Origin of the sequence: Pigmentiphaga litoralis (assembly GCF_014651835.1) — a bacterium.
GTDB classification, from domain to species: Bacteria; Pseudomonadota; Gammaproteobacteria; order Burkholderiales; family Burkholderiaceae_B; genus Pigmentiphaga; species Pigmentiphaga litoralis.
Genome location: NZ_BMXQ01000001.1, coordinates 1,539,064 through 1,596,734, shown reverse-complemented (window position 1 = coordinate 1,596,734; position 57,671 = coordinate 1,539,064). Strand labels below are relative to the sequence as shown.

The following is a 57,671-nucleotide window of genomic DNA, read 5'->3' as shown; positions in this document are numbered from 1 at the left end:
TCTTGGCAGGCACATTCGGGTTGGTCACAAGGAACAGCGGCGCAATGCCCAACATCCGCACGGGGGCAAAACCCGTGGCGGCGTCGTAGGGCAGCTTCTTGTAGAGCGTCGGGTTGATCGTCAGGGGGCTCAGATCCAGCAGCAGGACCGTATAGCCGTCAGGCGCGGCTTTGGCGACCGACTCCGTGGCGATGATGCCGCCCGCGCTGGGCTTGTTCTCCACCACGACAGCCTGGCCCAGGGACGTCGTCATGTGCTGCGCGACGATGCGGGCGATGACATCCGGCAGGCCGCCCGTGGGCGCGGCCACCACCATCTTGATCGGCCGCGTGGGGTAGTTTGTATTGGTCGATGCAGCATAGGCCGGCGTGAGTGCAAGAGTCAGCAGCGTTGCGCCAAGGGCGCGTATCCAGGGCAGGGCAGACGGCATGGGGTACCTCCAGAGAACAGGACAGCATCGATCGCCAGGCAGGATCAGGCGGGCTGCCGCGTGCGCAGGTGCGCGATCACGTCTGCCAGCGCCATCACGTCGGCATACTTGGCCTGCAGATCGAACAGGCTTTGTTCATGAGACGCCTGCGAACGATCCCCGACCCCTTCCCGGACGACGATCGGGCGCAGGCCGTTCTGGACAGCATCGACAACGGTCGCACGCACGCAGCCGCTGGTCGTGCAGCCCGTCACGATGACGGTGTCCACCCCTTGCGAGACGAGCCGCGACAGCAGATCGGTGCCGAAAAAGCATGACGCGTACTTCTTGATCAGGATCGGCTCGCCGGCCTGATAGTCGACGCGCGGATCGAGAGCGACATCGTGACTGCCTGCACGCAGCGTGGCCGAGCCTTTCATCTTGAGGCCCCACACGCCGGCGTCGGCAAGACCGGCGTCGTCATAGGCCGTCGTCGTAAAAAACAGGGGCAGACCTGCATCGCGCATCAGTGGAATGAGCTGGTTCGATGCGTCCACCTGCGCGTCCAGGTTTGCACCCAGCGGCCGACCTGGATCGGTGAAGCCGTTGATGAGATCAACGACAATTAAGGCGGGCCGCCTGCCGAATCCCAGCGTCTGGCCAAAGCCGCGTTGCTCGAAGAATGCCTGGTCGCTGCCGGCCGCTGTCGTCGTTGTCATCGCTTCTCCCGTCATCAGCCGCGCGTGCGGCATCAGGGGTCATTACAGGCGCGCGACCACCAGGCGTCCAATACGCTTTTGCACTGGCAGCCATACGGTAAAGCGCAGAACAGGCGTCAGGGCGACAGCACGAAACGGCCAAGCCGCTCCCGGATCATGCCAAGACATTGCGCCACGAGCGCGTCGCGGAATCCGCGCGCACTGTCCGGGCCGGTATCCGCGCGCCGCTGCACCAGGCACAGCGTCATCGACATCGACGGAACGAGGCGGCGGGCGACGAGCTCGCCGGTGTCCAGTTCACGCGCGACGGACCCGTAGGGGATGACGCTGGCCGCCCAGCCGCGAAGCAAAAGGTCGCGTATCCCTGCAATCGATTGCGTCTCATACGCCACCCGGCAGTGCAGACCGTGCGACGCCGCAGCGTCTGCCAGCAGACGTCGTCCCACATCGCGCTCACCGCCCATGGCAAGCTCGAACGTCAGGGCGTGCTCCAGCGAGACCGTATCCCCCGGCGGCGCGCCGTCCGCCCGCATGACCAGCGGTATCTCTTCGACCAGCAAGGGGTCGACGGTCAGGCCTGGCCGCATGGGCGCGCAATAGGCCAGCGCCAGGTCGATTTCCTGGCGCTCCAGCGCGTCGACCAGCAGAAAGCTGGGCTCCTCGCGCAGCTTCAGCGCCTGTCCGGGGGACGCCGTGGCCGCCCACGCCATCAGGTCGGCGCCGATCAGGTGGACCAGGCTTGCCGTCAGCCCCAGCGTCAAGGGACGGCTACCGGTGCCGTGCAGCTGCCTGACGTCCGACTCCGTGCGCTCCAGCAATGCAAGCATGTCCTGGGTGCGTTGATAGAGCAGTTGCCCTGCCGGGGTGGCGTCCACGCCGCGCGAATGACGATGCAGCAGCGGCACCCCAAGGTGCGCCTCCAGCTGTCGCAGCTGAGTGCCCAGGGCAGGCTGCGCCACATGCAATTGCTCGGCGGCACGCGTAATGTTGCGTGTCTCAACCACTTTGGCGAAGTAGGTCAGCTGGCGAAGGGTAAGCATCGTGATGTGATCCGTGCGAAGACCGAATGGTAGTGCACGCCGGGCGGGTCGAGGTAAGCTCAGCCATGGCCAAAGATATCGACCTCAATCTTCTGCGCACGCTCGAAGCGCTGCTGACAGAACGTAATGTGACGCGCGCCGCCGCGATGCTTGGCACGACGCAGCCCGCAGTGTCGGCGCAACTGGTGCGGCTGCGCAAGATGTTCGACGACGACTTGCTGGTCGCCAGCAATCGCGGCATGACGCCGACCCCGCGGGCGCTGGAGCTGGCGCCCGAACTCAGCCAGCTGCTGGGCGGCTTCCGGGCGATGGTGTACCCCGAAGAGTTTGATCCGGCGACGGCGAACGCCACGATACGCGTCAGCGCCAGCGATGTCGCGCAGGGGCAGCTGGCGCGCTGGTTCGGGGACCTGAGCCGCCGCGCCCCCGGACTCAAGGTCGACTTCGTGACCGGAACGCGCAGTGCGCTGATCGATATCGAAAGCGACATGGCGCGGGGCGATGTGGACATCGGGATCTCGCTGCTGACCCACTTCGAAGGCCGGCTGCATGCGCGCAAGCTGTTCGACGAGCATGTGGTGTGCGTCATGCGCAAGGATCATCCGTTCACGCGGGACACGTTGTCGGAAGAGGACATGGCGGGTTTTCGCACGGTCATGGTGGCGCCGCTAAGCAACGAGTTCCCGGGCATGCTGGAAGCCCTGAGGAAACGGCCGGACTTCATGCCGAACGTGGTGGTATCGGTCAGCACCTTTCTGGTGGCGGAGCAGGTGCTTGTCGAAAGCGACTTTGTTGCGCTGCTGCCGGCGCAGGTGGCGCGCCGCATGCCGTCGCTCAAGCAGTATCCGGTGCCTTACGCCTTGCCGGCCATCGAGATCGGGATGGGCTGGCATACCCGGACGCATCGAAGCGCCATGCATCGCTGGGTACGGGACGAAATGACGACAGAGTTGACGCACGCCCAGGGCAGGGGCTAAGGCAGGTCGATGTCCTGCATCAGATAGGACAGCGTCTTGCCGTGCGCATCCAGCGCAAGCGAGATCGTCACCCCGCCGCCCAATGCGTTCTGGATGACAAAATTGAGCGCCCTCATTTTTGGCAGCGCATAGCGGGTGACCGGGCCGGCGGCCACGTGGGCGTAGGCGGCGGCCACGCGGTCGGTGGTCAGCTCGCCTTCCAGCCGCAACCACGCGGCGTCGTCGTAGGCAATCACCGATACGTTGGACGTATTGCCCTTGTCCCCGGCGCGCGAATGGCCGAGCTCCAGCACCTTGGTCATGACGAGGCTCCTTCCATGACGATCTCGGGCCGCACGTGCCCGCGTGGCAGCAGCAGTGATTTGACCCCAATCACCTGGCGCACGGCGTTGGTGCCGCCGCCACCACCCGCCGGGCCGTTGACGTTCAGCGTCCGGACTTCGAAGCCCACGGCTTCCGCGGCTTTGCGGTCGGGGCTGCGGGCGGCCACACGCAGCCTGACCTCATAGGGTTCCGGACGGTCCGGTGCGTCGCCATGCAGGCTCGACACACCGATGTAGTCGACACGGATCTCCGGGTACTGGAAGCCGCGCAGGGCAAGCCGTTCCCGCACGATCTGCTCTGACAGCCGTGCGCGGGCAAGGGCGTGGGGTCCGGCGTAGCCGACCTCGCCTTCCCCTATCCAGCCATCGTGGTAACCGACAACGACCTTGTAGGTGTCGGTGCGGGGCTGGGCGCGCGCGCCTGTCATGCGCACGCGGTCCGGTCCCAGCTGCTCGAACGCGGCCTCGGTAATGTCCAGCACGCAATCGGGCGTGATGTAGCGGGACGGGTCGTGCAATTCATAAAGCGCCTGTTCGGTGCACGTGGCGACGTGGAGCCGGCCACCGGATCCGTCGACCTTGCCGAAGGTGACCTGGCCGTCGTGGCTCACGTCAGCATACGGAAAGCCCAGGCGCGCCAGGCCTTCGACCGGCTTGCGGGGGAAGTCGGCAAAGCAGCCGCCCGTGAGCTGGGCCGCGCATTCCAGAAGGTGTCCGGTGAAGGTACCGGCGGCCAGGCGGGGCAGGTCATCGTAGGACCACCCCAATCCATGCAGCATGCACGCCAGGAACAAGGACGGATCGGCGACGCGCCCCGTGACCACCACCTGAGCATCCGTATTCAGCGCGGCGTTCACGATATCGGCGCCCAGGTACGCGTTGGCAGCGGCCAGGCGCGGCAGCAGCGATTCGACGGGCTCACCGCTTTCGAGCAAAGGCAATTGCGGGTTGGCGCGGATGATTTCCGTGACGTCGTCGCCGACGACGGCGGCGACGCGCGGCGCAGCCAGGCCCATGTCCCTGGCTTCGTCGCGGATCGCGCGGGCAGCGGCGATGGGATTGGCTGCGCCCATGTTGGTCACGATGCGGATGCCGCGGCGCAGGCATTCCGGCAGGACCAGGCGCATGCGTTCCGCCAGGAAGGGCGTGTAGCCGGCCGCCGGATTCTTCAGCCGGGCCAGGGTTTCGCGAGCAATCGTCCGCTCGGCCAGACATTCGAAGACGAGGTAGTCGATGTCGCCTTTCTCGGCCAGTTCAAGGGCGGGCTCGAACCGGTCATCGGAAAAGCCCGAGCCCGCGCCGATGCGGATGCGTGGTCTGCCTGTCATGCGGTCACTCCGGTTGGATGCCAGCGGCCTGGATGATCCGCGCCCACTTGTCGGTCTCGGACGCCTGGAAGCGGCGCAGCATGGCGGCATCGCCGTACGACACCTCGGTGCCGGTCTTTTCCATCAACTGCTTCAATTCCGGCGAGCCCATGGCCTGCTTGAGCAGGTCGCCCAGCCGGGCAGCGATCTCGGGCCGGGTGTTGCGCGGCAGGTAGGCGGCCGTCCAGTACGACATTTCATAGCCCTTGAGGCCGGCCTCGTCCATCGTGGGCACGTCAGGCAGTATGTCGAGACGCCTCGTGCTGGTCACCGCCAGCCCGCGCAGCTTGCCGCTCTTGACGAGGCTGAGCGCCGACGAGGTATCGACGAACATCACCTGGATCTGTCCGCCGACGAGGTCGGTCAACGCATTCGGATTGCTCTTGTACGGGACGTGGGTGATGTCCACGCCGGCCACCTGCCGGTACAGCTCGGCGGACACGCGGGATGACGAACTGCCGCTGCCGAAATTGAGTTTGCCCGGCTCGCGGCGGGCCTGCGCGGAGAAGTCGGCCACGCTCGCCGCCGGAAAGTCCGGCCGCGTCACCATGACCAGATAGCCCTTGCGCAGCAAGGCCACCGGCGTGAAGTCCTTGACCGGGTCGTAGGGAACGTTCTTGAAAAGGTGCTCGGCCGCGGCATGTGTGCTGTTGGTGGTGAGCAGCATGGTGTAGCCATCGGGGGGCGCATTCGCGACCGCCTGGGCGCCAATGAAGCTGTTGCCCCCTGGCCGGTTATCGACCACCACGGTCACCTGATTGGCCTCGCTCATGGTTTGGGCCAGCGCGCGGGCCACCTGGTCGGTGCCGCTTCCGGCTGCGAAGGGCACGACCATCTTGATGGGTTGACCGGCCGCGGGGTAAGTCTGGGCCATGGCAGGGGCCGAGGTGAGTGCCGAAAGCAGCGTGGCAGAAAGGACCGCCCCTGTCAGGCGCGTGCGGCAGGCAAGCGTAGGCAACGTCATGCAACAGTCTCCTTGAGCGCGTCGGTCGCCAGCCAGGCAAGGCCAGGTCCGCACGGATTGTGCACGCAGTGTAGGAAGCGCAGACTGATAGGAGAAGTGAATTTATCGCATCGGTTTGATGCGTCCTGGTCATCGATGCCGACCCTGCCTTGACGAGTTCATTCATGCCCGTTTCCCGAACCGCCCTGACCGTCAACGAACTCGAAGCCTTCCTGCTGCTGGCCGAGACCTGCAGCTTCCGGCAGGCTGCCGACCGGTTCCATGTCTCCCAACCCGCGCTCAGCCGCATCATTCAGTCGGCCGAACGCAAGCTCGATGCGCGCCTGTTCGATCGCAGCACGCGCCATGTCGCGCTGACGCCATCGGGCGAAGAGCTGCTGCCCATTGCGCGGCGGATCGTTGCGGAATTCCACGACTCGCTCAGCGACCTGTCGGAATTCGTGGCGGGCCGAAAGGGGCGCATCACCATCGCCTGCCTGCCATCGGCGGCAGCCGCACTGCTGCCACGCGCCATGCTGGCCTTCGAGCGCACCCACCCCCGTGTCGCCTTGACCCTGATTCCGATGTCGGACGAATATGTGCAGGAGCGGGTGGCGGACGGCCGTGCCGACTTCGGCATGTCGGTCGCGCCAACCGCGCCTGGTCCGGTGGCGTTCGAGCCCGTCGCGCAAGATGACTTCGTGCTGATCTGCAGTGCCGGCGATCCGCTGGCCACGCGCCGCCGGGTCGACTGGCGCGTGCTGGCCAGCCGCCCGCTCGTGGCCAGCGGCGCATCAAGCAGCATCCGTCCGCTGGTGGATCGCGTGCTGGCCGAGACGGGGCTCGCCATTTCGCCCAAGTACGAAGCCACCAACATTTCGGTGGTGGGCGCCATGGTGGCGGCCGGGCTGGGCGTGGCGCCGGTACCCCGGCTGGCGCTGTGTCTCATGGACGTGAGCGGCCTGGCCGTGCTCAAGCTGGGCCGGCCGGCGGTGCATCGCGAACTGGGCATCCTGACGCGCAGCGGGCGGTCACCCTCGGCCGCGGCGTCGGCATTTCTGGTGACCTTGCGGGCTGACCTGGGCGCGCGCGCCGCGCTGCCAGGGAACGATATTTCGCTGCGCGGAACGCGTTCGGTAGGCGATTGACGTGGCGGGGGCCCCTTCCTAGCATGCGTAGGCCAAGGTCCGCCAGGGCCATTCCATTCATTCCCCACGACGACCGAACAATAACGATAGACGGAGACCACCGTGCCCCACCTGTTTGTCCCTTACCGCTTTGCGAGCGCCGCGCTGGCGCTTGCCGCCACCGCGATTCCGGTTTGCTTCACCACGGTCGCGGTTGCCGCCGACTTTCCGACGCGTGCCGTTACGCTGGTCGTCGGCTACACCCCCGGCGGCGCTATCGATCAGTCAGCCCGCCTGGTCGGCAGCGAACTGGCCAAGCGGTGGGGCCAACCGGTTGTCATCGACAACAAACCGGGCGCCAACGGCACCATTGCGGCCGGGATGGTGGCGACGGCCAAGCCCGACGGCTACACGCTGCTCGTGACCGCGACGAGCCACAACCTGAACAAGTTCGTGAACAAGAATCTGCGGTATGACGTGACGACCTCATTCACCCCCGTGGCCCTGACAGTGGAAGTGCCCAACATCCTGGTGGTCAGCGCGGCCTCGCCCTATCGCAATGTCGGCCAGTTGCTGACGGATATCCGCGCGGGCAAGAAGCCCTTCAGCTACGCCTCGCAAGGCATTGGCGGCGTGCCGCACCTGGCCGGCGAACTGTTCAAGCTGCGCACCAACACCGACATCCTGCACGTTCCGTACAAAGGCGCGGCGCAGGGGATGACGGATCTGGTGGGCGGTGTCGTGGACATGTCGTTCCCGTCTCCCGCATCCGCCACGGCCTTCATCACGCAAGGCAAGCTGCGAGCGCTGGCGGTCGCGTCGAATCAGCGCATCGCGCAATTGCCCGACGTGCCGACATTCGCCGAGGCGGGCGTCGCGGACTACGCGATCAGCACCTGGCACGGCATTCTTGCGCCCGCCGGGACCCCGCCCGAGATCGTTGCAAGAATCAACAAGGACGTGACCGAGATCGTGCAGTCGCCGGAATTTGCCAGCGCGCTGCAGGCGCAGGGCAGCATTCCCGCGCCGCCCCTCAGCCCTTCTGCGTTCGGCGCCAAGCTGGCCAAGGAATTGAGCGCGTTCGAAACGCTCTCGAAAAAAGTGGATCTGAGCGGAACCTGATGCAAGCGCACACCCGGGTGGCCGCCAGGTCGCTCGGTGAATACCCCTAGCACCCTCACGCGTCGTTTGAAAGGAATCCGAAAGGCGCGGTTCCCTGCAGTCATCCCCATGGACACGACGCGGCATGGGCTACCTGATCGAATCCTGTTGACGACCGCAAACTTCGGCCGACCGCCAGCAGGGCACGTAGTTGATGCCGTCAACTGGTTAATTGATGAGCACAACGAATTTTGATACATGCACGCGGCGCATCAATGCATGTCAAAGATGCAATGGAGGAAAAACAGCGCCTGAGCCTATGATCGGTCTCGCTGCGCGCCGGACCGGATTGCGCGCAGTCATGACAACGACGGCGCCGCATGCCGCGCGCGCCGCATGGAGACTGCTATGACCGTACGACATCCTTCCCGCGTCCTGCTGGCGCTGGGCGTGGGCGCGTTGACGACCGCCCTGGCCGCCTGTGGGGGAGACGGCGATGACGCGCCCGCCACGCCTGGGCCCACCGCCACGCCGCTGGCGGCCTGCATGGCCTTGAACGGAACGTCGGTTGCGGCGGCCGACCTGTCGCTGCCGACACGCGGCGCGTTGATCACCTCGGCGGCGCTGGTGCTGGCAACTGACACGGGCAACACCAACGGTGAATACTGCAAGGTGCTGGGTGCGATCAAGCCCATGGACGCCACGGCGCCCGATATCCGCTTCCAGGTCAACCTGCCCAGCACCTGGAACGGCAAGGCCCTGCAGTTTGGCGGGGGCGGCTACAACGGCAGCATTCCCAATACCCTGACCAAGGCGCCACTGGGTTCGGACACGGCGCCCGTGCCGCTGGCCCAGGGCTACATGACCTTGGCCAGCGATTCGGGGCACCAGGCCGCCGATTCCGACGACGCATCGTTCGCGCTGAATGACGAGGCCTTGCTGAACTACGGCTACATGCACATCAAGAAGACGCGCGACGTGGCCGTGGCGCTGGCCCGGACGCGTTACGGCAGTGTGCCCAAACGCATGTACTACGCGGGCGGATCGACCGGCGGGCGCGAAGCACTGACCGCTGCGCTGCGTTTTCCTGAAGCGTATGACGGTGTCATCAGCAACTATCCGACGGCGAACTTCCTGGGTCTGCGTCTGTGGGGCGCGGCGCTTGCCCGCGCGGTGTACGACAACAATTCGGCCGGGTGGATCCCGCCCGCCATGGTGACCGAGATCGCGAACCGCGCGCTGCAGCGGTGCGATGCGCTGGACGGCGTGGCCGATGGCCTGGTCAGCAACATGCCGGGCTGCCGGGCGATCTCGGCGCAACTGGTCACCGATCTGAGCTGCAAGGCGGGCGAGACGGGCAATCCGGCCACCTGCCTGACGCCGGTCCAGATTTCAAAGACGCTGTCGGTCTATCACGACGGCTACACCTTGCCGTATGCGTTCGCCAACAACATCACGCGCTACCTTGGCTATAACAGTCTGGAAGGCATCACGATGCAGTTGGGATCGCAGGCCGCCTACATCGAGCCGCCGGTCAGCGGACCCAACGCCCACCATGTCAGCCGTGCCGACCAGTTCGTGAAGTATTTCGTGGCCCGCAATCCGACCTTCAACCTGCTGTCGCTGGATATTCAGAACCCGGGCATCTACCAGAACCGCATCGTCGAGCTGTCGGACACCATTGGCGCCACCAGCTCGGACTACACGAAGTTCAAGGATCGAGGCGGCAAGGTGCTGTGGGTGCAGGGCCAGGATGACCCCAGCGTCAGCCCCTATGCGAACGCCGAACTGTACAGCGCGGTCGTCACGCGTTACGGCCAGGCGGCAGCGGATGCCTTCATGCGTTTCTACCTGATCCCAGGCCTGGCGCACGGCAACGGCAAGTTCCTGCTGGCGTGGGACAACCTGGCGATTCTTGATGACTGGGTCGAAGGCAGGCAATCGCCGCCCGCGACGCCCGTCGGCTTCGACAGCAACACCGCCACCAAAGGCCGGTCGCGTCCGGTGTGCGTGTATCCGACCTGGCCCAAGTACAACGGTGCGGGCGATGTGAACGCAGCGGCCAGCTACACCTGCGCCCGTTCCTGATCGCCGGGCGGCATTGACCCTTCCATGGCCTGTCCGACCGTTTACGCGGCCGGCCAGGCCATCGTCGTCATGATGGCCAGCTCGGCCTGGCGGGAGTCCAGCCGGGTATGTTGCACAACGATGGGCACGTCGGACCGGATCACGCTGGCGTAGTCGGTGCCCAGCGGCACGGTCTCTGGTGTCGTCAGGTCGTTGAACCGCATGTGCAGGGTGCGCCGCGGCGCGATGGTCATCCGGTAAGGCCCGACCGGATCGCGATCCGAAAAGAAGAGCGTGACCTCGACATTGGCGGGTGCATCCCCGGTGTTCAGCATGCAGGCCGTTTCATGGCTGATGAAAGCCTCGTCACTGCCGGTGCTGCCCGGCGGGATATACCCTTCAGCAATGACCCAGGTGGTTTTTCCAAGATGTTCCATGCGCGCTCCTTGTGGCTGACGAACGTCGGCCTTCAAGAATAGGTGGCCGCGCGGGCATGAAGCCAGCAACAAGGCGCAAGCCACGGTAACGAGCGATCCGGGTAGCGTCCTTTGCAGGCCTGTTCATCCACCCATCACGCGCCGGGCGCGTCGGGCAGCAGCAGTTCAAAGGTCATGCCGTCCTGGGCCGTGCCCGCCGTGCCGCGTTGCGAACTGAAGTACAGCCGCCGGCCGTCGGGGGAAAACGCCGGTCCGGTCACTTCGCTGCGGTCATGGCCCATCAGTCGCAGCACGGGCTGGCTGCTGCCATCCCGCCGCAATACGGCCAGTTGCATGTTGCCGCCGTCTTCGGCGATCACGATGTCGCCAAAAGGCGTGGCGGTGATGTTGTCGGGCTGGGAGAAGGTGGGCAGGAAGGAACCATCAGGCTTGCCATGGTGGCGCACCGACAGCGCCTGCCGGTCGATGTCGAAGGCCCAGATGCGGCTGTCGTACGACGTCACGAAATAGACCGTGTGCCCGTCGATCCACATGCCTTCGGCTTTCTCGAATGCGGTGCCGGGCACGGGTTCGCCCGCCGCGCGCAGTTGCGCGCGCACGTGCTGCTGCCCTTGGCCCGGCTGGCGAACGGTCTCCCAGGTCACGGCCATCGGCAGGGCGCCGACGCCCAGCCGGTGCGTCATCCCGGTCGCGTTGGTGTCCCGGTGCAGCCCGGCGATCCGCATAACCTGCAATCGTCCGTGCTGATACCCGACGGGGCTCGACGCGCCGGCGGGCCAGTCCGCATTGCCGCACACGTAGCGATAGACGCGTCCATCGGGTGCGTCTTCGGTCATGTACACGACGCGCTGGACCGCGTCGATGCAGACCGCTTCGTGCGCGAACCGGCCCAGGCCCGGATGGACCTTGGCTCCTGACGTCCCCGCGTCTGCCGCTCGATGGGGATCACATTCCCAGACCTGTCCGGCCACGTCGACCGAGGTCTCGAATTCTTCGCACGACAGCCACGTCTGCCAGGGCGTCGGGCCGCCTGCGCAGTTCAGGCTGGTGCCGCGCAGGATCGGATAGGCATCCACCAGTTGACCCGCCGCATCGAAGGCGAGCGCGCTGGCGCCGCCTTGCCCGTCGGGAAGCTCGGCATTGCTCGCATATACCCAGCCGCCGTTCTCGCTGGCGAAACATGCGCCGCCGTCCGGGGCCCCGTGCCACAGGAAGTTGCGAGCCGCAACCGGTGCGGCGCCGCTGCGCGCCACCAGGCGCAACTGAAAGCCGTCGGGCAGCATTGCGCCGTTGCGGTCCGGCGGACGCAGGTCCGACAGCCGCGCCAGCGGATTGAAGGCCGCGCCGCGCCGATGCGCAAGCGGCAGGCCAACACCGTCAGATGCAGCGGCGGCGGCCCAGGCTGCCGATGTGCCCCAGGGGGACATCGACGCCGTCAGGGATGCGGCGCCCGCTGCCAGCATGGCGCGGCGCGGAAGAGAAGGGGAGGAGGATAGGCACGGAGGCTTGGACATGGCACCACGGTAGCAGTCCCTTACCTGCTCGGCCATACGCCATGCGACATGTTGGGCGTAAACCCTGTGAAGGGAGTGGACTCGTCCGTGAGTTTGTGTGAAGTAGACTGAACTCAACCGCAGGCGCCGAGCCGGATGGCGTGTCTGCGCGTAATGCTGTTGGTTTTGCTGAGGTAGCTATGTTTTCCAGTCGCGTAGTGGTCGTCGGTGCGTCCGCCGGAGGCATTGCCAGCCTGATCGAACTGGTCAGGCAGTTGCCTGCGGACCTGCCCGCCGCCGTGCTTGTGGTGCAGCATCTGGCGCCGCACCACCCAAGCGACCTCCCGTCCATCCTCAGCCGCGCCGGCGCGCTCGAAGCGGTGCATCCGGTGGACGGCGAGACGCTGCGGGACGGGCGCATCTACGTGGCCCCTCCGGATCGCCATTTGCTGATCGAAGACCACCACATCGCCGTCAAGCGGGGTCCCAAAGAGAACCGCTTTCGTCCGTCGGTCGACGCCCTGTTCCGCTCCGCTGCCTACACCTTCGGGGAACGCGCGATCGGCGTGGTGCTGTCGGGTGCGCTCGATGATGGCACGTCGGGCCTTTGGAGCATCAAGCGCCTTGGCGGCGTCACGATCGTACAGGACCCGGCAGACGCGCAGTTCGATTCCATGCCGGTCAGTGCGCTCGAGCAAGTCGAGATCGATCACATCGTTGCCGCCGGCGCCATGGGCAAATTGATTTCAGCGTTGATCGCGGCCCCCGCCGCGCAGGCGTCGGACAAGAGCGACGACGATGTCCGCAAACGGCTCGCTCTTGAGACATCCATCTCGTCCAATGGTGACGCGTTCGCGAAAGGCGTCACCGATCTTGGCGACTACACACCGTTCACCTGCCCCGAATGCGAAGGGGTACTGATCCGTGTGAAGGAAGGCCGGAACGTGCGGTTCCGGTGTCACACTGGGCACGGATTGTCCAGAGAGGCGCTGCTATACGGCGTAGTCGAGAAAGTCGAGATGCGGTACTGGGACGTGATGCGCAGCCTGGAGGAGGCGGCCATGCTGCTCGAAGAGATGGGGCATACGCTCGATACCAACGGAGAGAGCCGCGCGGCGTCTCGCTTTCGGGAAAACGCCAAAAAGGCAGCCCGCGAGAGCCGGCAGGTACGCGACCTTGTCCTGGGCGATGACGCGCTGGGCGGCGACACGCTGCTGGAGGACGCGGCGCGACGCCGTTCCTGATTCGCCGGTCGGTATCGCCGCAGCACATCCGTACCAAAGCCGGCGTTTCGTTCTATCGACCGGGCATCGATCCGTTCATAGTTCGCACCAGCCGCGCCGGTAGTCGGCGCGCCCACGGAGCGCACTCATGTACCTCGTATCGATCGCAGTCGGCGTGCTGGTCGGCATCCTCTATGCCTTGCTGCACGTCCGTTCGCCCGCTCCCCCTGCCATCGCCTTGCTGGGTCTGCTTGGCATGCTGGTGGGCGAGCAGATCGTTCCCATCGCGAAACGCCTGATCGACGGCCAGCCCTTGTCGCAGGCCTGGTTCGTGTCGGAGTGCGCGCCGCACATCACGGGCGTGACGCCCAAGCCACCAGTGGCCGCGGCGACGCCTGCCGCCACGGCATCCACCCCTCCCACGGACCGGACATCATGAGCGCATCCCTGATCCTGATCAACGGCCGTTTTCATACGGTCGACCGCGCGCAACCGCGCGCCGATGCCGTCGCCATGGCCGATGGAAAGTTTCTTGAAGTCGGTGATGCGCAGGCCGTCATGCGCCATCGCGGCGACGACACGCAGGTCGTCGACCTGGGCGGGCGCACCGTCATCCCGGGCTTGAACGACTCCCACCTGCACCTGATACGCGGTGGCCTGAACTACAACCTTGAACTGCGGTGGGAAGGCGTGCCGTCGCTGGCCGATGCCCTCCGTATGCTGAAGGATCAGGCGCAGCGCACGCCGCATCCGCAGTGGGTGCGGGTGGTGGGTGGCTGGACCGAATTCCAGTTTGCCGAGCGCCGCCTGCCGACGCTGGATGAGCTCAATGCCGCGGCGCCCGAGACCCCCGTGTTCGTGCTGCATCTGTATGACCGCGCGCTCTTGAACCGCGCGGCGCTGCAGGCCGTCGGTTACACCCGCGACACGCCCAACCCGCCGGGTGGCGAGATCCGGCGCGACGCGTCGGGCAATCCGACCGGCATGCTGATCGCGCGTCCGAACGCCATGATCCTGTACGCCACGCTGGCCAAAGGTCCGACCCTGCCGCGCGATCATCAGGTGAACTCGACCCGCCAGTTCATGCGCGAGTTGAACCGGCTGGGCGTGACAAGCGTGATCGACGCCGGAGGCGGCTTTCAGAACTTTCCTGAAGACTATGCCATCGTCGATCAGCTGGCCCGTGAAGGGCAGTTGACGGTGCGCATTGCCTACAACCTGTTCACGCAGAACAAGGGCGCCGAACTGGAAGACTTCCAGTCCTGGACCAAGCAGATCGCCCCGGGCGACGGCGATGATTTCTACCGCCATAACGGGGCAGGGGAGATGCTGGTCTTTTCGGCGGCCGACTTCGAAGACTTTCTGGAGCCGCGCCCCGAGCTTGCCGCGGGCATGGAAGACGAGCTGGAAAAAGTGGTGCGGCATCTGGTGGGCCAGCGTTGGCCCTTCCGCCTGCATGCGACCTACGACGAGTCGATCAGCCGCATGCTCGATGTGTTCGAAAAGGTGAATCGCGAGATCCCCTTCGATGGCCTGCACTGGATGTTCGATCACGCCGAGACGATCACGCCGCGCAACATCGAGCGGGTCAAGGCGCTGGGTGGCGGCATCGCGATCCAGCACCGCATGGCCTTCCAGGGCGAATACTTCGTCGACCGCTACGGCGCCGACGCGGCGCGGCATACGCCGCCCGTGGCCCGCATGCTGGAAATGGGCGTGCCGGTGGGCGCGGGCACCGACGCCACGCGCGTCGCCAGCTACAACCCCTGGACCGCGCTGTACTGGCTGGTGTCTGGATGCACGGTGGGCGGCTTGCGGCTGACGGGTCCGGAAGGGCAACTGCCGCGTGACGTCGCGCTTGAACTATGGACCGCAGGCAGCGCGTGGTTCTCGAACGAACAGGCCAAAAAGGGACGCATCCAGGCCGGGCAGCTGGCGGATCTGGTGGTCCTGTCGGGCGATTATTTTTCGGTCAGCGAAGAAGACATCAAATCGCTGGAGTCGGTATTGACGGTGGTCGCTGGCAAGGTGGTGTATGGCGCCGATGACTTCGCGCCCTTGGCGCCGCCGCCCTTGCCCGTGCTCCCGGACTGGTCGCCGGTCAAGACCGTGCCGGGGCACCATCGCGCGCTGGCCATCTCGCGGATGCGCGCCTTGCCGCACCTGTGCGCCGGTGCGTGCGGCGTGCATGGACACGGGCATGCCGCGGCGCGCGCTTCGGATGTGCCGGTGGCCGATGTGACGGGTTTCTGGGGCGCCCTCGGGTGCAGCTGCTTTGCCTTCTGACATGCAACCCACCCCCGCATCCACCCCCGCACCCACCCCCTGGTCGCCGCTGCGCGTCGGCGTCTTTCGCGCGCTGTGGATCGCGACCGTCGCGTCCAACGTCGGGTCGTGGATGCACGATGTCGGCGCCAGCTGGATGATGACGTCGCTCAGCCCCGATCCGCTGATGGTCGCGCTGGTCCAGGCCGCCGGCAGCTTGCCGATGTTCCTGTTCGCGCTGCCGTCCGGCGTCATGGCCGATATCGTTGATCGCCGCAAGTATCTGCTGTTTGCGCAGTTGTGGATGCTGGTGGCGGCCGCGGTCCTGGGCGTGCTGGCGATTGCCGGGCTCGTCACGCCGGGCGTGCTGCTGGCGGCAACCTTCGCGCTCAGCATCGGCGCGGCCATGAGCGCGCCGCCGTTCCAGGCCATCGTCCCCGACCTGGTGCCCAAGGCGGAACTGCCCGGGGCCATTGCGCTGAACTCGCTCGGCATCAACATCAGCCGGGCGATCGGTCCGGCCCTGGGCGGCGTGATCCTGAGCCTGTTCGGGCCCCCGGCCGTGTTCCTGCTCAACGCCGTGTCGGTGCTTGGCATCCTGGCGGTGCTGTGGCGCTGGAAGTCGGAACCCGTGGTCAAGCGGCTGCCGCCCGAACACTTCCTGCCCGCCGTGCGCGCCGGCATGCGGTACGTGCATGCCGCGCCGCTGCTGCGGGCGGTCATGGCGCGAGCCATTGCTTTCTTCCTGTTCGGCAGCGCGGCGTGGGCCTTGCTTCCTATCATTGCGCGGCGCGAACTGGGGCTGGGCCCGGGCGGATACGGAGGGCTGCTGGCTGCCATCGGCGTGGGCGCCATTGCTGGCGCGCTGCTCCTGCCAAGGCTGCGCACCCGACTGTCGGCCGATGCGCTGACGGTCGCGGCCAGCCTGGTCTTCGCGGCGTCCACCCTTGCGCTGGGCCTGGTTCGCAACCCGCTGGTCATTGCCGGGGTGCTGCTGTTCTCGGGCTTTGCCTGGATCGCAGTCCTGTCGACCCTGAATGTGGGCGCGCAGCGCAGTTCGGCCGGCTGGGTCAAGGCCCGCGCGCTCGCCACCTACCTGACGGTCTTCTACGGGGCCATGACGGCCGGCAGCGCGCTGTGGGGCAAGCTGGCCGCCATGCTGGGCACCCCCACGTCGTTGATCATTGCAAGCATCGGCATGGCGCTCGCATCGGCCACCGTGCTGCGGTGGCGGCTCGACATGACGCCCGACCTGGACCTGAGCCCGTCGCCGCACCTGGGCGAGCCCTTGCTGGCTGACGAACCCGCCGACGACGCGGGCCCCGTGCTTGTCACCGTCGAATACCAGGTGCAGCCCGCCGATGTGCCGGCCTTCATCCGCGAAGTGCACGGACTGCGCAAGGTGCGCCGGCGCGGCGGGGCGCTGAGCTGGGGCATCTACGAAGACAGTGCCGTGCAGGGCCGCTTCATCGAGACCTTCGTCGTCGAATCCTGGCTGGAGCATCGCCGCCAGCACGACCGCTTCACCCGCAACGATCAACGCATCAAGCAACAGGTCGATGCGTTGCATGTCGGCCCGGCGCGCCCGCGCGTGGCGCACTACGTCGCACCTTCCGGCAAGCCTTCCGAACGCGGCGCCGTCCACCCGACCGACCCGCCGGGCCCCGTCCCGGCGGCGCACTGACCAAGGATCAAAGACCAGGTCAACGCCGACCTGCTTGCTTTCCTCAACCGCTGATTTCCCGTCCGGCCGCCGATGTCGCGCGGCCGGCTTTTACCCTGGAGCCACCATGAGCAATCCCAAACTCGACGTCCTGAGCCCGCACAACTCGCAGATGATCTTCATCGACCATCAGCCGCAAATGGCATTCGGCGTGCAGTCGATCGACCGGCAGGTATTGAAAAACAATACCGTCGCGCTGGCCAAGGCCGCCAAGGTCTTCCAGATCCCGACCATCATCACGACGGTCGAAACGGAAAGTTTTTCGGGCCATACCTATCCCGAACTGCTCGACGTCTTCCCGACCCAGGACATCCTTGAACGCACCTCGATGAACTCGTGGGACGACCAGAAAGTGCGCGATGCACTGGCAAAGAACGGCCGCAAGAAAGTGGTGGTGGCCGGTCTGTGGACGGAAGTCTGCAACAACAGCTTTGCCTTGTGCGCCATGCTGGAAGGCGACTACGAAATCTACATGGTGGCCGATGCGTCGGGCGGCACCAGCAAGGAAGCGCACGACTACGCCATGCAGCGCATGATCCAGGCGGGCGTGGTGCCGGTGACCTGGCAACAGGTCATGCTGGAATGGCAGCGCGACTGGGCCAACCGCGAAACCTACGACGCGGTGATGGATATCGTGAAGGAACATTCCGGCGCCTATGGCATGGGTGTCGACTATGCCTACACGATGGTGCACAAGGCGGCCGCGCGCTTGGCCGGCTCGCACACCACGCTGGCTCCGGTCCACGCGCCCGTGCGCCAAGGCTGACGGCGCAGGCACGGTCCGCGTCATGAGCCGGACCGTGCTGTTCATTCATGACGCGGGCGCGACGCCCGCAGTCTGGGCGCCGTTCGTTCGCCGCTATACCGCCTGCGGATATCGTTGCCATGCGCCGGCCTGGCCGGCGCCGGGCCCCCACGACACCGGCCGCGTGGCGAGTCTTGCCCGCATCGTCGCGGCGCATGCCGCACTTGCGCGGGCGTTGCCCGACCCCCCGCTGCTGATCGGACATGGGATCGGTGGGCTCATTGTGCAGATCCTGCTCGATCGCGGCCTGGGCGCCGCGGGGATTGCCGTCGTGCCTGTGGTGTCGGGCGGTGGATGGCGCGCTGCGCTGGCCTGTCTGCGTGCGGTCGTGTTTGGCGGGTGGGCCTTTGCCGGCCTGTACCGCCAGGCCGCCTTCAGCCGCGACGCGTTCATTGCATTCGACAACGATCATCGCGCGCCGCTCTTGCTCATCGCGGCCGCAAATGACCGTACTATCGGAGCCGGCGCCGTCGCGGCCACCTACCGGCAGCATCGTCTGTCGATCGCCGCCACGGATTTTCGACGCTTCCCCGGGCGCAGCCACTGGCTGATCGCCGAGCCCGGCTGGGAAGCCGTCGCCGATGACGGAATGGAATGGTTTCAGCAGCAATCCGGTCGATCCTGAGCCCTGGCGCGGGCGTGCGACGCCTTCGGCGGCGCACCCGCGCGTCCATTTCATTCATGTCCTCCTTGCTGACCGCGCTCTGCCTGATGGTTGTCGCCTGCGACCTGTCTGCCCGGGGCTTTGACGACCTCGAGCATCGCCGCTGGGCCGCGGCGGATGGCGGCCCGAGCCAGGTCGGCGCGCTTGCGCAGACGTCGGACGGCTATCTGTGGCTGGGCACCAATGCATCTTTGTACCGGTTCGACGGTTTCCGCTTCACCCCCTGCCAGCCTGTGTCTGGCGCGCCACTGGGCATCGTCTCGTCCTTGCTCGCGACCGATGCGGGCTTGTGGATCGGCGAGCGTGCCGGCGGCATTGCCTTCCTGGCCGAGGGAATCTTGCGGCGATACGGAGCGCGGGAAGGCGTCACGGACGGCGTCGTGTACGGCATGGCGCAGGGCAAGGACGGTGCGATCTGGGCGGCCGTCAACGACGGCCTGATGCGCCATGACCAGGGGCAATGGCGAATGGCGGGCAAGGAGTGGAACCTGCCCGGACGGTACAGCCGCGCGGTGTTCGTGGATCGTGACGGCGCCGTGTGGGCAGCCGACGAGTCGGCGCTGTTCTATTTGCCGCCCGGTGCGCGTCGCTTCGTGCCGACGGGTATTGCCGTCGGTTGGGCGAGCCAGATCGTGCAGACGCGTGACGGGGCGGTGTGGATTGCGGAAAGGTATGGCGGCGTGCTGCACGAAGTGCGGGTGCAGGCGGCAAGGGTACCGGCCGCGCCGGCAGCGCAGCCCGCCTCGCCGACGCTGCTTGCGCCGACGTTCACCGTGCGTGGGGTCGCGGTCGGGCAGGGCGTCAACGGCATGCTGACCGACCGGGACGGCGCCTTGTGGGTCAGCACCGCCGGCCAGGGCCTCATTCGTGTCGACGGTGACGCCACGCACCAGTGGAGTGGGCTGCCGGAGGCAAACGGCTCCGGCGCCAACCTCTCGGGGGCCCCCACCTTCCTCGCCACCTTTGGCGCGCGTGACGGCCTCAGCGCGGACTCCATCTGGCCTCTGCTTGAAGATCGGGAAGGCAACGTCTGGGTCGGGACGAGCCGCGGACTGGATCGCTTCCGCCGCCGTACCCTGACGCCGGCCGGCTTTCCCCCGGACGCCCTGAACGTCGCGCTGGCGGCCGGCGGCGATGGCGCGTTGTGGGCGGGGGCCAGCAGCCGGGCGGCCATGCGCCTGCACGACGGCCGGATCGAGACGCTGGCAACGCCGGCCCCGCTGACCAGCGCCATGACAGACAGCACGGGCGTCGTCTGGATGGGTGGCCCGCAAGGCATCTGGCGTTCGCACGGCTCGCGCCTTGAGCGGGTGGCGGGACTGCCATCGCAGGCCGCGCCCGATTCGTCGGTGCGTGCGATGGCGCGCGATCCCGACGGGCGCTTGTGGGTCTCGGTCAACCGCGCCGGGCTGTTCGTGCTGGACAAGGGGGCCTGGACGCCGCATCCAGCGCCCTCGACCCGGCCCAGTCAACGCATGCCGGTCACGGCATCGACGGACCTGAAGGGCACGCTCTGGTTCGGCTATCGCGACAATCTGATCGTGACGCGCGACGCGCGGGGGGACCGGTCCTGGGGCGCGCCCGATGGGCTGAATGTGGGCCACGTCACAGCCATGGCCCATGGCGACGGCAAGACGTGGATCGGCGGACAGTACGGCGTGGCCCTGTTCGACGGCACGCGGTTTCTTGACGTGCTGCGTCCGGCCAACGACGCCTTCGACAACGTGTATGCGCTGATCCTGATACCGGGCAAGCCCGGCGATCCTGGCGTGGGCGATCTGTGGATACAGGCCAAGGCAGGCATTTTCCATGTCCCCGCGTCCGACGTGGAAGCCGCGCTGGCCGATACGCGCACCCCAATCCGCTACCGGTCGGTAGACCGGATCGGCGGCCTGGCGAACGATCCCTATCAGGTGCTGCCCCTGCCAACCGGCGTGCGCGCTGCCGACGGGCGCCTGTGGTTCGCAACCAGCAGCGGTGTCGTCGGCATCGACCCGGCCTTGCGCCGGCCGGCAGACACCGGACCCACCGCCGTCATCGAAACCCTGAGCGCCGATGGCATATCGCTGTCGACACGGCACGCTCTGAAGCTGCCCGCGGACACGCGCCGGATCAACGTCGACTACACCGCGCTCAGCCTGTCGTCGCCCGAAAGCCTGCAGTTTCAGTATCGGCTCGATGGCTACGACCGCGAGTGGCAGGATGTCGGCCCGCAGCGGTCCGCCATATACACGGGCCTGGGTGCGGGCGACTATCGCTTTCGTGTGCGGGCCTTTGACAAGGATGGATTGCCCAGCGCGGCCGAGGCCACCTTGCCGTTCTCGGTGGCGCCGGTCTTCTACCGGCAGTGGGCTTTCCTGCTGTTTGCGGGAGCGGTGCTGGGCACGGTGCTCTGGCTGATGTACCGGATGAACCTGCGGCGATCGGCCGATCAATTGCGTGCGCGGATCGAAGAGCGGTATGCCGAACGCGAACGCATCGCGCGCGAACTGCACGACACGCTGTTGCAGGGGGTGCAGGGCCTGATGCTGCGCTTTCAGGCCGCCGCCGACAAGCTGCCGCCGGATGCGCCGGCGCGGGTGGATCTGGAGCGTGCGCTGGACCGTGCCGACCAGGTGTTGATCGAAGGACGTGACCGGGTGCGCGACCTGCGCCGTCAGCCTGCCGATGACCAGGACGACCTGGCCGCGGTGCTTGCTCGCCTGGCCGATGACCGCGTGCAGCCCGGCCAGCCCAAGCTGCATGTGGGCGTCGAAGGCCTGCCGGTGCCGCTGCATCCCCTGGTGCGCGATGAAGCCGAACGGGTCGCGCGGGAAGCGGTGGCCAACGCCTGCACCCACGCGCACGCCACCCGGATCGAAGTGGTGATGATCTACACATCGCGTGTTTTTGAACTGCGCATCGACGATGATGGCCGGGGCATTGACCCGGCCTGGCTCACGCCGCGCGGCCGTCCCGAGCACTGGGGCCTGCGGGGCATGCACGAACGTGCCGAACGGATCGGCGCAACCCTGACCTTGCGCAGCGCTCCGGCATCGGGCACCCAGATCCGCTTTTGCGTGCCGGCCTCGCGGGCGTATCGCCGTGATATCCACCCGCGCCCGCCCTTACCTTCATCAGGAGTGTCCGTCTCGTGACCACGACCGCTTCCCCCATCCGCGTGCTGGTTGTCGATGACCACCCCTTGCTGCGCGAAGGCATTGCCGCCGTACTTGCAGGCCAGCCGGACATGACGCTCGTGGGGGAAGCCTGCGACGGGAACGAGGCCGTCCGCCGCCATGCCGAGCTGCAGCCCGACGTGACCCTGATGGACCTGCAGATGCCGGGCACCGACGGCATCCACGCCGTGCGCGCGATCCGCGCCATGTCGCCCGACGCCCGTATCGCGATCCTGACCACCTATCGCGGTGACGTGCGCGCGCTGCACGCGATCGAGGCCGGGGCACAGGGGTACTTGCTCAAAAGCGCGCTGCGCAAGGAACTGATCGAAGCCATCCGCACGCTGGCTGCGGGCCGCCGCTACTTTCCCGCCGAGATCGCCGCCGAACTGGCCAACCACATCGGCAAGGACACCCTGACGCCGCGCGAAGTACAGGTGCTCCAACTGCTGGCCGGCGGCTACGCGAACAAGCAGGCCGCCGCCGAACTGGGCGTGTCGGAGGACACCATCAAGGGCCACGTCAGCAGCCTCATGGACAAACTGGGCGCGGCGAATCGCACGCACGCCGTGGCGCTTGGCATCGAGCGCGGCATTATTGCGGTCTGACGCAGCGCGTTCCGCGTGCGCCGTCACCCCTCATTCGTGGGGGGTGGTTTCCCCTCATGGCGGTGTGGGCGCGCGGGCCAATGCCGGGCATCATCGCTGTGGTAGGGCCGAGCACGTCGGCCGTCGTGCAAGGAGCGCGCAGCATGAGCCGAGAGCAAGCCAGCCTCCTCGAAAGAGGTGCCGACGAACCCTTCGTCGACCGCACCATCGCCTGTATTGCGATCGATGACGTCGCGGCCTTGCTGTCCGACGCACAGTCGGTCCTGGGCACCAATGCCGCCGCAGCCTGCGAGTACCTGGTCCGCGCGGTGGCCTTGTTGCGCGACGCTGCCACCATCGACCCCGTCGCGGACACGCCGTGCCGCAGCCGCGGGCTGGCGCCGTGGCAAATGAAGCGGTTGACGGCCCACATCGACCTGCACCTGGGCACCCGCCTGCGCACTGCCGATCTTGCCGCGGTAGCAGGATTGAGCGTCAGTCATTTTTGTCACGCGTTCAAGTCGACGGTGGGTGTGCCGCCCGCCGCCTATGTCGGCCGCCGCCGCATCGAGGCCGCCCGCGCGATGATCGAGGCAACGGACGAGCCCCTGACGCGCATCGCGCATCTGCATGGTTTCTGCGACCAGTCACATTTTACGCGGACCTTCCGTCGTGAACTTGGCATGGCGCCGCAGGCCTGGCGGCGGCTGAAGGGGGCAAGGCAATCGCAGGCTTGATGTATAACCTTAGGCCATGTCCGTACATACCTTGGGAGAAATGCATGGCAGGCACAGTGACTTCCGTCCTTGCGATCGGCGCGTCCGGCAAGAACGCGGGCTTCGTGGTTCCCGAATTGGCGCGTCGCGGGGTAGCGGTGCGCGGCATGGTGCGCGATGCGGCGACGACGCAGCGGGTGCATGAGCAGGGAGCGGGCGAGGTCGTGGTCGGCGACTTGCGCGATCACGCGAGCCTGGTCGCTGCCATGCGCGGAATGGATGCCGTCTACTACATGGCGCCTGCTTTCTTCCCCGATGAGTCCGAGGTGGGGAAGGGCGTGGTCGCCGCAGCCGTCGAGGCCGGCGTGCAGCGTTTCGTGTTTTCGGGAGTCATCCACCCGATGTTGAGTCGCCTTGTGAATCACGCGGCCAAGCCTCCGGTGGAAGAAGCCATCATTGCGTCCGGCATGGAATTCACTTTGCTGCAGCCGACGGTGTTCTACCAGAACCTGTCGCATGCGTGGCACAAGGTCGTGGAGACTGGCGTGCTGGCCGAGCCCTGGGCGCTGGGCACCCGGCACACGCGCGTGGACTACCGCGACGTGGCGGAAGTGGCGGCGATCGCCTGCACCGGTGATGCGCTGGTCAACGGGACGTTCGAACTGGTTGCGACTGCGCCGATGACGCGTAGCGATGTAGCTGCCCTGATGGCCGACGTGCTGGGCCGCGACGTGCGCGCGGACGTGCTGCCCGTCGAGACGGCGATCGCGCCCTTCCCGCCGGCGCGGCAGGCTGCGATGGTCAGGATGTTTGCCTGGTATGACGAACATGGGCTCATGGGAAATAGGCTGGCGCTGCGGACCATCCTGGACCGGGAGCCGCGCACCTTGCGCGCGTACTTCGAGGAACTGGCGGCGTCCCCGGCACACTGACCCGGGTGGAAGGGCAGGCGCACCGGCCGGGCGCGCTACTTGCTGAGCATGGATGAGTACCGACTTTATCTTTGGAGCACACCATGCGATTTACCCATGCGGTCCTGGGCGCCACTGCGTCCTGCCTGGTCCTGATGTCATCGAGCGTGATGTCGCAATCGACCGCACCTGCCAAGACGCCGGCACCTGCCGCGTCGGCAAGCAAGGCCTCGGCCGATCTGTCTGCCGGTGACAAGCGTTTTCTGGACAACACCGCGCAATCGGGCTATTCGGAAGTCGAGGGCAGCAAGATCGCGCTCGAAAAGACCAAGAGCCCGAAGATCCGCGCGTACGCGCAGCGCATGATCAAGGATCATGGCGCCATGCAGAAGGACCTGGAAGCACTGGCCAAGCGCAAGGGCTACGAACTGCCGACCGAGCCGTCGCTGGCGCAGCGCGCGCAACTGAAGGCGCTGGGGGCACTGAACGGCACCGAGTTCGAAAAGATGTATTCGAGCCATATCGCGATCGCGGGGCACGACAACACGGTGCTGGCATTCCAGAACGCCACGACGCAGACCGAGGATCCTGATGTCCAGGCGTTTGCCAAAAAGCACATCGGCATGCTGCGTGATCATCTGGATGGCGCGCGCCAGATCGGACCCACCGACCACGGCATGTAAGCCCGTATAAAGCGCTACAGGCCCGAGGGCCAGGTTTCCGCGGCGCCATAGCGGTGCTCGCCCGGCAAGGGCGTCACCGCATGCGTCTCGGCAATCCACACCAGCGCATCGAACTGATCGGCCAGGCATGCACTGGCATAGTGGCTCAGCAATTCCGTGTCGGGCCGATAGATGACCCCGATGAATCGCTCGAGTCGCGACCTGGCAAGATAGTCACGCAACGGGCCGCGCCGCGCGGCCTGCAGGTCCAGCATGAACCGGGGCAGACCGGTTTTGAACAGGCAGTGTTCATGGCTGTCGTCGCGTGATGGCAGTACCTGCTTGATTTCCATGGGTCCATCCCAGTCCGAGGCAGCGGCGACCGTCCCCGTGTGGGTGCCAAAGCCGATCAATACCGCCTCCTCGCCATACCGTTCGCGGCACAGCTGTCCGAGATTGAACTCGTCGCGGCGCCGCCCCATGTCCGTGGCCGCGGCGTTGCCGATGTGCGAGTTATGGGCCCACACCACCGCTTTGGCATCGGGCCCATTGGTCGACAACAGCGTGTCCAGCGTCTCGAACATGTGGGTGTCGCGGAGGTTCCAGCTGTGCGCGGACCCCTGATACAGCGTGCGGTAATACCTTTCGGCCGACGCCACCAGCCGCGCGTTCTGCGCCGCATCGAAAAAGCGGGGGTCCTTGCGGACATAGTCCAGCCGCTTGTCCAGCAGCGCCTGCAACTGCTCCAGCACCGGCGCTTCGCAGGTGGCGCGCGCGCGATCCCATGCCGAACTCGCATATTGCACCGGGTCGTCGCGCCAGCGTTCCAGGCAGCTGTATCGCTCGCGTGCGTGGGCGGCTGCGTCGGGATCCACATCGTCCAGATACGCGAGCACGGCTGACATCGAACTGGCCATGCTGTACATGTCGAGTCCAAAGAATCCCGCGCGTTCGCCCAGCGGCCGGTCGGCATTGAAGTCGTGGAGCCAGTCAACGAAATCGCGGACATCGGTATTGCGCCACATCCATTCCGGAAAACGGCTGAACGGTTCATGGTCGTCGCGCAGCGCGGGCCGTGCGCGCACATGGGCATCGATGACGGCGGCGTCAGGCCAGTCTGCTTCAACGGCCACCAGACGAAAGCCATGCCGGTCGATCAAGCGGCGCGTGATCGCCGCCCGCGCCTGGTAGAACTCTGACGTGCCGTGGCTGGCTTCCCCGAGCAGCACGACGCGTGCGTTTCCATAGCGATCGAACCATTCCTGGAAGGCCGCCGAGTCGAAGTCGGTAAAGGGAACCGCAGCCTCCCGCAGCAAGGCCTCGGGCCGGGATGACGTCGATGTCGATGATGAGGCGAAGTAAGACACGGGGCTCTCCTGCGATGAAATCAGCACCCGCCTGCACGCATCCCGCATGCCCGACCGCACACGACAGTGTGATGACGATAAATATATTGACGCGTCGCAACCCGTATATTTATAGTGAACCCACTTCCTTGTCACCGGCCCGGGCGTTCTGCGCGGGCCGGCGACGCCACACCGCAGCGTCCTTTCATGTCGCCTGTGGGTCGCGCTTCATTCCTCTGATCCGCCGGATGCTACCGGCCGCATTTGTCCATTTGTGCCTCGCTGCGCAAGCGTTTCTGCGCGCGTCCGTTTTCGATCCACACGGCAGTGCCATAAAAAAACGCCACGACGCAAGAAAGCATCACGGGGGAGACGTCCGGGTATCCATGACTCAACGCACACGGGGAACACCATGAAAGTGACGCACTTCCTGAGCTTGTCCGCAACGATCTGCCTGCTCGCCGGCGCGTCCGCGGCCCAGGCGCAGTCCTGGCCGCAACGTCCCATCCGTTTCATCGTGCCCTTCGCCGCGGGCGGCAGCACCGACAGCATTGCGCGCATCACGGCCGAACGGCTGTCGGTGGCATTGGGTCAGCCAGTGGTGCTGGAGAACAAGCCGGGTGCGAGCGGCCTGATTGCCGTGCAGACCGTGCAGCGCGCTCCATCGGACGGCTACACGCTGCTGGTGGCCGCCATGCCGGTGATCGTGATCCTGCCAAAGATTTCGCCGGTCCCGTTCGATCCGCTCAAGGACTTCGTACCCATCACCAACTTTGCGACCAATCCCTTCCTGCTCGCTGTCAGCAAGAACGTACCCGTCAACAGCGTGAAGGAACTGGTCGACTATGCCAGACCGCAACCCGGCAAACTCAACTTTGCGTCGGGCGGGTCCGGCAGCGTCTCGCATCTGTCAGGCGCGTTGTTCGTCAAGCGCGCCGAGCTCGACATGATGCACATCAGCTACAAGGGCGACGTGCCGGCCGTGGCGGCCATGATCGCAGGCGACGTCACGATGTACTTTGGCAACGTGCCCGTGCTGGCGCCCCAGGCCAAGGCGGGCAACATCAAGCTGCTTGGCGTGACCAGCGACACGCGCCTTCCGGAACTGCCCGAGGTGCCGACCATCGCGGAGACCTTCCCGGGCTTTCGCACGCTGACCTGGAACGGGCTCATGGCGCCTGCCGGGACGCCCGCAGCCATCGTTGATCGCATTGCCATGGAAGTGAAAAAGATTGCGGCCGACCCGACCTACCAGGAACGCATGAAGCAATTGGGCGTGCAGATCGTTGCCGATACGCCCGCCGAATTCCGCAAGGCGATCAGCGCCGACATCGAGCTGTTCGCCGACGCGATCCGGTCGGCCAACCTCAAGGTCCAGTGAGCCAGACGACAGGCATGCGGACATCCGGCCAGGCCAGCGTGGACGACGCGGCGACCTACGATTATGTGATCGTGGGCGGGGGGTCGGCGGGCTGCGTGCTCGCCAACCGATTGACGCAGGATGCGGGCGTGACGGTGCTCCTGCTCGAAGCCGGGGGGTGGGACAACGACCCGCTGATCCACATTCCCCTGGGCCTGGGCCGGATGCTGCAGAAGCGTTCACACGACTGGGGCTACGCCAGCGAGCCCCAGGACGAGACGGCAGGCCGCCGCATCGAGTGCGCGCGCGGCAAGGTGATCGGCGGATCATCGTCGATTAACGCGCTGGCCTATGTGCGCGGGCATCGCAGCGACTTCGATCGATGGGCGGCGCGCTATGGGCTGACCGAGTGGGACGCCGCGCACACGTTGCCGTACTTCCTGCAACTGGAAGACTGGCAGGGACCCGCCAGCCCGTGGCGGGGCAAGGGCGGTCCCATCACCACGCGATACTCCACCTATCAGGATCCTTTGATCTCTGCCTATCTGGCCGCGGCAGGCGAAGCAGGGCACGCCTTGCGGAACGACCTGAATGGCAAGGAACTGTCCGGCTTCGGGCGCTCGCAGGTCACGATCCGCAACGGCCGGCGCTGCAGCAATGCGGTGGCCTACCTGCGGCCGGCCATGAAGCGCCGTGGGCTGACGGTGCGCACCCACGCGTTGGTCACGCGGATCGACATGACCGGCGACCGTGCCACGGGCGTGGCCTACGTTCGTCATGGCACGCCTCATGTCGCGTTGGCACGCCGCGAAGTGCTCCTTGCGGGCGGGGTCATCAACACACCGCAATTGTTGATGTTGTCAGGTATTGGTGATCCGGCCTTGATGGCGCCGCATGGCATCGCCACGCATACGCCGCTGCGCGGTGTCGGGCGCAATCTGCAAGACCACATCGCCGTGCTGCTGAGCTTTGCGCGCAAGGCGGCGGGCCCGTTCCCGGACCGCATGCGCGCCGACCGCGTCGTCGGGGACCTGGCGCGCGCGTGGCTCTTCGGCGCCGGCGCGGCGACCAATGTACCGGGCGGCGCAGCAGGGTACGAGACCACGCGCCCGGGTCTGGAAGGTCCCGACGTGCAGTACCTGATGGCGGCCGCGCCTTTTCACGCGCAGCCGTGGATGCGCCCCTGGCGCGCGCCGTTCGACGATGGTTTTGCGGTGCGGGTGGTCGCGCTGCATCCGGAAAGCCGCGGCCAGGTGACGCTGGCCAGCGCGGCGCCCGATGCACGGGCGGTCGTCCACCAGAACTTCCTTGCGCACGACGCCGAGTGGGCCAGCCTGCGCGCGGGGATCCGGTCGGTACGCCGCATCATGGGCCAGCCGTCCATGCAACCCTTCGTGGGTGAAGAACGCATGCCCGGCCCGGCCTGCCTGGACGACGACGCCTTGGATGCGCACATCCGCCAGACGGCCATTACGGTCCATCATCCTTGCGGGACCTGCCGCATGGGCGCCGCGGACGATCCCGATGCGGTGGTCGATGCCCAACTGCGTGTGCGAGGCCTGCAGGGGCTGCGCATCGTCGACGCCTCGGTCATGCCGGACCTGATCGGTGGCAACATCAATGCGACGGTCACGATGATCGCCGAAAAGGCGGCGGACCTGATCCGGGGCCGCGGGCCGCTGGCGCCCTGGCTTCCCGAAGGCACGACGCCTTCGTCCCCACTGTGGAGAAACGCATGACATCCCTGACGGCAAAACTGCTGATCAATGGCGAACTGGTCGGAGCCTCGGACGGCGCCGAAATGGACTCGGTCAATCCTGCCGATGAGTCCCTGCTGGGCCGCGCAGCGCATGCCACCACGACCGATGTCGCCGATGCCGTCAAGGCGGGCGAAGCGGCATGGCCCGCGTGGCATGCACTGGGTGTGGACCGCCGCGCCGAGGTGATGCGCACGTTGGCTGCACGCATCCGTGACCGCAAGGAAGAGATCGCGCGCACCGAGACGCGCGACACCGGCAATCTGTATCGCGCCATGCTGGGCGATGTCGAACGCGCCGCGTCGCGCATCGAGTTCTACGCCGGCCTGGGCCACGCGATGACGGGCCACACCTATCCGGCCACGCCCAATCACATGCACCTGTCGGAGCGTGAACCCTTCGGTACGGTGGGCCGCATCGTGGCCTTCAACCATCCCTTCTACTTCCTGGCGTCGCGGGTGGGCGCGCCCCTGATCGCGGGTAATGCGATGGTGTTGAAGAGCCCCGATCAGGCGCCGCTGTCGGGCGGCATCTTTGGCGAGATCTGCCGCGATGTGCTGCCTCCGGGGGTGGTCAACATCGTGCACGGCAGCGGCGCACAGACAGGGGATGCGCTGGTGCGCGACCCGCGCGTGAAGCGGCTGGGTTTCATCGGATCGGTCGGCACCGCCAAGGCCATACAGCGGTCGGCGGCGGAAGTGGCCATCAAACACATCACGCTGGAACTGGGCGGCAAGAACATGATGGTCGTGCTGCCCGATGCCGACCTGGACAAGGCCGCGGCGCTGGCGGTGGCCGGCATGAACTTCGAATGGCAGGGCCAGTCCTGCGGCTCGACCAGCTGCCTGATGCTGCATGAGTCCATCCACGATGCCGTGCTCGAGCGCATCGTGGCGCGCATGAAGACCATCCACGTGGGCGATCCGTTTGAAGCCGGCTCGGGCATGGGCCCGCTCATCAGCGCCGCGCATCACGGCAAGGTGATGTCTGCCATCCAGAAAGGCACCCAGCAGGGCGCGCGGCTGCGTGTCGGCGGCGAGCGGCCGTCAGGCAGCGCCTTTGCAAAAGGGTACTGGGTCGCGCCGACGCTGTTCAGCGACGTGGACCCGGGCAGCGCACTGGCTACCGAAGAAATCTTCGGCCCGGTGCTCAGCGTCGTGCGCTGGTCCACGCCCGATGACGTGTTGAAGATGGATGCCGCCTCGTCGCTGGGGCTGACGGCCTCGGTGGTTGCCACCGACGTCAGCAAGGCCATGGCCTTCGCGCGACGTTTGAGGGTCGGCTACGTCTGGATCAATTGCGTCGGGCCGCACTACACCGGCGTGCCGTACGGCGGCTTCAAGAACAGCGGCGTGGGGCGTGAAGAAGGGCTGGAGGAAATCCTGAGCTACACCGACCTGAAGTCGATCACGATCGCAGTGCCCGATCTGTCGGCGTGATGCGCCGGTGACCCGATTTCGGATGAGGCTGTTAGGAGGACGGCCCAAAGCCGGATGCAGGATGGGCGGGCGTAGGCACGCGGTTTACGCTTCAGGGGTCGGGTAAGTCGCAGTCTGCGGTTGCCCTCATTGCCCGCTCTCGGGAGCCGCCTCATGCCTGCCCATTCCGTTCTGACCCAGCCTGCGCTGGTCTCGTCCCCGCTGACGCTACCCGTGCTGCGCGATCCGTATTCCGTCGCCTACCTGCGCGGTGGCGCGGTCGACGCCGTGCGCACCGCGATCTTCGTGCTGCTTGAACGCGGTGCGCTGATCCAGTCCGGGCCCATGCTGGTGCGCGCCCGCCGCATCGACGCGTTCGGACTGCGGCCGCTGGAGCGCCGGGTGCTCGACCGGTACAGCGTGCCGCACACCCTGGGCACCGTGCTGCACGACGTCTCTTTCCTGGAGCACGCGACGGCCGACTGCGACGCCACGCTGAAGGCGGCGGGCCTCCTCGATCGGCGTCCGCCGCCCGACCTGGCCACCCAACGCGCGTTGCGCTGGGCGCTGGTCTGTCTGCTGGGGCTGTTCGCCGTCGGTATCGCCTGGATGTCAGTGGGGTGGGTCGTCAACCTCTGGATGGGCGCCGCAGCGCCGTTGGACAGCGGGACCACCGTAGGTCTGGCCGGATGGACGGCGCAGGCTGCGGCCAGCCTGCCCCTGGCCGCGACGGCCTATCTGATGTTGAAGCCTGCCCGGCGGCGCGTGACCCGTGCCGGACGGGAGGCGCTGGCCGAGGTGACGGATCAGCACCGGTTCCGTCTGGCGCTGGGTCCGCAGGAACATGCCGGCATGGACGACGCCTTGTGGCTGGCAGCAGTGGTCGGCGTGGCCGCCTTGCCGGCAGATCAGTATCCAGCCGCGCACGTCGTCATGTCGCGCGGCCCAGCACCGGGCACGGCTGGTCAGCGCAACACGCGATCCAGCAGTCCGCGCACGCCGCCGCGTCGTTTGTCGGGCGTCTCGAACACGACGTTGAACAGCCTGCGGTAACTGCTGGCCGGGCAGGTGAGGGCACGTACGCCGTGCCAGGCGTCCGCCGTGTTCTTGAACAGAAAGCTGCGGTTGTCGCGAATGTCCATCGCGTACTCGCCCGTGAAATCACCGAAGTCGGGATTCATGGCCGGCACCTGCTTGCCGTCCAGGGCCAGGATGCTGCCGCCCCATTCCTCCCGCCAGTCTTCCTTCGTGTTGAAGTAGAAGATGTGCGTGCCGACCTTGTCGCGCGCGTCCAGGTGAGGTGAGACCTCGGACCCCGTCGTCCCGACGTGCCAAGCAAAGCGCGTGACCAGCCTATCGGTGCCCAGCGCTTTCACAATAAAACGCCGGTAGGTCTCGTCGGTTTTCAATTCTTCGATAAAGGCCTGCCAGACCTCGGGCAGGCGATCGTGCGTCGTGTTGCCGGCATCGCCGGTCAACCCATAGTCCCCTTTGCCTTGCCGATGGTAGATCGACGTTTCGTACGCCAGGTAATAGCGGTCGTGCGGCCGTTGCCCGTGGCTGCGCACCAGGCCATCGTGCCGCTCGAAGGCGGTCAACGGTGGAAAGGTGGCGTTCAGTTCTGCAAAGGCATCGTCCGTCAGCATCTGGCGAAAGTCCGCCCAGGGAAAAGCGGCGCTGGTGGCAAGGCGCTGGGCCTCGGCATCGGTCAGGGCGGAGTCGCGAAGAAAGCGGGGCATGGTGGCAACCGGAGAAAAATCGAGCTTGCTGATCATAATCCTGCCGGGCACAGGGCGGCATGCCTTGAATGTCGAATTTGTGTCGAATAGGCCGGTGACAAAAATTCGACACGCGCCCCGGAGAATGCGTCAGGTCGTGTTCTTTCGAGTCGGTCATGCCGCTGTCCCTTCCCATTGCCGCGCCGCTGGCCGGGCTACGCACCGCGGCGCACCTTGCCTTGCGGCGCATGGACGAGGCCCTTGCAGTCCCCCGGTCGCCCCGCCGCATCGTCCTCTTGCTGACCGCCTGGTTGATGTTGTCCACCAATTGGACATTGTGGCTGGACATCGCAAGGCTGAGCACGGGTGGCATGGCGACGCTGCATGCGCTTGCGGCAATGGGCGTGCTGACCGCTAGCGCGACGGCGGCCATGCTGATGTTGACGGCCTGGCCGCGTGGCATGAAGCCGGTCTGGTTCACGGTCGTGCTGATCGCGGCGTTCGCGCAGCACTACATGCTGACCTACCACGTGGTGATGGATCCCACGATGATGGTCAACGTGATGCAGACAGACGTGCATGAAGCGCGCGACATGTTGAGCGCGCGGCTGCTGGTGGATGTGCTCTTGGTCGCCGGCCCGGCCGGGTGGGCGCTCTGGCGCGTGCGCATCGCACGGCAAGGCGCCTGGACTCACGTGTGGCGCAATGCGGTGCTGCTGGTGGCGGCGCTGGCGGTGGGCCTTGGGGCAGGCATGCTGGGATTCCGCGCGTTGGGGCCACTGATGCGCAACAACGTCGAACTGCGCTACACCGTGAATCCGCTGTCCAGCATCTACTCGACACTCAAGCAGGCGTCGGATTCCGTGCGAAGCAAGGGGCCGCTTGCCATCATCAGCGGCGACGCCGACCTGGGTGCCACCTATGTGGGCAATACCCGGCCGCCGCTGTTCGTGCTGGTCGTCGGCGAAACGGCACGCGGCGACCATTTCAGCCTGAACGGGTACGGCCGTCTGACCAATCCGCGGCTGGCCCAGGCCGGGGTGCTCAGCTGGACGCATCTGCAATCGTGCGGAACCAGTACGGCCGCGTCGGTACCCTGCATGTTCTCGCCGCTTGGCAAATCAGGCTTCGAAGCGCGCAAGAACGACAGTGAAAACCTGCTGGACGTGCTGTCGGCGGCGGGCCTGGCCGTGTTGTGGATCGACAATCAATCGGGCTGCAAGGGCGTGTGCGCGCGCGTGCCATCGGCATCCACCGCCTGCGATGCCGACGAATGCCTGGACGACGTCCTGCTGCAGGGGCTCGACGCGCGCATCGCCGCGCTGCCAGCCGAACGGCGCGCCAGGGGAATCGTTGTCGTTCTCCACCAGATCGGAAGCCACGGTCCGGCCTACAGCCGGCGGTCGGGACCAACATCGAAACACTTTCTTCCGGAATGCCGGAACGTCACGCTGTCGGCGTGCACCCATGACGAACTCGTCAACGCTTTCGATAACAGCACCGTGGCCACCGACGCCATGCTGGCCGACACCATTGTCTGGTTGCGCGGACAATCGGCGCACTTCGACACGGGCATGCTCTACATGAGCGACCATGGCGAGTCGCTGGGCGAAAACGGCCTCTTCCTGCACGGCATGCCCTATGTGTTCGCCCCCGACGAACAGAAGCATGCGGCCATGATCGCGTGGCTCAACGGCGGACTTGCCGCGCGCACCGGCGTGCGGGCCGAGTGTGTCGCCCAGGGCCTGGCGCGGCCCGTCACCCACGACGTCCTGTATCACACGGTGCTCGGACTCATGGATGTGCACAGCGCCACCTACCGGCCGTCGCTGGACGTGCTGGAAGGGTGCCGCAGCGCCGGGTGATGCGTTGGCGCGGTCGGGCGGGTTTTACACCTGGTTGCGCCGTCAGGGGCAACGGGCGTGCGAGGATAGCGCCTGCCGGCCTCCGCGCCTCCGTATCGCCCTGAAGGATCCGCCCATGATTGAAGTGCATCACCTGAAAGAGTCCCGCTCGCGCCGGATTACCTGGCTGCTGGAAGAATTGGGCCAGCCCTATACCGTCATCACCTATGATCGCGACCCGGCCACCCGGCTGGCGCCGCCCGAACTGAAGGCGATTACGCCGCTGGGCAAGGCGCCCGTCATCCGTGACAACGGCCGCGTGCTGTTTGAGTCGGGCGCCATCATTGACTATCTGGTCCGCCACTATGGCGCGGGGCGCCTTGCGCCACCCGTCGACAGCGAGGACTACGACCGCTACGTGCAATTTCTTCAGTATGCGGAAGGATCGGCGATGCTGCCGGTCATGCTCAAGCTTTACGTGGGCCGGCTGAAGGAAGCCGGTGCGCCGCTGCAGCCGCGCATCGAAAGCGAGATCGACAATCACATCGGCTTCATCAATGATGAGCTCGGCAAGCGCGACTACATTGCCGGCGACGAATTCTCGGCCGCCGACGTGCAATTGTCGTTTGTCGTGCAGCTTGCATTGCAGTTCTACGGCAAAGACAAATGGCCCAATGTGACCGCCTATGTCGAACGCCTGGAGAGCCGTCCCGCCTACAAAAAGGCCCTTGCCGAACACGGCGCATGATCAGGTAATCAAGAGTGACTACGACGAAGGTTCGGGCAGGCATCGCCATGCCCGTCATGTGTCTGGGTGTGGCGGTTGCGCCTGCCTTGCAGGCGGCCGATGCGCCTGCCATTCTGGCCCCGGTGGTCGTGACGACGTCGCGTACCGAGGCCTTGCTCAAAGACGTTCCCGCCTCGGCCAGCGTGGTCGATGGCGAGACCATGCGCGACATGCGCCCGCAGATCAATCTGTCGGAAAGCCTGGGCGCGGTGCCCGGACTGCAGATCCAGAACCGCCAGAACTACGCGCAGGACCTGCAGATCTCGATCCGCGGCTTTGGCGCGCGGTCGACGTTCGGCATTCGCGGCTTGCGGGTGTACGTGGACGGCATCCCGGCCACGCTGCCCGACGGGCAGGGGCAGACGTCGAACATCGACATCTCGTCGGCGGACCGCGTCGAGATCCTGCGCGGACCGTTCTCGGCCCTGTACGGCAATTCGTCGGGCGGCGTGATGCAGGTGTTCACGCAAGACGGCAAAGGCCCGCCCACGCTGGGCGCATCGTTCTCGGCAGGCAGCTATGGCACCTGGCGGTATGGGCTGAAGGCGACGGGCGAATTGGGTACGGCCGGGCGTGCGGGCCAGTTCGACTACGTGCTCGACGTGAACCGCATGACCACCGAGGGCTATCGCGATCACAGCGCCGCCCGCAAGAACCTGGCGAACGCGCGGCTCGGTTGGCGGCTGGATGATGACAGCACACTGACGATGACGCTGAACAGCGTCGATCTGACCGCGCAGGACCCGCTCGGCCTTAGGCGCGATCAGTTCGATACGTCGCCCCGGTCGGCTGCGCTGGCGCAGGAGTACAACACCCGCAAAACGGTGTCGCAGACCCAGGGCGGCCTGCTGTACGAGCGCCGCATTGACGCCGATAACCAATTTCGCGCCATGCTGTATTACGGGTCGCGTTCGACCACGCAATACCAGTCCATTCCGCCTGCGCCGCAGCTCAACCCGACGCATGCGGGTGGCGTGATCGATCTGGATCGCGACTATGGGGGGGCCGATGTGCGCTGGACGCATCGCCGGACGATGGGTGGTCGGCCGGTCGTGCTGATTGCGGGGCTGGCCTATGATTCGCTGGCCGAGCGCCGCAAGGGCTACAACAACTTCACCGGGACCGGCGCGCAGCAGGTGGTCGGCGTCATGGGCGCGCTGCGGCGCGACGAAGACAATACGGTCAGCAACCTGGATCCGTATGTGCAGGCCTCGTGGCAGTTCCTGGACAAGTGGACGCTGGAAGGCGGGCTGCGGTACAGCACCATCCGCTTCAAGTCGGACGACAATTACATCGCGGGCGCCAACGGCGATGACAGCGGCAGCACGCGTTTTCGCAAGGCGCTGCCGGTCGCGTCCTTGCGGTATGCGGCTACGGAACGGTTGAATCTGTATGCGACCGCCGGGCGCGGGTTCGAAACGCCCACGCTGAACGAATTGTCGTACCGGCCCGACCAGACCCCGGGGCTGAACTTCGCCTTGCAGCCCGCCACCAACACGACGGTCGAAGTGGGCGCCAAGTCGACGGTGGCAGGTGGGCTCTTGACCGCTGCGCTGTTCCGTACCACGACCGACGACGAAATCGTCACGGCATCGAACACCAACGGGCGCTCCACGTTCCAGAACGCCGGCCGCACACGGCGGCAGGGTGTCGAACTGGGGTGGGACGGCTACTTCCACGATCAATGGCGCGCGCAAGTCGCCTACACCTGGCTCGATGCGCAGTACCGCGACACGGTCTGCGCGGCGGCGCCTTGCGCCAGTCCGGCGATCACGTCCGGGGCGCGCATGCCCGGGGTGGCGCGCCAGTCCGCATTCGCATCGGTTGGCTGGGTGCCGCCCAAGGGCTTCCGGGCCACCGTGGAAGGGCGCTACCTGAGCAAGGTGTTCGTTGACGATCGCAACAGTGATGCGTCGCCGTCGTACATGGTGGCGGCGCTGGCGGCAGGTTACGTCGCGAACGCCGGCCCCTGGCGGCTCAACCTGTCTGCCCGGGTGGACAATCTGTTCGACCGCCGCTACGCTGGATCGGTGATTGTCAACGAGACAAACACGCGGTATTTCGAGCCCGCGCCGGGCCGCAACTGGATGGTCGGCGGCGGGGCGACTTACACGTTTTGACATGCGGGCGGCTCTTGTGGCCGCCCGTCACTTTTTCTTAGCCTTCTGAACAAGAGGAATGCATCGCCATTCCCGTCCCATGGAGACACCATGCAAGAACCGTCGACCCAGTCCGGGCCGGTGCGCGCCTACGCGGACCCGGCCTACCACCCCCTGTGCGCGACGCTGGCCGATGTGCGCCAGCAGATCGACGCACTCGATGACCAGATCGTTGCACTGATCGCGCAGCGCGCCATGTATGTGAAGGATGCCGCGCGCTTCAAGCGCGATGCCTTCCAGGTGTCCGCCCCGGCGCGCCAGGAAGAGGTGTTTGCCAAGGCGCGTGCATTGGCGCAGCGCCACGATCGCGGCTTTGCGCACCTGGATGACGTGGTCGACGCGACCTACCGCGCGATGGTTGCCGCCTTCATCGCGAACGAGCAGCGTTACTTCGAAAAGATGGTTCAGGTGGGAGACGCAGCATGAGCCGTTTTCCGATCGTTGCTGTCGTCCACCATGCTGTCGTCGACCGTGCTGTCGGCACGCCGTCCGCCATGCGCCGTACCGTGCTGGCGCTGGGGGCGTGCGTGATGGCTGCGGCCTTGGGCGCCACGGCGCTGCCAGCCCTGGCGGCCGATGCCTTTCCATCGCAGCCTTTGAAACTGATCGTGCCATTCGGCCCGGGCTCGAGTCCTGACCAGGTAGCGCGCATCGTGGGCGAGAAGGCCGGCGCGCTGCTTGGCCAGACCATCGTCGTCGAGAACAAGCCCGGCGCCAGCGGCAACATCGGCACCCATGCCATTGCCACGGCCAAACCCGACGGCCATACCTTCGGGGTGTCCATCACCGGACCGCTGGTCAACAACACGTTGCTGTTCGACAAGCTGCCCTATGACCCGGTCAAGGACCTGTCGCCGCTGACCCTGGCGGTGCATCAGCCCAATGTGCTGGTCGTGCGCAGCGACTCCGGCATCGCCACCATTGCGCAGTTGCTCGACATGTTGAAGAAGCAGCCGGGCAAGTCGAACTTTCCATCGACCGGGGCGGGCACCGTGTCGCATCTGTCGGTAGAACTGATGTTGCAGCAGATCGGCAGCAGCGCCACGCACGTGCCGTATCCGTCGTCGCCCGCGGCGCTGACGTCTCTGGTGGCCGGGGACACCCAATTCGGTGCGCTGCCCCCCGTGGCTGTCATGCCGATGGTCAAAGAAGGGCGCCTGAAAGCCCTTGCCGTCACGTCGTCGCGCCGGTCGGCCTTGCTGCCCGACATTCCGACCCTGGCGGAAGTCGGCGTGCCGGGTATCGAAGGGTCCGCCTGGATAGGCTTTGTCGTCGGCTCGAAAGTGCCCGCGCCGATCCAGAAGACCTTGTCCGACGCCCTCATCGCCGCCCTGCAAGACCCCACCGTCCGCAGCCGCCTGCAAGCCGTCTATATGGACCCCGTCGGCGACTCCCCCGCCGCATTCCGGAGCTACATGGACGACGAACTCAAACGCTGGGGCCCCCTGATCAAGAAACTCAATTTGAAATCAGAGTAGGCGTCGCCCATCGCGGGCACAGCGGATCTGGCTCCGCCAGTCCGCCAGTGCCGCCCCTGGGGGAGGCGCAAAGCGCCACGGGGGGGCCATACTGTCATCTGCCTGAAAGCCGAGATGAATAAAGTGCGTCATCACTTACCGAAGGATGACGCATGGACCGCAGGACGTTTGGAAAGAAAGTCAGTGTGATCGCTGCCGCGATTGCTGGATCGGGAGCGCTGGCTGCCTGCGGAGGCGGCGATGATGACGCCGTCGGCGCAACGCCGACCACGCCGCCCACCGCGCCGCTGACCCCGTTGCCCACCGTGCGTTTCAGTACCGACCGTCTCGTGCTGTCCGAACCCATGCTGCAATTGCCCACCGCCGACACGGTCCGTGTGGTGTGGTTCACCGAATTCGAAGGCAAGGATCATCAGGTCCGCTATGGCGCATCGTTCGACCGCGCGGTACCGGCGACCTCGCGCAAGATGTCGCGCATGTACGAGGACAAGACGTCCAAGGTCACGGGCCGCACCTACACCGGCGTGACCGAGCGCGATATCTGGCGCCATGAAGCCACCGTGACCGGCCTGACCGCGGGCGTGCGTGTGCCCTACGTGGCGGTCAGCAGCGATGGCACGAAGGCCATGCGCAGCGACGACAACACCTTGCAAGCCCTGCCTGCCGTGGGCCAGACCACGCGTCTGTTGCTGACGTCAGACCTGCAATTGAAGAAGATGGCCGCGGCCAACTACGAACGGGTGGCCGAAACGCTGGCGCCGATCGACGGCGTGCTGTTTGCCGGCGACCTGGTCAACGTGCCCAACCGCGCCTCTGAATGGTTCGACAACAACGTGCCTGACGCGCCACCGTTCTTTGCAGCGATGCAGGGCACCATGACGAAATGGCAGCCCACATCGACATACACCGGCGGCGCGCTGCTGCAGAACGCGTGGATCATGCCTATCCTGGGCAACCATGAGTATTCAGGCCGGTGGCGCCCGCAGACGAACGACCTGGGCACCATGTTCAATGACCCGCAGCCGCTGTGGTACGCCGAAATGCGCTACGCGCAACAGGCCGCGACGATCAATCCGACCAACGACCCCAAGGTCCGCGCGACCTGGATCGCCGACAATTCCTTCGAGACCATCTCGTATGAAGAGATGTTCACCCTGCCCGAAGGTCCGGACGGCAAACGCTACTACTCGCAGCGCCTGGGCGACGTGCATGTGATCGCGATGGACGGCAACCGCATCTGGCGGGGCTGGGGCGCCAACAGCAAAGGCAAGCTGAGCGAAACGCTTGCGGATGTCAACAATCCCGACGCATGGGGCTTTGGCGACTTCCAGTTCTGGCCTTTCGGCAAGGGCTCGCGCCAGTACACGTGGCTGCAGGGCGTGCTCGATAGCGCCGAATTCAAGTCGGCCAAGTACAAGATCGTGATGGTCCACCAGTCGGTATTCGGCTTGGGCGACAACGCGATCCCGACCATGGCGCAGACCAAGGTCAGCTTCGACTACGAAGACACCAATGGCCAGCGGCGCATTCTGGGCCCGCTCGCGCTGCCGATCAGCCCCGCCACCTGGGCGTCGGACATCCAGCCCATCATTGCCGCCAAGCGCATGCGCTACGTCAAATACGATTATCCGCTGGCAGAAGACGTCTGGAAGACGGACATCGAACCCCTGCTGGTCGCGGCGGGCGTGCAGCTTGTTCATGTCGGTCACTCGCACCTGTGGTGCCGGTCGAAAGTGGGCAACCTCAACTACATCGAGACGTCCAACGTCGGCAACACCTACGGCGCGTACGTGGCAGGCCTGGCGCCCAAGCGGACCGCCATTCCGGCGGTATCGGCCACGCAGCCGCATACGTCGCTGACCTGGAACCAGGCCGACTACCCGCTAGACGGCGACCCCCACGGCCGCCCCATCGTCGCGCCCAACCTGCGCAACGTCATGGCCGAACTGGCCGGCACCGGCAACGTCCCGTTCCTGTCGAGCAACGACATCACGGCCTACAGTGTGTTCGATTCCAAGGCCGGCACCATCAGCAGCTACGCCTTCGACACCCGCTACCCCGCCCGCGCCCCCATCAAGTTTGACGAGTTCCCCTTGATAGGTTGACCAGGCACAGCGCCCGCACCCAGACGCTGCAATAACAGGGGCACAGCGGATCTGGCTCCGCCAGTCCTCCAGTGCCGCCCCTGGGGGAGGCGCGAAGCGCCGCGGGGGGGCTCAATACGACGAGTTCCCCCTGATCGGTTGACCAGGCACAGCGCCTCGCACCAAGCCACCGCAGACAAGGGCACAGCGGATCTGGCTCCGCCAGTCCGCCAGTGCCGCCCCTGGGGGAGGCGCGCAGCGCCTAGGGGGGGCTAAAGTTGGCATAATCCAGCATGCCTCCAGATAACCATAGCGCCGGGCTCAGCCGGCGCCAGTCTATTCTCATTTTTGCCTGCTTCGCGATCGCCTATTTCTGCTCGTACGGCCTGCGATCGGTCAATGCCGTGCTTGCGCCCTACATCACGCAGGACCTCAAGCTCAACACATCCCAACTAGGCTGGCTATCGTCAGCCTTTTTCGTGTCCCTGGCCGTCATGCAGGCGCCACTGGGTGTCTGGCTTGACCGGTTCGGCGCGCGTCGTGTCGAGTCCAGCCTGTTGGTGGTCGCCGCGATCGGATCCTTCATTCTGGTGGCGGCCGAGGGCTTCGCACTCACCTCGCTGGGCCGCGCGCTGATCGGATGTGGCGTGGCCGCCAGCCTGATGGCGCCGTTCTCGTATTTCCGCCGGTGCTATCCCGCCGACCGCCAGCCGCAACTGGCTTTGTGGATCCTGGTGGCGGGGACGGGCGGGGCCGTGTTCTTCACGACTCCCGCGGCTGCGCTGGCGGCGGCGTGGGGCTGGCGCAGCGTGCATCTGGCGTCCGGCATTTCGCTTGCGGTGATCGCCGCGTTGCTATGGCGCTTCGTGCCCGACGCCGACGTGCAGCGCCTGCCGGCCGGACAGGCATCGGAAGACGTGTCGCTGCGCCGCCTGTTGCGGCATCCGGTCATCCGGCGGGCCATGCCGCTGGCGGCGGTCGGGCAGGGCAGCATCATCGCGTTGCAGACCTTGTGGGCAGGTCCGTGGATGACGGACGTGCTTGGCATGAGCGCCAGCGAAAGCGCGAGCGGATTGCTGTGGGCCATGGTCGCGATGATGACGGGGTATGTCGGAATGAGCGTGCTCAGTCCGCCGCTGCAGCGCCGCTTTGGCCTGACCCCCATCGCGCTGGTGGGTTACGTGATCTGCATTTCGGCCATCTTTCTGATCGCCGTGTTGCCCATGCGGGAAGCGTGGGTGCTGTGGCTGGTGGTAGGCGTGGGCGTGGCGCCGATCATGCTGATGCAGCCCGCGCTGGCCATGCAATTTCCCAAAGAGGCCGCCGGCCGTCTTGTCACGCTGTACAACATGTTCGTATTCGTGGGCGCCTTCATCGCGCAGTGGTCGGTAGGATTGGTGGTGGACCTGCTGATGGCGACTGGTCTCTCGCGTCCGCATGCCTTCATGCTGACACTGGGTGGTGTCGCGGTTCTGCAGACCACCGCCTTCTTGTGGTTCCTGCATCAGGAACGTGTTGTCCGGCGGAACGCCACTTGCTGAGTTGACGCCACTGCCACCATCAGGGGAATGTCATGCCGCTCAGTACACTGGCCATCAATTGCACGCTTAAACCATCGCCGAACGACTCGTCTTGCGGACTGCTGCTCACGCGCATCATGGAGCTGTTCAACCAAGCCGGTGCGCCCGGGGAAATCATCCGCGCCGTCGACTACACCATCAAGCCCGGCGTGACGGCCGACGAAGGCGAGGATGACGACTGGCCCGCCCTGCGTGACAAGGTGCTGGAAGCCGATATCTTGCTGCTGGGCACGCCGATCTGGCTGGGCCATCCGTCCAGCGAATGCCAGCGTGTGCTTGAACGCCTGGATGCCATGCTCAGTGACAGGGATGAAGGCGGTCGCATGCTGACCTTTGGGCGCGTGGCGGCGGTGGCAGTCGTCGGCAATGAGGACGGCGCCCATCACGTCGCGGCCGAACTCTTCCAGGCCTTGAACGATGTGGGCTACACGATTCCGGCATCCGCCACCGCGTACTGGGTTGGCGAAGCCATGCAGGCGGTCGATTTCAAGGACCTGCCCAGGACGCCAGACAAGACGCAGGGCGCGATGGAAGTGCTGGTCAACAATTGTGTGCACCTGGCCAAGCTATTGAAGCAGGGCCAGTATCCAGAGGTGAAATGACAACGGCCCGCCGATAAGGCGGGCCGTTGAATCTTGCCTGCGGCCCGCAATGAAGCGGGCCCTTGAACATCATGTGCGGCCCGCCGACGAAGCGGGCCGTTGTCTTGCCACCGACACTTATCGAGACTTCGGCGCCGGTGCTTGCGGAGCGCCTTGCATCTGGCGCAGCATGGCGCTGCACTTGGTGTCGTCTTCGCCCGCGCTAGGCGCGATCAGTGCCAGCAGGCCGGCAGCCGGAGCGGCCACCACACCCAGCGCCACCATCCCGGCGGCCCGTGCGGCCAGCGGACCGATGTGGACACCCGGCTTCGGATCCTTGAAGGTGCCACGCACATACAGCGGCGAGCGCAGCGAAAAGATCCGGAAGCCCTTGCTCTTGGGGGTGATGTCCAGGTCCATCGCTTCGGTCTTGAAGTTGGTTTCACCCGTCACGTTGATGATCGCGTTTTCGGTGTCGAACACAAACATGTTGGGCGTGGCCAGACCGTTCTTGATGTTGATGTCCGACGCCGCGCAGTTGATGTTGACCTCGTCATCGCCAAACAGCTTGCTGACCACATAGTTGCCGACATTCAGGCCAGCGATTTCCATCAGGCTCTGGCTGACCACGCCATCGTTGATCAACAGCTTGACCTCACCGTTGGACGAGCCCAGCAAGGTAGCGACCGAATTGCCCGTGCCGGTAATGGCCGCATCGCCATTCATTTCGCCCAGGCTCTTTTCCATCGACTTGGCATCCGCGAACAGTTGTTTGAGTTCCAACTTGCGGGCGCCAATCTTTACCCGTCCCTGCATGGGTGTCTTGGACCCATCCAGGGCGATAGTCGAACGCATCGTGCCGCCCGCCATGCCAAAGTTCAACGGATCGAGCGTCAGCTTTCCGGCATCCAGCACGGCATGGACATCAAGATTCGAGATCGGCAGCTTGGCGCTGTGCACGATGCGCTTGGCGGCCAGCGACACGTCGGCGTCCATATCGGCCCAGCGTTCGGTGCGAAACTCCTGCACTGGCAGCGCCTTGTCGGCGGGCTGTTTGGTCGCGCTGTCGGCAGGCTTTTTCGCGCCGCCCGATTGCACGCCCACCAGCGGGCCAAGGTCTTCAAGGCGCAGCAGGTTCGACGTCAGGCGTCCGGTCAGCTTGGGTCGGGGCGTGATCTTGTCGAAGCTGACGTCGCCATGGATATCGCTCTGGCCGACCTTGCCGTTAAAGCCGCGGTACTCGAAGTGCCCGCCTTCCGGCCGGCTAATTTCCGCGACCAGACGTCCGTCGGTCGAATACGGAGGGGTGTCCGGCAGCGCCACGCCAATCAGCGGGAACAGATCGGCCATGCTCGCGCCCGACAGCTTGAGCTTCACGTCCAGCTTGCCAAGGTTCATGGGGTCGGTAAACGTGCCGACCACCGATCCGCGCGTATCACCCACCTTGACGTTCGCTTGCAAGGGGAAGGGCACGTCGGATTCCCGAAGGGCCAGCATGCCGCCGATCTTGCCGTCGCCGCTCAAGGACTGCGCGTTGTACTTGCCCTTGACCGCCCAGCCGAACACATAGTCGCGCAGGTCGGCCTTGCTGATGGCGCGTGCATCGTTGGCGGCGGCTTCGCCGGCCAGTTCCGCAAACGGAATCGGCTTGCCGAGTGGATCGATCGCAACTTCGAGATCCGCTTTCAGGGTTTCGTCGATGAACGCCACGCGGCCGGTGTCAAAGGCGATTTCGTTCAGGTCGATGACCCATGACGAAGGCGTGTCGTCGTCGTCTTCCTTCATCTTGAATTCCCAGTTCGCGCGGCCGTCGGCCAACCGTTGCAGGTCGGCGCTGGGCTTGGTCAGCTGGACATGGCGAATCACCACGCGATGCGCCAACAGGGGCAGAGGAGACAGGCTGAATTCACCGCGCTGCAGGCTGGCAAATTGCGGCGCCTTGCCCCAGTCGGTGTTGGCCACGCTAATGTCGTTGGCGGTAACGTGGGGCCACGGTATCAAGCCGCGCCATCCGGTGGTATCGGCGTCACGCGCCCAACGTACGCTCAGGTCGCCATTGATCGCAAATTGACGGCCGATGGCCTCGGAAACTTTTTCATTGATCGTCGGCTTGAGCCGGTTCCAGTCGAAGGTCGCAATCACGATCACGAGGATCACGATCAGCAGGACCAACGTGCCGACGATTCCCGCGGCAATTTTCTTGTTTCGCGTCATTCGTCAGTTTCCTTAGAACGCTATGGGCGGTAAAGCAGTCCCGTCGGCGCCTGTTTCGGCGCCGCGAGTCTGTGTCCTCAGCAAGTCGCGTGCCCAACAGTGGGACACGCCCCGTCGTCAGGCCTTGGCCTTGACCGCGTCGGCCAGCGCCTTGCCATATTGCACGGCATCTTCGTACAGCTTCTGATAGTGGTCCGCCTGCTCGTCGGTCATCTCGACATCCGGATCGGTCAGGAAGGGGAACAGGAAGCGCGCGGCTTCGCCGTACGTGTCGGTCGACGCCATCCACTTTTCGTAGATGTCGGGATGCGTTTCCTGCAGGCCCGCAACAATGTCTTCGTGCCGTGACCGGAGGGACGCGGGCTGCTTCAAGGTCTTGAGCAAGCGGCGGGCTTCGGCCGTGAACAGCGCCTGCAGCTCTTCTTCGGTTTCGGTGTGGTCGTCGCCGTCTTGCGGGTTGGGGGTCGTCGTCATGAAAGGCTCACTATAAATATCAGATCTTGTCGGCGTTCTCGTCGTCACCCAGCAGCAGCAGGTCGTCGAGTTGCTGTACCAGCAAAAACTTGTCGATCAGGTTCAGGAAGGGGCTCGATACATGGCGATGCCGCACCGACGTGGCCATCTGCATCGCGTTCTGTCCCTCGTCGTTTTCAAGCGCAAAATCCGCGCCCAACTTGATGAGTGTCGTGACCAGCGCGGCGTAGCCCGATGACGAACCATCAAGGAATCGGCTGGTCTGGGTCAGGCCGGCCACAAGGTGCGACATGGTAAACGAAAGGCGCGTGACCAGCCCGCCGCGCAGGCTCTCGGCATGGCCATAGGCATTGACGCCCAGGCCCAGGTCTTCGTCCGACAGCAGTGAAATCGACTCGGCCACCTGGTGCAGGTGGGCCGCCTGCAGGTGGGGCCCGGCAAACTCCGCCAGCAACCAGTTGGCGGGATTGAACGTGTCGATCAGGCGCTCTGGAAGGCGCCGCGCGGCGGCCAGCGCTGCATCGGGATCTCTACGCAGGGCGTCGATGAAACTGCGCTGATCCGGGTTGAGTTGGCCGCCCTCTGGAAGCTCGAACGGCGCCGGGATGCGCAGGATGCGGACGTCCACCGGATCTTCGGCATGGCGCAGCGAGGTCAGGAAGTCGTCTTCGGCGCCGTCGGCATAGGTGAACAACGGAAAGGCGCTGTGCAGCCGCGCGGTGTCTGCACCGTTGTCGGCTGCCTGCAACCCGGCCAGCACCGCACCGAGCCGGTATCGTTTCGGCGGTTCGGCCGCGTGGACCGTATGCGTTTCAGCCGGCAAGCGCCAGACATCGAGCAGGTCGGCGGGCACGCCTTTGAGCGTGCTCAACGGGTCGGGTGCAAGCCCCGCCTGGTGGAGCGCGGCGACGTGCTGACCCGACAGGGGAGTGTCGGCGGGCATGGCCGCAAGGCGCACAAGAAGATCGTTCTGAAGCATGGAGCAGGCCTCCGTCATGGCAGGCGTCCATCATGGCACAACTCAATACGGCCCCAGCATGTGCGCATAGAAACGATCGACATCGGCCTGGGCCCCCGCCTTCATGCGGTCGTTGCGGACCAGGCAGCTTGCATCGTTTTCGAGCCCGCCGGCTTCACCGACCTTGCGTGATACGTCCTGCACAAACGCACAGCGCGGGTAGCGGCGCTCCCCAAAGGCCTGCAGCGTATTCGTCAGCGAGGCGTCGGCCGTCCTGGCTCCGAGCATCTCGGCCAGGACCACTGCGTCTTCCAGCGCCATGGCGCCGCCTTGTCCCATGAACGGGGTCGAGGCATGCGCCGCATCGCCAATCAGTTGCACCCGTCCACGATGCCAGGGCAGGGGCAGCCGCACCTCTTCGACCGACGTGTAGAGGGTTTCGGTCGCGGGCGACAGTTCTTCCAGGTAGCGCCGTGCCGGCCCCTGGAACTCGTCGAACTTGGCGCGCATGTGCGCATGCCACGTGTCGGGCGCGTACCAGGGCCGCCCGGGCTCGTTGCTGGTGGCGTAGACATAGAGCGTGTCGTGCGAAATCGGCATGACGCCGAAGCGTTTTCCGACACCCATCATCAATAGCTTGCTAACGACGTCGGCGGGCCGGCGGTGGATGCTGCGCCAGACCCCAAAGCCTGTATAGATCGGTTCGATGTCACCCAGCAGCAGGGACCGCACGCGTGAGCGGATGCCGTCGGCGCCCACTACCAGGTCGCAGGAAAGGGCGGCGCCGTCGCTGGTGTGCACCATGACCGGACCGGCTGCGGGCCCAGCGGCCGCGCCGTCATCGATGGCATTCACGCTCGTTCCCAGGCGGATCTCGACGCCCAGCGCCTGCATCCGCGTGGCCAGGACACAATGCATTTCCGCCCGTTTGATGCCGATGACCGGGGGGATGCGGCCCCCTTCGGCTGACGGGTAGAACACGTCAACGATAGGATCGCCACGATGATCCAGGTAGACGTTCTCGCCATCTGCCACGACAAAACCCGCCGCCAGGATCTCGGGCAGCACGCCGATGCGGTCCAGGGCGACCAGGCCATTGCTGTAGATGAAGATGCCGGAGCTCTGGAAGGCCCATTCGGACTGCTTCTCGAGCACGGTGACCCGGTGCCCGTCGGATGCCAGCGCGATGGCAAGCGCGGATCCGGCAATGCCGCCGCCGACGATAAGCGTGTGAAGGGGAAGCGTAGCGGTCATGGCTTTACGGGAGGGAACGAGGAAGCGTCATTGTTCGCGACGCGGCGGGCCACGGCAACCGCCCGGCGAGCCAAACACCCCACGATTCGTCCCGCTGCGTGCAGGCAACCCGTTGCACGAATCCATTGTTGTCGATTGCAATGGTTGCGATCCGCACCGTTGCGGCTTACAACCATGGCCGGACAGAACAAGGGGCAGGCGCAGTGGACGTGTTGAGCGACGTGTTGGCCGAGTGCCGGGCGGATCGGGCCGTGACCGCGCGCTTCGGCCTTGCGGGCCCCTTCGCGCTGGCATCGTTGGGTGTCGAGGGCGCGCTGATCCGCATGTCGACGGGCGGCGGCTACTGGATCCGCGTGGACGGCGAAGCGCCGCGCTGGATCGGTCCTCGCGACCTGGTGCTGCTGCCACTGGGCTCGGCGCACACCGTGTCGTCCGATCCATCGCTGCCGTCGCAGCCGATCGCGGCGCTGATAGCGCGGCACGCCGTGGGCGAGCATGGCGATGCGCCGCTGGTGTTCGAGACGGGTTCCGGAGAACCGCGCATCGAACTCTTTTCGGCGCACCTGTGGCTGTCGGCGTATGGCCGCGACACAGTCATGCGCCTGTTGCCGCCGCTGATCCACGTGGCCGACGCGGCGTCGCCAAGCGTGGGCCCGCTAGCCGCGATGATGCAGACCCTGGTCGACGAAACCCTTGCCCAGCAGCCCGGCTGGAAACTGTCGGCCGCGCGGATGGCGGACCTGTTGCTGGTGCACGTGTTGCGGGCGCACCTGGCCCGGACGGGCATGCAGCATGCCGGCTGGCTGCGTGGCCTGACCGATCCGTCGATTGCCCGCGCCCTGATGGCCATCCATCGCGCGCCCGACCAGCCATGGACGCTGGACAGCCTGGCCCGCGAGGCCGGTATGTCGCGGACCCGGTTCGCGGCGCGCTTTCGGGAGCGGGTCGACGTGTCGCCCGTCCAGTACCTGGCCACGCATCGCCTGACGCTCGCCGCAGACCGGCTCGCGCAGGGTGGGCAGCGGGTGTCCGAGGTCGCCCGTCAGCTGGGCTTCACGTCGGACAAGGTCTTTGCGCGGGCGTTTACGCGCTGGGCCGGCGTGACGCCGGGCGCCTATGGAACCGGGCAGCGCAAGGCCGAAGGCCGCCCGGGCGCAGATCGGCCTGCGGTGGCGGGTAGGCAAGGCGCGCAGGTGGCAGTGGCTCAGCCCCCAGCCGCTAAGATGTCGCCCTGACCGCAACCGTGCCTTCTTCATGAACTTTTCTTCCCTTGCGTCGCGCTACCTGCTCACTGCGCTGACCTGCCTGGCGGTCGCCGTCGGACCCTTCCTGCATATTCCGTGGACGGTGGATGCGTCGTATCACAACAACCAGCGCCTGATGCAGGTCGGGGTGCTGCTGATCGGCGCCGTGACCGTCCTGGTGCGTCAGCGCCGGCAGGGCGGGGCGCTGGTCTGGCCGGGCAAGGTGGGCGCGGCCTGGCTGGGCGCGTGGCTGCTGCTGGGGGCGGTATCCAGCATGCAGTCGCTGTCGCCCCGGCACGCGTTCTATGAATGGGGATCCATGACGCTGCTGGTGATGCTTGCTCTGGCGATCGCGGCGGAATGGATGTGGACGGCACGCGGCAACGAGGCAGGCGCGGCGGCCCATGTCGAGTCCGGTCCCGGTCGGGTGGCGGCGCGCCTGCGGCGCACCATGCTCTGGTGCGGCTATGGCTGCGTCGCGTACGTGTTCCTGGCGATGGCCTACTACCTGATCGCGGTGATCGGGCACGTGCAGCCATCGCAACTGATGCTGTCTCCGGGCTATGACAACCATCGTTTCCTGAACCACGTCCAGACCATCAGTCTGCCCTTCCTGGCCTGGCTGACGCTGCCCGCGGGCGGCGTGGCCGATGGCCGGGCGCATCGCGCCATGTGGTGGCGCATGACGGCGGTCTGGTGGATGCTGTTGTTCGTGACCGGCGGCCGCGGCACGGTGTTCGGCATCGGCGTGGCCATCGTGGTCGTGCTCGGTCTGTACGGGCGCGCCGCCTGGCCCTGGGTGCGCGCACTGCTCGCCACGGCGGCGGCAGGGCTCATCGCCTACCTGCTGCTGTATGTGGCCTTGCCCATGGCGATCGGGCTCAAACCCTTCGGCGTGTTGCAGGGGGTGGCCGAACGCAGTCTGGTGGACCCGGCATCCGGTCGCCTGGACCTGTGGCGCCTCGCGTGGTCGATGATCCAGTCCCACCCCTGGCTGGGCGAAGGCCCGCTGCATTTTGCTCATCGGGCCATGGCGCTGCAGGCGAATGCGCACCCTCACGACTGGCTGCTGCAGATCGCGGCCGAATGGGGCGTGCCTGCCGTCGGGGCGCTGACCGCCGCGCTGGTCTGCGGTGCCATGGCGATGTGGCGGCGCGGACGTGCCGTGGCGGATGGCGATCTGGCTGGCCAGGCGCTGCGCACCACGCTGGTGGGCGGCGCGGTGGCAACGGTGGCCGATGCGTGTGTGTCCGGTTCCATCGTGATGCCCATCAGCCAGCTCTGGATCGTCCTGCTCGTGGCCGGCTCGGTGGCATGGACGCAAAGCGGGGCGGCTGCGTCAGGCAACCGCCTGGCCGCCGGGCCCATGCCGCATGCGCACCGCAACGTGTGGGTGAGCATGCTCATGGCGCTGGTCCTGGCGTTTGCCGTGGCGTCTGTGCTGCGCGGCATGCTGCCCGAAGCACTGGGTCTGGGCGCCCAGGAACGCGGCTTTACCCCGCCGGCCTATCCCTTCTTTGCGCCGCGGCTGTGGCGCAACGGGTACTTCTGACGGGCGCCTTGATGGCAGCGGCAGTTGCATCGCGCCACCGCCACCGCCATCACGTCCTTACATGTACAGGGCCCGCCCCAGGCGCACCGCGTAGTCCGCATCGGGGTTTGTTCCCACCCCGGCAAACCTTTCGCTGATGGCCGCGAACGCAAGGTCACGACGTTGCGGCAGGCGTGACCGCTCAGCTGCGCCAAGCGCCTGGACCAGTTCTTCGCGGGTCAAGTCGGTGCAGTACCCGGGGGCACCCGGCTGTTGCCGCCAGGAGTCGGCCAGGCTGCCGGCATTGACGGCGTCAAATCCGGTGTCTTCGACCAATGACAGCGTGACCGCAAGGTCCCGGTCACGATCCGCCGCGACGGGAATGGCGATCCGGCCGGGCGTGCCTGGCGCCGAGCCTTTCCTGGCCAACGAGTCCGAACCAATGGCATTCCACGCCTTGGCGACGGGCCGTTTCAATTGCTCCACCACCCACTCGCTCTCGACCTGACCGGCGTCGATGGCCTGGATCCTGTCATCGCGCGCAGGGTAATAGTTCGATGTGTCGATGACGACCGTATCGGCAGGCAGCGACGCCACCAGGGACGCGGTTGCCGGCATGCGATTCAACGGAACCGACAGGATCAGGACCTCCACCCCGCGTGCGACGTCTGCCGCATCCACGGCGCGCGCGCCAAAGGCCAGCACCTCGCTGTCGATGGTTTCCGGACCGCGAGAGTTTGCGACCTGGACGTCGTGCCCTGCGGCGCTCAACTTGCGTGACAGCGTCTTGCCGATGTGACCGACGCCAAGAATTCCAATCTTCATGATGATCCTGAAAAAGTGAGGGGTGACGAAACATCGGGCGGCGACGGTGCGCCAACCCGCACGATTCAATCCGCCGACGGATGCGCGAGGGCTTCCAAGGTATGGCGCAATGCTTCAAGGTCGCGATCGGTCATGCGGCACGCGGTCTTGATCCGGCCCGTGATCCCGCGCACCTTGGCTTCCATGGCGCGGCTGCGCGGCGTGAGGTTGACCATGACGCGGCGTTCGTCTTCCGGATCGCGCGTGCGCGTGACCATGCCGGACGCTTCAAGGCGTTTGACCAGCGGGGTAATCGTCCCGGTATCCATGTCCAGTCGCGCGCCCAGGACCCCGACCGGCATGGGCGCTTCGTCGAGCAAAGCGAGCACGACCAGGTATTGCGGAAACGTCAGACCCAGCGGTTCGAGAAGAGGTTTGTGCTGCCGCACCATACGATTGGCTGCACCGTAAAGGGCAAACGACAGCGCCGTCCCGACATGCCTATCATTGGTTTTCATATTATCTATTGCTCAAGACTCTAGTGCGCAAGATAAATGGAGGCGGCGGTGCGTGTCAAGTGGTCCGCGCCGCCCGCGAGGGCTGACACTGGTGTTCCTGCCGGCCATGTATTCGATCTGGTATCGCATCCGTCCGGTGTCACGGACATAAAAAAAGGGGCACGCCCCAGCGTACCCCTGTCCAAGACGCGGCCGTTGCCGGCCTCGCCATCACACCCCGTTGTGCTCCGCATTCTTGCGCGGCGTGAACTCGCGCCGGGTGTCCGCAAGGTTGGCGTTGCCATTGTCTTTCAGCATCCCCAGCGCTTCCGTCTTCAATGCATGCACGCATTGCGCCAGGAAACTGTGCACCGCCGACAACTGCTCGTGTTCGTAGTGCGCGCCGATGTGTGCGACTTCTTCGGCGACCGAGCGCATGTGCTGTTCGATCTCGGCGCACTTGGCCGCCACCGGCCGGATCACGACGATGCGCCGGTCGAGCGGATGCTTGTCCCGCACGACGTAGCCCGCGATTTCCAGCCGGTCGATCACCGCGGTGGTGCCGCCAGAGCTGATGCCGGCCAGGCAGGCCAGCTGGCCTGTCGTGATCGGCACGAACTCGATCACGAGTTCGAGCGCCTTGACGTCCGCCACGCTCAGGTGAAGGCGTTCGGCCAGTGCGGTCTGATAGAGCGAGGTATAGACCGTAAGACGCCGGCCCAGCATGGTCACGATCTCGCTGACCATGTTGTCGTTGTCCCGCTCCTCGGACTGCATCGTGTGGGTACCGTGGCTGGCACTGCTCATGGCGCCCATCGCGTTCTCCAGATCCAACATAGGGACTGCTCCTTGTAGTGTTTTACTTGCGGCCGCCTAGCAGTCCGCCCAGCAGGTTCTGCACCGGTGCCAATGCGCCTGTCGTGCCGGTCGTGGTCCCCGCGTGTCCCACACCCGAGGTCACACTGTTGACCGCGCCCGTGAGGTTGGTCAATACACCTCCTACAGGATTAGGCGCTGCCGGATTGGCCGTGCTCACGACGCCGCCGGTGCTGGCGACCGCTTGACCGGCACCCGTCACCACGCCCCCGACCGCCGTCCCGAGCACGGGCGTGGCGACGCCGACTTGCGTGCCGACCTGGGTCAGCGCGCCGCCGATCTGCGTCACGATGGCGTTGACCGGCGCACCCAGACCGGTCTGCGCGCCGACGGTCTGCGTAGCGGCCGTAGCAGGGACAACGATGGGTGTGACGATGGGATCGAGTGCCGCGCCGGCCTGGCCGAGGCTTTCCTTGGCGCCGATGTTGACGAGGTTGTCGACGGCGCTGCCGGTGTTGGTCAGGGCCGGCTTGGCGACCGGAAGCGGGTTGGACGCGCCCGTGTTGGCCAGCAAACCACCCGTGACCGGAGCCAGCAGATTGCCCGTGCCCCCCATCAATTGGTTGAGGTTGCCGGTAATCGGCACTAGTGCGCCAGAGGCCGGATTTCCGGTGCCCGGCGTTGCAGCCGCGCCACCCTGAATGTTGCCCACAACCGGCAAGTTGGTCAAAGCACCGTTGCTGCCCGCAACGATCGGGGCAACGACGTTGCCGACGACCGGCAGGTTGCCGACGACCGCGCCCAGGCCGGTGGCCGGCGCGGTGTCGCCGGTGCCCGGCGTCGTGGCTGCGCCGCCCAGGAGGTTGCCGACGACGGGGAGGTTGGTCAGCACACCGTTGTCACCTGCAACGATCGGGGCAACGACGTTGCCCACGACGCCGCCGAGGTTGACGCTTGCGCCGACACCTACGCCGACGCCCACACCCACACCCGCACCCGTGCCCGCGCCGGGTGCGGGTGCTGCGCCGCCCAGAATGTTGCCCACGACCGGCAGGCTGGTGAGCAGACCGTTGTCACCTGCAACGATAGGCGCAACGATCGAGGCCACTACCGGAGTAACCACCGCGCTGACCGCCGGCGCGGCGATCGGGCCGACTACCGGCAGGTTGCCGACGACAGCGCCGAGACCGGTGGTCGGTGTCGTGCCGCCATTGCCCGGGACCTGGCCCGCACCGCCGACGATGTTGCTGAGCAGGCCACCTTCGCCCGTCACACCCAGGCCGGATGTCAGCGCCTGGACGGTGCCGGTCGCGTTGTTCAGCACCGTGCCCAGGGGGTTGGTCGCGGCCGGCGAGGCGTTGACCAGCGCGCCCGTGCTGGCCACCGTGTTGCCCAGGCCGGTGACGACGTTGTTGAGCGCCGTGCCGCCCACCGGCAAGGGCACGTCGGTGTGGGTGCCGACGTTGGCAATCGCGCCGCCCACCGAGGTCAGCAGACCGCTGACCGGCTGGCCCAGGCCTGTGGCCGCGCCGACGTTTTGGGTGAGCGTGGTGGTCGCGCCGGCGACCGGGCTGACCAGCGGGTCGAGCCCCGTGCCGACCTTGCCAAGCGTGCTGGCCAGATTCAGGTTGGCGACGTTGTCGACGGCCTGGCCAGTCGTGGCCAGGCTGGGACCCAGCACCGGCGGATTGACCGCGCCGCCATTCACGTTTGCGATCAGTGTCGTGATCGGGGAGAGCAGGCCGCCTTGTCCGCCGACGTTCTGCGTCAGGCTACCAACGGCGCCCGTCAGGTTCGTCAGGACCGTGCCCACCGGGTTGGCGGGGCTACTCGTGCCATCCAGCACGGGACCGACACTGCTGACCGTGTTGCCAAGGCCTGCGACGAGGCCGCTCACGCCACTGGTCAGCGGCGAGTTGCTGGTATCGAGGGCGGTGCCGACGTGGGTGACCGTGCTGCCGACGGTACCCAGGATGCCATTGAGCGGGGCGCCTAGACCGGTCGTCGCACCGATGGTTTGCGTGGCACCGGCCACGTTGTTGGCGACCGGGGTGATGACCGGATCGAGCTGCGCGCCGGCGCCGCCAAGCGTCGGCGCCGCGCCCACATTGATGATGTTGTCAACGACCTGGCCGACACCACCCAGGACCGGACCAAGAACACCGGTGAGTGGCGTGTTGGGCGTGCCAGGATTGGTCGGCGTGCCGGTGCCAGGGTTGGTGCCGGTCCCGGTCCCGGGCGTGGTACCTGTGCCGGCACCGGGGGTTGTGCCCGTGCCAGTGGCTGGGGTCGTGCCGGTGCCGGTGCCAGGGGTCGTACCCGTGCCGGTACCTGGAGTCGTACCCGTGCCAGTGCCAGGGGTGGTGCCAGTGCCTGGGGTTGTGCCCGTGCCGGTACCTGGGGTCGTGCCCGTGCCGGTACCTGGGGTCGTTCCCGTGCCTGTGCCAGGAGTCGTACCTGTGCCCGTGCCAGGAGTGGTACCTGTGCCCGTGCCAGGAGTCGTGCCGGTGCCCGTACCCGGGTTCGTCGGCGTACCACCGCCGCTACCGCCGTTACCGCCCGACGTGCCGGAGTCCCCCGAGCCGCCGCCAACGAGACCACTGGTTCCGCCTGACGAGGAACACCCCGACAGCGAAGAAAGCGCCAGCAGCAATGCGGCGACCAATACGCGACCGCCCGGTTTTGTGATGTCTGTGTACATGATGTTCCTCTGCCTTTCTGAAGCGGCGTGACTGCCTGATCCCCTCATTGCAAAACGTATGCCAATGCATGGATCGTTGATCACAAGGCGTCCGCCGACCTGCCGCCAAAATGTCGCCAAGGTCTTGCAAACACAGGAGGAATCAGGGGTCGCGAGCATACGCGGCGGTGTGATCGACACACCGCGCGAAGGGCTTCAAACGGGGAGAAGAGGGCCGGAACGGCGGGGGCGTTACGTAGCGCCGGGAACAGCGTTACGTAACGAGACTGCGTTATTCGAACTGGAACGAATAGTTCGCGTTGAAGCGCAATGGACGGCCATTGGCGTTGACAGGACGATCGCCCACCGGCTTGGCGAGATTGAGGTCCAGCGCATAACGTTTCTGGTCCGTCACCCTCAGGCCCAGGGCCACGGAAGCAAGCTTGCGCGTCGCCAGGGTGAAGCGGCTGTCGTTCAAGGAAGCCCGCGCCGCGTCGGCCACCACATAGGGCTGTACCACCGGCACATAGGTCAGGCCGGTGGCGAACCGCCGGTTGATTTCGAACGCTGCCCCATAACCCTTGTCGCCGCCGACTTCGCCGGCCGGATAACCGCGTGCGAATCGTTGTCCGCCAAACGTGATCTGCTCGGAGGTGGGCAACGAGTTCGAGCTGTACTGGCCCAGCGCAGAGAACGAGACGCCGAATTGCGCTGGCAAGGTCAGCGACTGGGTGCCGCCCAACGTGACGCGCGTGAAGTCCAGGTCGTAGTCCGCGCCGATACCTTGCTGGTTCTGACGCGCGTCCAGAACATCCAGTCCCTGGTTGATGCTTGCCGTCAGGCGGCGCGACTGCAGCAAAGAACTGTCGGCGTAGGTCACGTCAGCATGCAGCACACGCAGATGCGTCGTCAGTTGCGCCGATGCGCCGGTCGCCTGGCTGCGGTAGGTGTCGCGGCTGCTGGACGCATAGACCCCGGCGGTCGCGGTTAATGCCTGCTGATTGCTGATGATGAAGGGGTAGCTGACGCTGACGCCAGCACGCTGGTTCTGGATCTCGCGATCCAGGCCCTGCGCCTGCAGGATGTCGTTCTGCGGCTCGGCGCGATAGCTGAAGGCATCGGCCTTGACGGTCATGCCGTCGCTGCCGATCGGCACCACCACGTTGCCGGCGTAGTACTGCAGCTTGTCGCTGCCGCTCGGCACGGCCGCCATCAATTGCACCTGTTCCGCCAGGGGCGTCAGGCTGCTGGCCGTGGCAGTCACAATGGCATGCGTGCCAGTGCTCAGGTTGCTGATGCCGGCGTCGAAACGCAATGCCTTGTCGTCGACGGCCAGCGTGAGCTCGGTCGCGCCATCGGCGCGCTTGGGCAGGCTCAGCTCCGGCCTGACCTTCATGCCGGCCACGGTGGCCATCAGATTCAGCTGCCGCTCCAGTGTCTTGCGGGTAAGAGGGCGTTCTTGCTCGATCACCCGCGCGTAGTCCTGCAGCTTGGCAATGGCCGGTCCCACGTCCCCGGTGATCTGCGTGCTGCCGACATAGCCTTCGACCACCGTCACCCTGACCAGCCCGCCGGCAAAGTCCTGGTTCTGGATCAAGGCGAAGGACAGGATATAGCCCTGCTGCCGATACAGCTCGGTAATGCGATCGGCCGCGGCGATCAATGCCGCGACGGTGGTCGGCTTGCCCGCGAGCGGCTCGAGGATCGCAACGACGTCGGCAAACGGCAACGCAGTCACCCCGGTGACGTCGAAGTTGGCCGGCGTAATGATCCGGGCGAGCGTGGACTGCTGCGCATCCGATGCGGGCGTTTGCGGCACCACGACGGGCGGCGCCTCGGGTGCGGGTTCGGCGGGCCGTTGTGGCAAGGCATCCAGCGGATTGCCCAGGCCGGGGCTGTCGGCGGCCTGGCTGGCAAAGGGCAGGGCGGCCAGCAGCGCTGCAGGCAACCAGACAGCGCGCAGGCGAGGGCGTTGGGGCATGCGAAAGAGCCTCCGGGCAGGTGTTATGGCACAGGCTAGTGGCCGCAAGTTTGGCATAAGGACGTTGGCGAAAACATACTGCGGCGCGATTAACTCAGGGTTAATCGCAGCTTTGTTCACGATGGGACGAATGTAGGACGGTGGTACCCGATACTTGCCGAATGCCGCGCTGGAGATAATGTTTTTTAGTATTCGCTCGTCGCTTTGCGATTATCGCCGGTATGCCGATTTGATACGCAATGGTTCACATCGCTATCAAGTTGGTGTTTACGCGACATCGCAGGTGGGCGACATGATGGTGTTTCATACAACCCTGTGGCCGACCAGTAACAGGGTGTTATCTGGAAAGGAAGCGATGCAACCTGGCGACATTATTCCCTTGCAGTTCG

General features: G+C 65.9%; 49 protein-coding genes (2 of these 49 only partly in view). 30 read left to right on the top strand and 19 right to left on the bottom strand.

Annotation, left to right across the window (positions count from 1 at the left end; genetic code table 11):
- The 3 genes from IE116_RS07080 to IE116_RS07070 form a co-directional block, all read right to left on the bottom strand.
- On the bottom strand, positions 1-430 hold the beginning of the coding sequence (locus tag IE116_RS07080) for a Bug family tripartite tricarboxylate transporter substrate binding protein (RefSeq protein WP_189611023.1). 557 nt of this gene lie to the left of the window's left edge; the window shows 430 of its 987 coding nt (coding positions 1-430); its start codon is at positions 428-430; the stop codon falls past the left edge of the window.
- Positions 431-474: 44 nt separating this feature from the next.
- Positions 475-1,128, bottom strand: a complete 654-nt coding sequence (locus tag IE116_RS07075) for an isochorismatase family protein (protein WP_189611020.1) — start codon at positions 1,126-1,128, stop codon at positions 475-477.
- Between the two features lie 116 nt (positions 1,129-1,244).
- Positions 1,245-2,168, bottom strand: a complete 924-nt coding sequence (locus IE116_RS07070; protein WP_189611019.1) for a LysR family transcriptional regulator — start codon at positions 2,166-2,168, stop codon at positions 1,245-1,247.
- A gap of 65 nt (positions 2,169-2,233) precedes the next feature.
- Here IE116_RS07070 and IE116_RS07065 point away from each other — a divergent pair, with 65 nt between their 5' ends.
- The gene (locus tag IE116_RS07065; RefSeq protein ID WP_189611017.1) at positions 2,234-3,145 is read left to right on the top strand and encodes a LysR family transcriptional regulator; all 912 of its coding nucleotides are present in this window, start codon (positions 2,234-2,236) and stop codon (positions 3,143-3,145) included.
- Here IE116_RS07065 and IE116_RS07060 read toward each other — a convergent pair.
- The 3 genes from IE116_RS07060 to IE116_RS07050 are packed head-to-tail and all read right to left on the bottom strand — an operon-like array spanning position 3,142 to position 5,799.
- Positions 3,142-3,447, bottom strand: a complete 306-nt coding sequence (locus IE116_RS07060; protein WP_189611015.1) for an AtuA-related protein — start codon at positions 3,445-3,447, stop codon at positions 3,142-3,144. The two genes, IE116_RS07065 and IE116_RS07060, sit on opposite strands and share 4 nt — an antisense overlap.
- Complete coding sequence (locus IE116_RS07055; protein ID WP_189611014.1) at positions 3,444-4,796, bottom strand: acyclic terpene utilization AtuA family protein; 1,353 nt, start codon at positions 4,794-4,796, stop codon at positions 3,444-3,446. The genes IE116_RS07060 and IE116_RS07055 overlap by 4 nt, the downstream gene beginning before the upstream one ends.
- A 4-nt stretch (positions 4,797-4,800) precedes the next feature.
- A complete protein-coding gene (locus IE116_RS07050; RefSeq protein WP_189611012.1) occupies positions 4,801-5,799 on the bottom strand; it encodes a Bug family tripartite tricarboxylate transporter substrate binding protein in 999 nt (332 codons plus the stop codon).
- Between the two features lie 164 nt (positions 5,800-5,963).
- Here IE116_RS07050 and IE116_RS07045 point away from each other — a divergent pair, with 164 nt between their 5' ends.
- The 3 genes from IE116_RS07045 (at position 5,964) to IE116_RS07035 (ending at position 10,094) form a co-directional block, all read left to right on the top strand.
- On the top strand, positions 5,964-6,926 hold the full coding sequence (locus IE116_RS07045) for a LysR family transcriptional regulator (RefSeq protein WP_189611010.1): 963 nt from the start codon (positions 5,964-5,966) through the stop codon (positions 6,924-6,926).
- Positions 6,927-7,028: 102 nt separating this feature from the next.
- On the top strand, positions 7,029-8,027 hold the full coding sequence (locus IE116_RS07040) for a Bug family tripartite tricarboxylate transporter substrate binding protein (protein ID WP_189611008.1): 999 nt from the start codon (positions 7,029-7,031) through the stop codon (positions 8,025-8,027).
- A gap of 387 nt (positions 8,028-8,414) precedes the next feature.
- Positions 8,415-10,094, top strand: coding sequence for a tannase/feruloyl esterase family alpha/beta hydrolase (locus IE116_RS07035; protein WP_229828034.1), 1,680 nt, complete (start codon positions 8,415-8,417; stop codon positions 10,092-10,094).
- A gap of 41 nt (positions 10,095-10,135) precedes the next feature.
- Here the strand turns inward: IE116_RS07035 and IE116_RS07030 are convergent, their stop codons facing one another.
- A complete protein-coding gene (locus IE116_RS07030) occupies positions 10,136-10,510 on the bottom strand; it encodes a sensory rhodopsin transducer (protein ID WP_189611006.1) in 375 nt (124 codons plus the stop codon).
- Positions 10,511-10,644: 134 nt separating this feature from the next.
- The gene (locus IE116_RS07025; protein ID WP_189611004.1) at positions 10,645-11,973 is read right to left on the bottom strand and encodes an alkaline phosphatase PhoX; all 1,329 of its coding nucleotides are present in this window, start codon (positions 11,971-11,973) and stop codon (positions 10,645-10,647) included.
- Positions 11,974-12,164: 191 nt separating this feature from the next.
- On the opposite strand from IE116_RS07025, the gene IE116_RS07020 reads away from it, so the two are divergent.
- From IE116_RS07020 to IE116_RS06970, 11 genes are all read left to right on the top strand, one after another.
- Positions 12,165-13,247, top strand: coding sequence for a chemotaxis protein CheB (locus tag IE116_RS07020; RefSeq protein WP_229828033.1), 1,083 nt, complete (start codon positions 12,165-12,167; stop codon positions 13,245-13,247).
- A 127-nt stretch (positions 13,248-13,374) separates the two neighbouring features.
- Positions 13,375-13,665 (top strand): DUF1427 family protein, encoded by a 291-nt coding sequence (locus IE116_RS07015; RefSeq protein ID WP_189611002.1) that lies wholly within the window; start codon positions 13,375-13,377, stop codon positions 13,663-13,665.
- The gene (locus tag IE116_RS07010; RefSeq protein ID WP_189611000.1) at positions 13,662-15,512 is read left to right on the top strand and encodes an amidohydrolase; all 1,851 of its coding nucleotides are present in this window, start codon (positions 13,662-13,664) and stop codon (positions 15,510-15,512) included. The genes IE116_RS07015 and IE116_RS07010 overlap by 4 nt, the downstream gene beginning before the upstream one ends.
- 1 nt (position 15,513) lies before the next feature.
- Positions 15,514-17,175 (top strand): MFS transporter, encoded by a 1,662-nt coding sequence (locus IE116_RS07005; protein ID WP_189610998.1) that lies wholly within the window; start codon positions 15,514-15,516, stop codon positions 17,173-17,175.
- A gap of 106 nt (positions 17,176-17,281) precedes the next feature.
- Positions 17,282-17,980, top strand: a complete 699-nt coding sequence (locus IE116_RS07000; RefSeq protein ID WP_189610997.1) for a hydrolase — start codon at positions 17,282-17,284, stop codon at positions 17,978-17,980.
- Between the two features lie 22 nt (positions 17,981-18,002).
- Positions 18,003-18,644 (top strand): alpha/beta hydrolase, encoded by a 642-nt coding sequence (locus IE116_RS06995; protein ID WP_189610994.1) that lies wholly within the window; start codon positions 18,003-18,005, stop codon positions 18,642-18,644.
- Between the two features lie 56 nt (positions 18,645-18,700).
- Positions 18,701-21,820: a sensor histidine kinase gene (locus tag IE116_RS06990; protein ID WP_189610992.1), complete on the top strand. Its 3,120-nt coding sequence runs from the start codon at positions 18,701-18,703 to the stop codon at positions 21,818-21,820.
- Positions 21,817-22,449, top strand: coding sequence for a response regulator (locus IE116_RS06985; RefSeq protein WP_189610990.1), 633 nt, complete (start codon positions 21,817-21,819; stop codon positions 22,447-22,449). The genes IE116_RS06990 and IE116_RS06985 overlap by 4 nt, the downstream gene beginning before the upstream one ends.
- Positions 22,450-22,592: 143 nt before the next feature.
- Positions 22,593-23,165 carry a helix-turn-helix transcriptional regulator gene (locus IE116_RS06980; protein WP_189610988.1) on the top strand — a complete coding sequence of 191 codons (573 nt, stop codon included), beginning with the start codon at positions 22,593-22,595 and terminating at the stop codon, positions 23,163-23,165.
- Positions 23,166-23,209: 44 nt separating this feature from the next.
- Positions 23,210-24,076 carry an SDR family oxidoreductase gene (locus IE116_RS06975; protein WP_189610986.1) on the top strand — a complete coding sequence of 289 codons (867 nt, stop codon included), beginning with the start codon at positions 23,210-23,212 and terminating at the stop codon, positions 24,074-24,076.
- Between the two features lie 83 nt (positions 24,077-24,159).
- The gene (locus IE116_RS06970) at positions 24,160-24,738 is read left to right on the top strand and encodes a DUF4142 domain-containing protein (protein ID WP_189610984.1); all 579 of its coding nucleotides are present in this window, start codon (positions 24,160-24,162) and stop codon (positions 24,736-24,738) included.
- A 14-nt stretch (positions 24,739-24,752) separates the two neighbouring features.
- Here IE116_RS06970 and IE116_RS06965 read toward each other — a convergent pair whose 3' ends face one another.
- The gene (locus IE116_RS06965) at positions 24,753-26,084 is read right to left on the bottom strand and encodes an erythromycin esterase family protein (protein ID WP_229828032.1); all 1,332 of its coding nucleotides are present in this window, start codon (positions 26,082-26,084) and stop codon (positions 24,753-24,755) included.
- A gap of 391 nt (positions 26,085-26,475) precedes the next feature.
- On the opposite strand from IE116_RS06965, the gene IE116_RS06960 reads away from it, so the two are divergent.
- From IE116_RS06960 to IE116_RS06945, 4 genes are all read left to right on the top strand, one after another.
- Positions 26,476-27,444 carry a Bug family tripartite tricarboxylate transporter substrate binding protein gene (locus tag IE116_RS06960; RefSeq protein WP_189610979.1) on the top strand — a complete coding sequence of 323 codons (969 nt, stop codon included), beginning with the start codon at positions 26,476-26,478 and terminating at the stop codon, positions 27,442-27,444.
- Between the two features lie 14 nt (positions 27,445-27,458).
- Positions 27,459-29,162, top strand: a complete 1,704-nt coding sequence (locus IE116_RS06955) for a GMC family oxidoreductase (RefSeq protein ID WP_189610977.1) — start codon at positions 27,459-27,461, stop codon at positions 29,160-29,162.
- Positions 29,159-30,619: an aldehyde dehydrogenase family protein gene (locus IE116_RS06950; protein ID WP_189610975.1), complete on the top strand. Its 1,461-nt coding sequence runs from the start codon at positions 29,159-29,161 to the stop codon at positions 30,617-30,619. The genes IE116_RS06955 and IE116_RS06950 overlap by 4 nt, the downstream gene beginning before the upstream one ends.
- Before the next feature lie 153 nt (positions 30,620-30,772).
- Positions 30,773-31,651 (top strand): TIGR04222 domain-containing membrane protein, encoded by an 879-nt coding sequence (locus tag IE116_RS06945; RefSeq protein WP_189610973.1) that lies wholly within the window; start codon positions 30,773-30,775, stop codon positions 31,649-31,651.
- Here IE116_RS06945 and IE116_RS06940 read toward each other — a convergent pair.
- Positions 31,564-32,337, bottom strand: coding sequence for a 2OG-Fe(II) oxygenase (locus tag IE116_RS06940; protein ID WP_189610971.1), 774 nt, complete (start codon positions 32,335-32,337; stop codon positions 31,564-31,566). The two genes, IE116_RS06945 and IE116_RS06940, sit on opposite strands and share 88 nt — an antisense overlap.
- A 155-nt stretch (positions 32,338-32,492) precedes the next feature.
- Here IE116_RS06940 and IE116_RS06935 point away from each other — a divergent pair, with 155 nt between their 5' ends.
- The 8 genes from IE116_RS06935 (at position 32,493) to IE116_RS06900 (ending at position 42,850) form a co-directional block, all read left to right on the top strand.
- On the top strand, positions 32,493-34,181 hold the full coding sequence (locus IE116_RS06935; RefSeq protein WP_229828031.1) for a phosphoethanolamine transferase: 1,689 nt from the start codon (positions 32,493-32,495) through the stop codon (positions 34,179-34,181).
- A 115-nt stretch (positions 34,182-34,296) separates the two neighbouring features.
- Complete coding sequence (locus IE116_RS06930; RefSeq protein WP_189610969.1) at positions 34,297-34,908, top strand: glutathione S-transferase family protein; 612 nt, start codon at positions 34,297-34,299, stop codon at positions 34,906-34,908.
- A gap of 47 nt (positions 34,909-34,955) precedes the next feature.
- Positions 34,956-37,067: a TonB-dependent receptor family protein gene (locus IE116_RS06925; protein ID WP_189614487.1), complete on the top strand. Its 2,112-nt coding sequence runs from the start codon at positions 34,956-34,958 to the stop codon at positions 37,065-37,067.
- Between the two features lie 90 nt (positions 37,068-37,157).
- Positions 37,158-37,532, top strand: a complete 375-nt coding sequence (locus IE116_RS06920) for a chorismate mutase (RefSeq protein ID WP_189610967.1) — start codon at positions 37,158-37,160, stop codon at positions 37,530-37,532.
- Positions 37,533-37,636: 104 nt separating this feature from the next.
- Complete coding sequence (locus IE116_RS06915) at positions 37,637-38,584, top strand: Bug family tripartite tricarboxylate transporter substrate binding protein (RefSeq protein ID WP_229828404.1); 948 nt, start codon at positions 37,637-37,639, stop codon at positions 38,582-38,584.
- Between the two features lie 152 nt (positions 38,585-38,736).
- Positions 38,737-40,689 (top strand): fibronectin type III domain-containing protein, encoded by a 1,953-nt coding sequence (locus IE116_RS06910; protein WP_189610965.1) that lies wholly within the window; start codon positions 38,737-38,739, stop codon positions 40,687-40,689.
- 272 nt (positions 40,690-40,961) lie between these two features.
- Complete coding sequence (locus IE116_RS06905; RefSeq protein ID WP_189610963.1) at positions 40,962-42,209, top strand: MFS transporter; 1,248 nt, start codon at positions 40,962-40,964, stop codon at positions 42,207-42,209.
- 32 nt (positions 42,210-42,241) lie between these two features.
- Positions 42,242-42,850, top strand: coding sequence for a flavodoxin family protein (locus tag IE116_RS06900; RefSeq protein WP_189610961.1), 609 nt, complete (start codon positions 42,242-42,244; stop codon positions 42,848-42,850).
- Between the two features lie 117 nt (positions 42,851-42,967).
- Here the strand turns inward: IE116_RS06900 and IE116_RS06895 are convergent, their stop codons facing one another.
- The 4 genes from IE116_RS06895 to IE116_RS06880 form a co-directional block, all read right to left on the bottom strand.
- A complete protein-coding gene (locus IE116_RS06895) occupies positions 42,968-45,043 on the bottom strand; it encodes an AsmA family protein (RefSeq protein ID WP_189610959.1) in 2,076 nt (691 codons plus the stop codon).
- Between the two features lie 117 nt (positions 45,044-45,160).
- Positions 45,161-45,517, bottom strand: coding sequence for a hypothetical protein (locus tag IE116_RS06890; RefSeq protein ID WP_189610958.1), 357 nt, complete (start codon positions 45,515-45,517; stop codon positions 45,161-45,163).
- 19 nt (positions 45,518-45,536) lie between these two features.
- Positions 45,537-46,496 carry a hypothetical protein gene (locus IE116_RS06885; protein WP_189610956.1) on the bottom strand — a complete coding sequence of 320 codons (960 nt, stop codon included), beginning with the start codon at positions 46,494-46,496 and terminating at the stop codon, positions 45,537-45,539.
- Positions 46,497-46,538: 42 nt separating this feature from the next.
- Complete coding sequence (locus IE116_RS06880) at positions 46,539-47,729, bottom strand: FAD-dependent oxidoreductase (protein ID WP_189610953.1); 1,191 nt, start codon at positions 47,727-47,729, stop codon at positions 46,539-46,541.
- 140 nt (positions 47,730-47,869) lie between these two features.
- Between IE116_RS06880 and IE116_RS06875 the strand changes: the two genes are divergently transcribed.
- The gene (locus IE116_RS06875) at positions 47,870-48,964 is read left to right on the top strand and encodes an AraC family transcriptional regulator (RefSeq protein ID WP_229828030.1); all 1,095 of its coding nucleotides are present in this window, start codon (positions 47,870-47,872) and stop codon (positions 48,962-48,964) included.
- 19 nt (positions 48,965-48,983) lie between these two features.
- A complete protein-coding gene (locus IE116_RS06870; protein WP_189610951.1) occupies positions 48,984-50,525 on the top strand; it encodes an O-antigen ligase family protein in 1,542 nt (513 codons plus the stop codon).
- A 57-nt stretch (positions 50,526-50,582) separates the two neighbouring features.
- Here IE116_RS06870 and IE116_RS06865 read toward each other — a convergent pair whose 3' ends face one another.
- From IE116_RS06865 to IE116_RS06845, 5 genes are all read right to left on the bottom strand, one after another.
- Positions 50,583-51,329: an NADPH-dependent F420 reductase gene (locus tag IE116_RS06865; protein WP_189610949.1), complete on the bottom strand. Its 747-nt coding sequence runs from the start codon at positions 51,327-51,329 to the stop codon at positions 50,583-50,585.
- Between the two features lie 65 nt (positions 51,330-51,394).
- On the bottom strand, positions 51,395-51,826 hold the full coding sequence (locus IE116_RS06860; protein WP_229828029.1) for a MarR family winged helix-turn-helix transcriptional regulator: 432 nt from the start codon (positions 51,824-51,826) through the stop codon (positions 51,395-51,397).
- A 210-nt stretch (positions 51,827-52,036) separates the two neighbouring features.
- Positions 52,037-52,642 (bottom strand): MarR family winged helix-turn-helix transcriptional regulator, encoded by a 606-nt coding sequence (locus IE116_RS06855; protein ID WP_229828028.1) that lies wholly within the window; start codon positions 52,640-52,642, stop codon positions 52,037-52,039.
- Between the two features lie 22 nt (positions 52,643-52,664).
- A complete protein-coding gene (locus IE116_RS06850; protein WP_189610947.1) occupies positions 52,665-55,322 on the bottom strand; it encodes a beta strand repeat-containing protein in 2,658 nt (885 codons plus the stop codon).
- Positions 55,323-55,593: 271 nt separating this feature from the next.
- The gene (locus IE116_RS06845; RefSeq protein ID WP_189610945.1) at positions 55,594-57,282 is read right to left on the bottom strand and encodes a ShlB/FhaC/HecB family hemolysin secretion/activation protein; all 1,689 of its coding nucleotides are present in this window, start codon (positions 57,280-57,282) and stop codon (positions 55,594-55,596) included.
- Between the two features lie 355 nt (positions 57,283-57,637).
- Here IE116_RS06845 and IE116_RS06840 point away from each other — a divergent pair, with 355 nt between their 5' ends.
- On the top strand, positions 57,638-57,671 hold the start of the coding sequence (locus IE116_RS06840) for an MHYT domain-containing protein (protein WP_189614482.1). It continues 752 nt past the right edge of the window; only the first 34 of its 786 coding nucleotides appear in the window; the start codon lies at positions 57,638-57,640; its stop codon lies off the right edge, out of view.

Excerpts from the sequence above, each read along its gene's own strand:
- IE116_RS06925 (WP_189614487.1), top strand. The coding sequence starts at position 34,956 with ATGCCCGTCATGTGTCTGGGTGTGGCGGTTGCGCCTGCCTTGCAGGCG.
- IE116_RS06845 (WP_189610945.1), bottom strand. The coding sequence starts at position 57,282 with ATGCCCCAACGCCCTCGCCTGCGCGCTGTCTGGTTGCCTGCAGCGCTG.
- IE116_RS06855 (WP_229828028.1), bottom strand. The coding sequence starts at position 52,642 with ATGTTGGATCTGGAGAACGCGATGGGCGCCATGAGCAGTGCCAGCCAC.
- IE116_RS06940 (WP_189610971.1), bottom strand. The coding sequence starts at position 32,337 with ATGCCCCGCTTTCTTCGCGACTCCGCCCTGACCGATGCCGAGGCCCAG.
- IE116_RS07055 (WP_189611014.1), bottom strand. The coding sequence starts at position 4,796 with ATGACAGGCAGACCACGCATCCGCATCGGCGCGGGCTCGGGCTTTTCC.
- IE116_RS07010 (WP_189611000.1), top strand. The coding sequence starts at position 13,662 with ATGAGCGCATCCCTGATCCTGATCAACGGCCGTTTTCATACGGTCGAC.
- IE116_RS07035 (WP_229828034.1), top strand. The coding sequence starts at position 8,415 with ATGACCGTACGACATCCTTCCCGCGTCCTGCTGGCGCTGGGCGTGGGC.
- IE116_RS06935 (WP_229828031.1), top strand. The coding sequence starts at position 32,493 with ATGCCGCTGTCCCTTCCCATTGCCGCGCCGCTGGCCGGGCTACGCACC.
- IE116_RS06850 (WP_189610947.1), bottom strand. The coding sequence starts at position 55,322 with ATGTACACAGACATCACAAAACCGGGCGGTCGCGTATTGGTCGCCGCA.
- IE116_RS06860 (WP_229828029.1), bottom strand. The coding sequence starts at position 51,826 with ATGAAAACCAATGATAGGCATGTCGGGACGGCGCTGTCGTTTGCCCTT.
- IE116_RS06895 (WP_189610959.1), bottom strand. The coding sequence starts at position 45,043 with ATGACGCGAAACAAGAAAATTGCCGCGGGAATCGTCGGCACGTTGGTC.
- IE116_RS07065 (WP_189611017.1), top strand. The coding sequence starts at position 2,234 with ATGGCCAAAGATATCGACCTCAATCTTCTGCGCACGCTCGAAGCGCTG.
- IE116_RS06920 (WP_189610967.1), top strand. The coding sequence starts at position 37,158 with ATGCAAGAACCGTCGACCCAGTCCGGGCCGGTGCGCGCCTACGCGGAC.
- IE116_RS06950 (WP_189610975.1), top strand. The coding sequence starts at position 29,159 with ATGACATCCCTGACGGCAAAACTGCTGATCAATGGCGAACTGGTCGGA.
- IE116_RS06910 (WP_189610965.1), top strand. The coding sequence starts at position 38,737 with ATGGACCGCAGGACGTTTGGAAAGAAAGTCAGTGTGATCGCTGCCGCG.
- IE116_RS07025 (WP_189611004.1), bottom strand. The coding sequence starts at position 11,973 with ATGCTGGCAGCGGGCGCCGCATCCCTGACGGCGTCGATGTCCCCCTGG.
- IE116_RS07000 (WP_189610997.1), top strand. The coding sequence starts at position 17,282 with ATGAGCAATCCCAAACTCGACGTCCTGAGCCCGCACAACTCGCAGATG.
- IE116_RS06975 (WP_189610986.1), top strand. The coding sequence starts at position 23,210 with ATGGCAGGCACAGTGACTTCCGTCCTTGCGATCGGCGCGTCCGGCAAG.
- IE116_RS06960 (WP_189610979.1), top strand. The coding sequence starts at position 26,476 with ATGAAAGTGACGCACTTCCTGAGCTTGTCCGCAACGATCTGCCTGCTC.
- IE116_RS06955 (WP_189610977.1), top strand. The coding sequence starts at position 27,459 with ATGCGGACATCCGGCCAGGCCAGCGTGGACGACGCGGCGACCTACGAT.
- IE116_RS07070 (WP_189611019.1), bottom strand. The coding sequence starts at position 2,168 with ATGCTTACCCTTCGCCAGCTGACCTACTTCGCCAAAGTGGTTGAGACA.
- IE116_RS07015 (WP_189611002.1), top strand. The coding sequence starts at position 13,375 with ATGTACCTCGTATCGATCGCAGTCGGCGTGCTGGTCGGCATCCTCTAT.
- IE116_RS06980 (WP_189610988.1), top strand. The coding sequence starts at position 22,593 with ATGAGCCGAGAGCAAGCCAGCCTCCTCGAAAGAGGTGCCGACGAACCC.
- IE116_RS06900 (WP_189610961.1), top strand. The coding sequence starts at position 42,242 with ATGCCGCTCAGTACACTGGCCATCAATTGCACGCTTAAACCATCGCCG.
- IE116_RS06865 (WP_189610949.1), bottom strand. The coding sequence starts at position 51,329 with ATGAAGATTGGAATTCTTGGCGTCGGTCACATCGGCAAGACGCTGTCA.
- IE116_RS07045 (WP_189611010.1), top strand. The coding sequence starts at position 5,964 with ATGCCCGTTTCCCGAACCGCCCTGACCGTCAACGAACTCGAAGCCTTC.
- IE116_RS06885 (WP_189610956.1), bottom strand. The coding sequence starts at position 46,496 with ATGCTTCAGAACGATCTTCTTGTGCGCCTTGCGGCCATGCCCGCCGAC.
- IE116_RS06905 (WP_189610963.1), top strand. The coding sequence starts at position 40,962 with ATGCCTCCAGATAACCATAGCGCCGGGCTCAGCCGGCGCCAGTCTATT.
- IE116_RS06870 (WP_189610951.1), top strand. The coding sequence starts at position 48,984 with ATGAACTTTTCTTCCCTTGCGTCGCGCTACCTGCTCACTGCGCTGACC.
- IE116_RS07030 (WP_189611006.1), bottom strand. The coding sequence starts at position 10,510 with ATGGAACATCTTGGAAAAACCACCTGGGTCATTGCTGAAGGGTATATC.
- IE116_RS06970 (WP_189610984.1), top strand. The coding sequence starts at position 24,160 with ATGCGATTTACCCATGCGGTCCTGGGCGCCACTGCGTCCTGCCTGGTC.
- IE116_RS06875 (WP_229828030.1), top strand. The coding sequence starts at position 47,870 with ATGGTTGCGATCCGCACCGTTGCGGCTTACAACCATGGCCGGACAGAA.
- IE116_RS06995 (WP_189610994.1), top strand. The coding sequence starts at position 18,003 with ATGAGCCGGACCGTGCTGTTCATTCATGACGCGGGCGCGACGCCCGCA.
- IE116_RS07075 (WP_189611020.1), bottom strand. The coding sequence starts at position 1,128 with ATGACAACGACGACAGCGGCCGGCAGCGACCAGGCATTCTTCGAGCAA.
- IE116_RS06930 (WP_189610969.1), top strand. The coding sequence starts at position 34,297 with ATGATTGAAGTGCATCACCTGAAAGAGTCCCGCTCGCGCCGGATTACC.
- IE116_RS06945 (WP_189610973.1), top strand. The coding sequence starts at position 30,773 with ATGCCTGCCCATTCCGTTCTGACCCAGCCTGCGCTGGTCTCGTCCCCG.
- IE116_RS07005 (WP_189610998.1), top strand. The coding sequence starts at position 15,514 with ATGCAACCCACCCCCGCATCCACCCCCGCACCCACCCCCTGGTCGCCG.
- IE116_RS07060 (WP_189611015.1), bottom strand. The coding sequence starts at position 3,447 with ATGACCAAGGTGCTGGAGCTCGGCCATTCGCGCGCCGGGGACAAGGGC.
- IE116_RS06890 (WP_189610958.1), bottom strand. The coding sequence starts at position 45,517 with ATGACGACGACCCCCAACCCGCAAGACGGCGACGACCACACCGAAACC.
- IE116_RS06990 (WP_189610992.1), top strand. The coding sequence starts at position 18,701 with ATGTCCTCCTTGCTGACCGCGCTCTGCCTGATGGTTGTCGCCTGCGAC.
- IE116_RS07050 (WP_189611012.1), bottom strand. The coding sequence starts at position 5,799 with ATGACGTTGCCTACGCTTGCCTGCCGCACGCGCCTGACAGGGGCGGTC.
- IE116_RS06880 (WP_189610953.1), bottom strand. The coding sequence starts at position 47,729 with ATGACCGCTACGCTTCCCCTTCACACGCTTATCGTCGGCGGCGGCATT.
- IE116_RS06915 (WP_229828404.1), top strand. The coding sequence starts at position 37,637 with ATGGCTGCGGCCTTGGGCGCCACGGCGCTGCCAGCCCTGGCGGCCGAT.